63 protein-coding genes, 1 tRNA gene and 1 rRNA gene (1 of these 65 running past the window's edge) are annotated in these 57671 nt (G+C 29.0%); 55 read left to right on the plus strand and 10 right to left on the minus strand.

What is annotated here, in order from left to right; all coding sequences use genetic code 11:
* Positions 1–89: 89 nt before the first annotated feature.
* From rrf to FMAG_RS00025, 5 genes are all read left to right on the plus strand, one after another.
* Positions 90–206 (plus strand): 5S ribosomal RNA (gene rrf, locus FMAG_RS00005).
* 13 nt (positions 207–219) lie between these two features.
* Positions 220–295 (plus strand) — tRNA-Asn (locus FMAG_RS00010).
* Between the two features lie 127 nt (positions 296–422).
* Positions 423–773: a 50S ribosomal protein L19 gene (rplS, locus tag FMAG_RS00015; protein WP_005882833.1), complete on the plus strand. Its 351-nt coding sequence runs from the start codon at positions 423–425 to the stop codon at positions 771–773.
* A 108-nt stretch (positions 774–881) separates the two neighbouring features.
* Positions 882–2225: a Sapep family Mn(2+)-dependent dipeptidase gene (locus FMAG_RS00020; RefSeq protein WP_005882836.1), complete on the plus strand. Its 1344-nt coding sequence runs from the start codon at positions 882–884 to the stop codon at positions 2223–2225.
* A 20-nt stretch (positions 2226–2245) separates the two neighbouring features.
* Positions 2246–3796 (plus strand): YfcC family protein, encoded by a 1551-nt coding sequence (locus FMAG_RS00025; protein WP_005882838.1) that lies wholly within the window; start codon positions 2246–2248, stop codon positions 3794–3796.
* 55 nt (positions 3797–3851) lie between these two features.
* On the opposite strand, the gene FMAG_RS00030 is transcribed toward FMAG_RS00025, so the two are convergent.
* Positions 3852–4031 (minus strand): hypothetical protein, encoded by a 180-nt coding sequence (locus tag FMAG_RS00030; RefSeq protein ID WP_005882840.1) that lies wholly within the window; start codon positions 4029–4031, stop codon positions 3852–3854.
* A gap of 211 nt (positions 4032–4242) precedes the next feature.
* Between FMAG_RS00030 and lepB the strand changes: the two genes are divergently transcribed.
* The 32 genes from lepB (at position 4243) to FMAG_RS00190 (ending at position 33312) form a co-directional block, all read left to right on the plus strand.
* Positions 4243–5181 carry a signal peptidase I gene (gene lepB / locus FMAG_RS00035; RefSeq protein WP_005882842.1) on the plus strand — a complete coding sequence of 313 codons (939 nt, stop codon included), beginning with the start codon at positions 4243–4245 and terminating at the stop codon, positions 5179–5181.
* A 12-nt stretch (positions 5182–5193) separates the two neighbouring features.
* Positions 5194–5610 (plus strand): ribosomal protein S18-alanine N-acetyltransferase, encoded by a 417-nt coding sequence (rimI, locus tag FMAG_RS00040; protein WP_005882843.1) that lies wholly within the window; start codon positions 5194–5196, stop codon positions 5608–5610.
* Positions 5611–5678: 68 nt separating this feature from the next.
* Positions 5679–7112, plus strand: coding sequence for an adenylosuccinate lyase (purB, locus tag FMAG_RS00045; RefSeq protein ID WP_005882845.1), 1434 nt, complete (start codon positions 5679–5681; stop codon positions 7110–7112).
* Positions 7112–7627: a Gx transporter family protein gene (locus FMAG_RS00050; protein ID WP_005882847.1), complete on the plus strand. Its 516-nt coding sequence runs from the start codon at positions 7112–7114 to the stop codon at positions 7625–7627. The genes purB and FMAG_RS00050 overlap by 1 nt, the downstream gene beginning before the upstream one ends.
* Positions 7624–8979 (plus strand): phosphoglucosamine mutase, encoded by a 1356-nt coding sequence (gene glmM / locus FMAG_RS00055; protein WP_005882849.1) that lies wholly within the window; start codon positions 7624–7626, stop codon positions 8977–8979. Before FMAG_RS00050 ends, glmM begins: the two co-directional genes overlap by 4 nt.
* A 14-nt stretch (positions 8980–8993) precedes the next feature.
* Complete coding sequence (locus tag FMAG_RS00060) at positions 8994–9701, plus strand: class I SAM-dependent DNA methyltransferase (protein ID WP_005882851.1); 708 nt, start codon at positions 8994–8996, stop codon at positions 9699–9701.
* Positions 9702–9807: 106 nt separating this feature from the next.
* Entirely contained in the window at positions 9808–10026 is a 219-nt protein-coding gene (locus FMAG_RS00065; protein WP_005882853.1) for an AtpZ/AtpI family protein, read from the plus strand.
* Between the two features lie 9 nt (positions 10027–10035).
* Positions 10036–10413: an ATP synthase subunit I gene (locus FMAG_RS00070; RefSeq protein ID WP_005882855.1), complete on the plus strand. Its 378-nt coding sequence runs from the start codon at positions 10036–10038 to the stop codon at positions 10411–10413.
* A gap of 27 nt (positions 10414–10440) precedes the next feature.
* On the plus strand, positions 10441–11310 hold the full coding sequence (gene atpB, locus FMAG_RS00075) for a F0F1 ATP synthase subunit A (protein WP_005882857.1): 870 nt from the start codon (positions 10441–10443) through the stop codon (positions 11308–11310).
* Between the two features lie 28 nt (positions 11311–11338).
* Positions 11339–11611 (plus strand): ATP synthase F0 subunit C, encoded by a 273-nt coding sequence (gene atpE / locus FMAG_RS00080; RefSeq protein ID WP_005882859.1) that lies wholly within the window; start codon positions 11339–11341, stop codon positions 11609–11611.
* A gap of 56 nt (positions 11612–11667) precedes the next feature.
* On the plus strand, positions 11668–12174 hold the full coding sequence (atpF, locus tag FMAG_RS00085; RefSeq protein ID WP_005882861.1) for a F0F1 ATP synthase subunit B: 507 nt from the start codon (positions 11668–11670) through the stop codon (positions 12172–12174).
* Complete coding sequence (atpH, locus tag FMAG_RS00090) at positions 12171–12695, plus strand: ATP synthase F1 subunit delta (RefSeq protein WP_005882863.1); 525 nt, start codon at positions 12171–12173, stop codon at positions 12693–12695. The genes atpF and atpH overlap by 4 nt, the downstream gene beginning before the upstream one ends.
* Positions 12696–12722: 27 nt before the next feature.
* The gene (gene atpA, locus FMAG_RS00095; RefSeq protein ID WP_005882865.1) at positions 12723–14225 is read left to right on the plus strand and encodes a F0F1 ATP synthase subunit alpha; all 1503 of its coding nucleotides are present in this window, start codon (positions 12723–12725) and stop codon (positions 14223–14225) included.
* 14 nt (positions 14226–14239) lie between these two features.
* The gene (gene atpG, locus FMAG_RS00100; protein WP_005882867.1) at positions 14240–15091 is read left to right on the plus strand and encodes an ATP synthase F1 subunit gamma; all 852 of its coding nucleotides are present in this window, start codon (positions 14240–14242) and stop codon (positions 15089–15091) included.
* 18 nt (positions 15092–15109) lie between these two features.
* Positions 15110–16510 (plus strand): F0F1 ATP synthase subunit beta, encoded by a 1401-nt coding sequence (atpD, locus tag FMAG_RS00105; RefSeq protein ID WP_005882868.1) that lies wholly within the window; start codon positions 15110–15112, stop codon positions 16508–16510.
* 2 nt (positions 16511–16512) lie between these two features.
* Positions 16513–16917 carry an ATP synthase F1 subunit epsilon gene (atpC, locus tag FMAG_RS00110; protein WP_005882870.1) on the plus strand — a complete coding sequence of 135 codons (405 nt, stop codon included), beginning with the start codon at positions 16513–16515 and terminating at the stop codon, positions 16915–16917.
* 98 nt (positions 16918–17015) lie between these two features.
* Positions 17016–18380, plus strand: coding sequence for an MATE family efflux transporter (locus FMAG_RS00115; protein WP_005882872.1), 1365 nt, complete (start codon positions 17016–17018; stop codon positions 18378–18380).
* Positions 18377–18853 (plus strand): GNAT family N-acetyltransferase, encoded by a 477-nt coding sequence (locus FMAG_RS00120; RefSeq protein WP_005882874.1) that lies wholly within the window; start codon positions 18377–18379, stop codon positions 18851–18853. The genes FMAG_RS00115 and FMAG_RS00120 overlap by 4 nt, the downstream gene beginning before the upstream one ends.
* Before the next feature lie 125 nt (positions 18854–18978).
* Positions 18979–22395, plus strand: a complete 3417-nt coding sequence (locus FMAG_RS00125) for a DNA polymerase III subunit alpha (protein WP_005882876.1) — start codon at positions 18979–18981, stop codon at positions 22393–22395.
* 71 nt (positions 22396–22466) lie between these two features.
* Positions 22467–22892, plus strand: a complete 426-nt coding sequence (locus tag FMAG_RS00130; protein ID WP_005882878.1) for an acetyl-CoA carboxylase biotin carboxyl carrier protein — start codon at positions 22467–22469, stop codon at positions 22890–22892.
* Between the two features lie 32 nt (positions 22893–22924).
* Complete coding sequence (gene accC / locus FMAG_RS00135; protein WP_005882880.1) at positions 22925–24271, plus strand: acetyl-CoA carboxylase biotin carboxylase subunit; 1347 nt, start codon at positions 22925–22927, stop codon at positions 24269–24271.
* A gap of 73 nt (positions 24272–24344) precedes the next feature.
* The gene (locus FMAG_RS00140; protein WP_005882882.1) at positions 24345–24722 is read left to right on the plus strand and encodes an Asp23/Gls24 family envelope stress response protein; all 378 of its coding nucleotides are present in this window, start codon (positions 24345–24347) and stop codon (positions 24720–24722) included.
* Positions 24723–24775: 53 nt separating this feature from the next.
* Positions 24776–25300, plus strand: coding sequence for an alkaline shock response membrane anchor protein AmaP (amaP, locus tag FMAG_RS00145; RefSeq protein ID WP_005882884.1), 525 nt, complete (start codon positions 24776–24778; stop codon positions 25298–25300).
* 11 nt (positions 25301–25311) lie between these two features.
* Entirely contained in the window at positions 25312–25533 is a 222-nt protein-coding gene (locus FMAG_RS00150; protein WP_005882886.1) for a DUF2273 domain-containing protein, read from the plus strand.
* A gap of 12 nt (positions 25534–25545) precedes the next feature.
* A complete protein-coding gene (gene nusB / locus FMAG_RS00155) occupies positions 25546–25944 on the plus strand; it encodes a transcription antitermination factor NusB (protein ID WP_005882888.1) in 399 nt (132 codons plus the stop codon).
* A 186-nt stretch (positions 25945–26130) separates the two neighbouring features.
* On the plus strand, positions 26131–27162 hold the full coding sequence (locus FMAG_RS00160; protein ID WP_005882890.1) for a threonine aldolase family protein: 1032 nt from the start codon (positions 26131–26133) through the stop codon (positions 27160–27162).
* A gap of 81 nt (positions 27163–27243) precedes the next feature.
* Complete coding sequence (locus FMAG_RS00165) at positions 27244–27438, plus strand: heavy-metal-associated domain-containing protein (RefSeq protein WP_005882892.1); 195 nt, start codon at positions 27244–27246, stop codon at positions 27436–27438.
* The gene (locus tag FMAG_RS00170; protein ID WP_005882893.1) at positions 27438–29909 is read left to right on the plus strand and encodes a heavy metal translocating P-type ATPase; all 2472 of its coding nucleotides are present in this window, start codon (positions 27438–27440) and stop codon (positions 29907–29909) included. Before FMAG_RS00165 ends, FMAG_RS00170 begins: the two co-directional genes overlap by 1 nt.
* A gap of 102 nt (positions 29910–30011) precedes the next feature.
* Positions 30012–30587 carry a metal-sensitive transcriptional regulator gene (locus FMAG_RS00175; protein ID WP_005882895.1) on the plus strand — a complete coding sequence of 192 codons (576 nt, stop codon included), beginning with the start codon at positions 30012–30014 and terminating at the stop codon, positions 30585–30587.
* A gap of 12 nt (positions 30588–30599) precedes the next feature.
* Positions 30600–31259 carry a response regulator transcription factor gene (locus FMAG_RS00180; RefSeq protein ID WP_005882897.1) on the plus strand — a complete coding sequence of 220 codons (660 nt, stop codon included), beginning with the start codon at positions 30600–30602 and terminating at the stop codon, positions 31257–31259.
* 3 nt (positions 31260–31262) lie between these two features.
* Positions 31263–32669, plus strand: a complete 1407-nt coding sequence (locus tag FMAG_RS00185; protein ID WP_005882898.1) for a sensor histidine kinase — start codon at positions 31263–31265, stop codon at positions 32667–32669.
* Positions 32656–33312, plus strand: a complete 657-nt coding sequence (locus FMAG_RS00190) for an N-glycosylase/DNA lyase (RefSeq protein WP_005882900.1) — start codon at positions 32656–32658, stop codon at positions 33310–33312. The genes FMAG_RS00185 and FMAG_RS00190 overlap by 14 nt, the downstream gene beginning before the upstream one ends.
* Positions 33313–33504: 192 nt before the next feature.
* Here FMAG_RS00190 and FMAG_RS00195 read toward each other — a convergent pair whose 3' ends face one another.
* The 9 genes from FMAG_RS00195 to pstC form a co-directional block, all read right to left on the minus strand.
* Positions 33505–34233 (minus strand): gamma-glutamyl-gamma-aminobutyrate hydrolase family protein, encoded by a 729-nt coding sequence (locus tag FMAG_RS00195; RefSeq protein WP_005882903.1) that lies wholly within the window; start codon positions 34231–34233, stop codon positions 33505–33507.
* A gap of 75 nt (positions 34234–34308) precedes the next feature.
* Positions 34309–34503: a hypothetical protein gene (locus tag FMAG_RS00200; RefSeq protein ID WP_005882905.1), complete on the minus strand. Its 195-nt coding sequence runs from the start codon at positions 34501–34503 to the stop codon at positions 34309–34311.
* Positions 34504–34585: 82 nt separating this feature from the next.
* Positions 34586–35344 (minus strand): basic amino acid ABC transporter substrate-binding protein, encoded by a 759-nt coding sequence (locus FMAG_RS00205; protein WP_005882907.1) that lies wholly within the window; start codon positions 35342–35344, stop codon positions 34586–34588.
* Positions 35345–35380: 36 nt separating this feature from the next.
* Positions 35381–36136, minus strand: a complete 756-nt coding sequence (locus FMAG_RS00210) for a basic amino acid ABC transporter substrate-binding protein (protein ID WP_005882909.1) — start codon at positions 36134–36136, stop codon at positions 35381–35383.
* Between the two features lie 30 nt (positions 36137–36166).
* Complete coding sequence (locus FMAG_RS00215; RefSeq protein WP_005882911.1) at positions 36167–37339, minus strand: M20 family metallopeptidase; 1173 nt, start codon at positions 37337–37339, stop codon at positions 36167–36169.
* Between the two features lie 259 nt (positions 37340–37598).
* Entirely contained in the window at positions 37599–38285 is a 687-nt protein-coding gene (locus tag FMAG_RS00220) for a phosphate signaling complex PhoU family protein (protein WP_005882913.1), read from the minus strand.
* A gap of 9 nt (positions 38286–38294) precedes the next feature.
* Positions 38295–39059 carry a phosphate ABC transporter ATP-binding protein PstB gene (gene pstB / locus FMAG_RS00225; protein ID WP_005882916.1) on the minus strand — a complete coding sequence of 255 codons (765 nt, stop codon included), beginning with the start codon at positions 39057–39059 and terminating at the stop codon, positions 38295–38297.
* A 30-nt stretch (positions 39060–39089) separates the two neighbouring features.
* Positions 39090–39938 (minus strand): phosphate ABC transporter permease PstA, encoded by an 849-nt coding sequence (gene pstA, locus FMAG_RS00230; protein ID WP_040493426.1) that lies wholly within the window; start codon positions 39936–39938, stop codon positions 39090–39092.
* Between the two features lie 17 nt (positions 39939–39955).
* On the minus strand, positions 39956–40828 hold the full coding sequence (gene pstC, locus FMAG_RS00235; protein WP_040493427.1) for a phosphate ABC transporter permease subunit PstC: 873 nt from the start codon (positions 40826–40828) through the stop codon (positions 39956–39958).
* 211 nt (positions 40829–41039) lie between these two features.
* Between pstC and FMAG_RS00240 the strand changes: the two genes are divergently transcribed.
* From FMAG_RS00240 to FMAG_RS00325, 18 genes are all read left to right on the plus strand, one after another.
* Positions 41040–41885: a phosphate ABC transporter substrate-binding protein gene (locus FMAG_RS00240; protein WP_005882918.1), complete on the plus strand. Its 846-nt coding sequence runs from the start codon at positions 41040–41042 to the stop codon at positions 41883–41885.
* Between the two features lie 131 nt (positions 41886–42016).
* The gene (locus FMAG_RS00245; RefSeq protein WP_005882920.1) at positions 42017–42700 is read left to right on the plus strand and encodes a response regulator transcription factor; all 684 of its coding nucleotides are present in this window, start codon (positions 42017–42019) and stop codon (positions 42698–42700) included.
* An 11-nt stretch (positions 42701–42711) separates the two neighbouring features.
* Positions 42712–44376 (plus strand): sensor histidine kinase, encoded by a 1665-nt coding sequence (locus FMAG_RS00250; RefSeq protein WP_005882922.1) that lies wholly within the window; start codon positions 42712–42714, stop codon positions 44374–44376.
* A 72-nt stretch (positions 44377–44448) separates the two neighbouring features.
* Positions 44449–45156: a hypothetical protein gene (locus FMAG_RS00255; protein WP_005882925.1), complete on the plus strand. Its 708-nt coding sequence runs from the start codon at positions 44449–44451 to the stop codon at positions 45154–45156.
* Positions 45157–45275: 119 nt separating this feature from the next.
* On the plus strand, positions 45276–45710 hold the full coding sequence (rplM, locus tag FMAG_RS00260; RefSeq protein WP_005882927.1) for a 50S ribosomal protein L13: 435 nt from the start codon (positions 45276–45278) through the stop codon (positions 45708–45710).
* A 16-nt stretch (positions 45711–45726) separates the two neighbouring features.
* Positions 45727–46125 carry a 30S ribosomal protein S9 gene (gene rpsI, locus FMAG_RS00265; RefSeq protein WP_005882929.1) on the plus strand — a complete coding sequence of 133 codons (399 nt, stop codon included), beginning with the start codon at positions 45727–45729 and terminating at the stop codon, positions 46123–46125.
* A 651-nt stretch (positions 46126–46776) separates the two neighbouring features.
* Complete coding sequence (locus FMAG_RS00270; RefSeq protein ID WP_005882930.1) at positions 46777–48822, plus strand: PTS sugar transporter subunit IIA; 2046 nt, start codon at positions 46777–46779, stop codon at positions 48820–48822.
* Between the two features lie 17 nt (positions 48823–48839).
* Positions 48840–49490 carry an L-fuculose-phosphate aldolase gene (locus FMAG_RS00275; protein WP_005882931.1) on the plus strand — a complete coding sequence of 217 codons (651 nt, stop codon included), beginning with the start codon at positions 48840–48842 and terminating at the stop codon, positions 49488–49490.
* 18 nt (positions 49491–49508) lie between these two features.
* Positions 49509–49946 (plus strand): PTS sugar transporter subunit IIA, encoded by a 438-nt coding sequence (locus tag FMAG_RS00280; protein ID WP_005882932.1) that lies wholly within the window; start codon positions 49509–49511, stop codon positions 49944–49946.
* A gap of 14 nt (positions 49947–49960) precedes the next feature.
* Positions 49961–50353, plus strand: coding sequence for a PTS sugar transporter subunit IIB (locus FMAG_RS00285; protein WP_005882933.1), 393 nt, complete (start codon positions 49961–49963; stop codon positions 50351–50353).
* A 14-nt stretch (positions 50354–50367) separates the two neighbouring features.
* Positions 50368–51630 carry a PTS galactitol transporter subunit IIC gene (locus tag FMAG_RS00290; protein WP_005882934.1) on the plus strand — a complete coding sequence of 421 codons (1263 nt, stop codon included), beginning with the start codon at positions 50368–50370 and terminating at the stop codon, positions 51628–51630.
* A gap of 52 nt (positions 51631–51682) precedes the next feature.
* A complete protein-coding gene (gene fucO, locus FMAG_RS00295; protein WP_005882935.1) occupies positions 51683–52831 on the plus strand; it encodes a lactaldehyde reductase in 1149 nt (382 codons plus the stop codon).
* Positions 52832–53261: 430 nt separating this feature from the next.
* Positions 53262–54149, plus strand: a complete 888-nt coding sequence (locus tag FMAG_RS00300) for a YhfZ family protein (protein WP_005882936.1) — start codon at positions 53262–53264, stop codon at positions 54147–54149.
* A 13-nt stretch (positions 54150–54162) separates the two neighbouring features.
* The gene (locus tag FMAG_RS00305; protein ID WP_005882937.1) at positions 54163–54525 is read left to right on the plus strand and encodes a PRD domain-containing protein; all 363 of its coding nucleotides are present in this window, start codon (positions 54163–54165) and stop codon (positions 54523–54525) included.
* Positions 54526–54538: 13 nt separating this feature from the next.
* On the plus strand, positions 54539–54898 hold the full coding sequence (locus FMAG_RS00310) for a DUF2620 domain-containing protein (protein ID WP_005882938.1): 360 nt from the start codon (positions 54539–54541) through the stop codon (positions 54896–54898).
* Positions 54899–54911: 13 nt separating this feature from the next.
* Positions 54912–56198 (plus strand): YhfT family protein, encoded by a 1287-nt coding sequence (locus FMAG_RS00315; protein ID WP_005882939.1) that lies wholly within the window; start codon positions 54912–54914, stop codon positions 56196–56198.
* A 59-nt stretch (positions 56199–56257) separates the two neighbouring features.
* Entirely contained in the window at positions 56258–57277 is a 1020-nt protein-coding gene (locus tag FMAG_RS00320) for an amidase family protein (RefSeq protein ID WP_005882940.1), read from the plus strand.
* 2 nt (positions 57278–57279) lie between these two features.
* Positions 57280–57671 carry the beginning of a phosphotriesterase family protein gene (locus FMAG_RS00325; protein WP_005882941.1) on the plus strand. Its footprint extends 481 nt past the window's final position, so 392 of the gene's 873 nt are visible here — the first part of the coding sequence; it begins with the start codon at positions 57280–57282; its stop codon lies beyond the right edge, outside the window.

Below are 57671 nucleotides of genomic sequence, written 5' to 3' on the forward strand. Positions count from 1 at the left end.
CCTTTAGCTGACCAATACTAATAAGTCGAAGTTTTAACCTTGAATTTACTATATAGTTTTGAATGTTCCATTAAAAGAAGTTAATAATGCTTGGTGAGAAGAGCTACGGGGGTACACCCAGAAACATTCCGAACCTGGAAGTTAAGCCCGTAAACGCTGAAAGTACTTGGAGGGAAGCCTCCTGGGAGGATAGGAACTTGCCAAGCTCTCAATAAGAGTGCTTCCTTAGCTCAGTCGGTAGAGCATGCGGCTGTTAACCGCAGTGTCAATGGTTCGAGTCCATTAGGAAGCGCCATTTTTTTATTTTTTGTAAATTATTTTACCTTGACATTTTATAGGAATTATGATAAAATACTAAAGTTAATTCGATATTCCGCTTTAATAGCAAATAAATTAAATGAATATCTTTAGGAGGAGAATAAATGAAAGAAAAATTAATTCAATTAGTAGAGCAAAGCTACTTAAGAAACGACATTCCTGAATTCAAAGCTGGAGATACTATTGCAGTATACTACAAAGTTGTAGAAGGAAACAAAGAAAGAGTTCAATTATTCGAAGGAGTAGTTATTAGAGTAAATGGTGGAGGAATTGCAAAAACTTTCACAATAAGAAAAGTAACTGCTGGTGTAGGAGTAGAAAGAATAATCCCTGTAAACTCTCCAATGATTGATAAAATCGAAGTATTAAAAGTTGGAAGAGTAAGAAGATCTAAACTTTACTACTTAAGAGGACTTTCTGGTAAAAAAGCAAGAATCAAAGAAATCAGAAAATAATTTTTTAGGAGATGGAAATTTCCATCTCCTTTTTCTTTTTCTAGCTAAAATAATTAAAATATTATATAATTAATATATAATAATTATAAAAAGTAAAAGGAGAGTAAGATGAATAATAATAATTACTATGAAAAACTAGAAAATAATTTTTCAGAATTTTTAAATAATTTAGATAGAGTAGTTTCTATTCCAAGTTATTATCAAGAAGATTCTACTAAATATCCATTTGGAGAAAATATTCAAAAAGTGTTGGAAGAGATGATAGATATTTGTAAAGAATTAGGCTTTAGAACTTATATTGACTCAGAAGGATATTATGGATATGCTGAAATAGGTAGTGGAGAAAAATTAGTAGGAGTATTAGGACATCTTGATGTAGTCCCACCAGGAGATTTAAGTAAATGGGAAAATGAACCTTTTAAACCTGTAATAAAAGATGGAAAATATTATGGAAGAGGAGCACAAGATGATAAAGGACCTACTCTAGCTGCTATATATGCACTAAAAACACTTTTAGATTATGGATTTAAATTAAAATACAGAGTAAGATTTATATTTGGAACAGATGAGGAAAATTTATGGAGAGATATGCCAAAGTATGTTGAAAAAGAGGAAATACCTACAGTAGGCTTTACTCCAGATTCAAAATTTCCATTAATTTATTCAGAAAAAGGATTGTTACAATGTAAACTTATAGCTAAAAATGAGAGTGGTTTAGTATTTAAAGGGGGAGATGCATTTAACTCTGTTCCATCAAATATTATAGTTCCAAAGAATGAGGAATTAATGAAAGTATTACTAGAATTAAATTATGAATTTAAAGATAAAGATGAAGTTATAGAGATAGTAGGAAAAAGTGTCCATGCACAAGTGGCAGAGACTGGAATAAATGCTATTAATAGATATATGCATGCTCTTACAAAACTAGGAAAAGAAACTAAATCAGGAAAATTTATAACTGAAAATTTGATAGGGTATGATTTTGCTGAGCCAATTTTTGAATTAGTAAAAGATGAACATTCAGGGGAATTAAAATTTAATGTAGGTAAGATAGAATTTACTGAAGAAAATGAAATATTAATGATCGATATGAGAATACCTGTAACTTATGATAAAGAAAAAATAGTAGAAACTTTATCAAGAAAAGCTAAAGAGTATGGATTTGAATATATACAGCATGATTATTTAAAATCTATATATGTGCCATTAGATTCTGAATTAATCACAACTTTAATGAGTGCTTATCAAGAAATTACAGGAGATATGGAGTCTCAACCAGTAGCGAGTGGAGGAGCAACATATGCTAGAGCTATGAATAATTGCGTAGCTTTTGGGTGTGTTTTACCAGGAAGTCCTAAGACTGAGCATCAACCAAATGAGTATATTATATTGGATGATATAAAGAAAGCTATGAAAATTTATATGAAAGCTTTTGAAAAGTTTAATAAATAATTTTAGAATGGAGAATATAAATGAATAAAAAGAAAATGCTAAGTGCATATACTATAGTTTTTATATTTTTATTAATAACTGCTGTATTAACCTGGATAGTTCCTCAATCAGTAGTTGTAACAAATGAGAGTGGAATTCAAGAAGTAATTTATAATGCAATATTTGATAGCAATGGAGAAATTATAAGAGGAGTAGGAGCACAACCAGCTGGGCTTTGGGATATTATTATGGCACCAATAACTGGTTTCCAAAATGCTGGACCAGTAAGTATAGCAATACTTATGGCAGGAGCATTTTTAGGATTAATTAATTCTGTAGGAGCTTTAGATGCTGGAATAGGAGGATTACTAAAAAGATATACAGGGACATCTCTTATAGCAATTTTAATGTTTGTATTTGCTATATTTGGAAGTGTTTTTGGTTTTTGGGAGGAGATTCCTGCATTTTCAATAGTTATAGTTCCATTATTTGTATTAGCTGGTTATGATGTAATGACAGGACTTGCAGTTTTATTTATAGGAGCTACAGCTGGGAATATGGCTAGTGTTGTAAATCCATTTTCAGTAGGAGCAGCAATTGGAGCAATAGGAAATCCAGAGCTTTCTCTAGGTAGTGGGATGATTTTAAGAATGGTAATATTTTTAGCTTTATATCTAGTGGGAGTAGTATATGTTATAAAGTATGCTAATACTGTAAAAAAAGATAAAGAAAAATCAATAGTGGCAGGTATTGAAGTAAATACAAGAGTAAATGAAGAGGGACATGAATTACCTGAACTTACTAAAAAAAGATTTTGGTCGATTATGGTATTAGTTGGAATAATTATATTACTAATATTAGGTTATATGCCTTGGTATGTAATAGAATTAGATGGTGGAAGAACATTTCAAGATGTTATAAATGCTCCTATTAATTTCATAGCTTCAATACCTATATTAGGAAGTTTAAGTGGCTTTAAACATTTCACTCCTTTTGGTGATTGGTATTTTGGAGAATTTGCCTTTGTTTTCTTATTAGGGTCAATATTAATTGGATTAATAAATAGAATGCCAGAGGAGCAGTTTGTAAAAGAATTTGCAAATGGTGCTAAGGATTTATTAGGAGTAATACTAGTACTTTCTGTTGCTAATGGTATATCTGTACTTATGGGAAGTAAAAGTGAAGGAATGTCTGTAACATTTGTTTATTGGATTCAAACAGCTCTTCAAGGAATACCATCTTGGGCTTTTTCAATAGCAACAGTGGTTGCTTATGTAGGAATAGGATTTTTCTTACAATCTACAAGTGGAGTAGCAGGAATAACAATGCCAATATTAGGTGCTGTAACAATGGCACTTTTTCAAGGTTCAGATATTGGAGCTGCTGGTGGGCAAGTAATGTTGATATCAGCATTTACTGTGGGGATTAATTTTATGTGTGGAATTTATCCTGGAGCAAGTACAATGGGGACACTAGAATTATTCCATGTACCATATGATAGATATCTAAAATTTGTATTGAAAATATTATTACCAATGTTAGCGATAGGGTGTTTAATAATTTCAGCTTCACAGTTCTTAGGATTAATTTAAAAATATAGAGAAGGAACAATACCTTTTAGTATTAATTCCTTCTCTTTTTAATTATTTAAATTAAAAAATTTTTTATTCTTTCTAAAAAAGTCTCTTGCTGAGGCAGAAGTTTTTTTAACTCTTCCTTTAAATATCTTTTTCTTTTTCCATTAGGACAACTACTACATAATTTTGCTTTACAAATATTACAGCTGATAAGAATTTTATCTAACTCACTTTGATATTTTTGAATCATAAAAGTAAAACCTCCCTAATAATAATTTTTAGATATCTTCTTACTATAAATATTAGTGTTTTGATAAACTAATGTCAATAAAATAAAAATTAAAACATTTTGTAGTAAAAATGAGTCTAAAAAATATCTTTTCAAAGGGAGGTGAAAATTTAATGTAAATTTTAAAAAAATATGATAAAATATATATTAATCAAGGTTTATGGAGTGAAATATGGAAAAAAGTAAATTAATATTGAATGGAATTTTTTATATTATTATAACAATAATATTTATAATTTTATTTGTTAAAGAGAAACAAATAGGAGCTTTTATAAAAACTAATAGAGATAAATTTTCAGACAATCTAGTTTTAAAGTTGGGTTGGGAAGGAAAAAGCTCAGGAATATTTTTAAAAAAAGCAATTGCTTTTATAGAAAGTATTGGAACAGCACTTATTTTAGTTTTAATTATTCAAAAAATTTATTTAGGAAATTTTTTAGTGCCAACAGGTTCAATGGAACCTACTATAATGCCTAAGGATAGACTTTTTGGAAATATGGTAGTCTATAAATTTAGAAAGCCAGAGAGAAATGAAATAATAGTGTTTAAAGAGCCAATTCAAAATAAAGTTTTATATACTAAAAGAGTAATGGGATTACCAGGAGAAAAGGTATTTTTAAAGGATAATCATCTCTATGTTAATGATGAGAAAATAAATATAAGAGAGTACTCTAGTTTAGGACAATTAGGAGAGGCTAATTACTGGATAATACCTAAAAAAGGAGATACAATAGAAGTTATACCTGGAGCTAATTATGGAGAGTATACATGGAGCAAGGGTGGAAAACCAGTAGATGTTGCTGAAGTTCAAAAACAATTAGTAGATAACCCAGGAGCAGTAGCACAAATACTTCCAGATTTAGAATTTAGAGTTAATGGAGAAAAAACAGGAATGGTACTTGATATTATTCATGATTCAAAAGCTGTAGAAAAGATACTTTCTGGAGAAAAAGTTACTGTAACAGCTGATGAAGATTATTATTTAGCTTTAGGAGATAATACTAATGGGAGCTATGATTCAAGAATGTGGGGATTTGTAAAAGAGAGTAGAATAAAAGGAAAAGCTTTTGTAAGATTTTGGCCTTTGAATAGAATATCACTTTTAAAATAGTATGGAGTGAAGATGGGAATAGTTTATGATATTGATGTAAAAATATTAGAAGAATTAGAAAAAAAATGTTTTCCTAATAGTTCCTATACTCTAAATCAATTGGAGGAGATAATATCAGATAAAGAGAAATATCAAATATTAGCAGTAAATGATAAAAATATAATAAAGGGATATATAATCCTTTTTGATAATAGTGAATCTCTAGAAATTATGAAGATAGGAACTTTAGTTGAATATAGAAGACAGGGAATAGGAAAAATTTTAATAGATGAGATTTCAAAAATGAAAAAGGATATTTTCTTAGAAGTTAGAGAGAGCAATAGTGCCAGAGAATTTTATAAAAGTTGTGGATTTGAAGAGGTAGGAAAAAGAAAAAATTATTATCCTGACACCAGAGAAGCAGCTATTATAATGGTAAAAAATTTTTAAAAATTATACATAATTAAATCACAAAAAATCTATAAAATAACTAATACGTATAAAAAGGATGGTAAAAAATGGAAACAAATATTTATTCAAACCCTCTAGCAGAAAGATATAGTTCAAAGGAGATGTTAGAAAACTTTTCTCCAGACAAAAAGTTTTCTACTTGGAGAAAACTTTGGGTGGCTTTAGCTGAAGCAGAAAAGGAACTTGGATTGAATATTACTGATGAGCAAATTGAAGAGATGAAAGCTAATATCTATAATATTGATTATGAATTAGCAGCTAAAAAAGAAGCAGAGTTTAGACATGATGTAATGGCACATGTACATACATTTGGGACACAAGCTCCAAAGGCTATGCCTATAATCCACTTAGGAGCAACAAGTGCCTACGTTGGAGATAATACTGATTTAATTCAAATAAAAGATGGATTAGATATTATAAAAACTAAATTAGTAAATGTAATTTCTGAAATGTCAAAATTTGCTATGGCAAATAAAGATTTACCTACTTTAGGATTTACTCATTTCCAAGCAGCACAACTTACTACTGTTGGAAAAAGAGCAACTTTATGGTTACAAAGTTTATTATTAGATTTAGAAGAGTTAGAGTTTAGAGAAAATACTTTAAGATTTAGAGGAGTAAAGGGAACTACTGGAACGCAAGCAAGTTTCCAAGAGTTATTTAATGGAGATTTTGAAAAAGTAAAAGAGTTGGATAGAAGAATAACTGAGAAAATGGGATTTGGTAAGAGATTTTTAGTAACAGGTCAAACTTATGATAGAAAAGTTGACTCTGAAGTAATGAATCTACTTGCAAATATTGCTCAATCAGCTCATAAATTTACAAATGATTTAAGACTTTTACAACATTTAAAAGAGATAGAAGAACCATTTGAAAAAAGTCAAATTGGATCATCAGCGATGGCTTATAAAAGAAATCCAATGAGAAGTGAGAGAATATCATCATTAGCTAAATTTGTAATAGCATTACAACAAAGTACAGCTATGACAGCATCAACTCAATGGTTTGAAAGAACATTAGATGATTCTGCTAATAAAAGATTATCATTACCACAAGCTTTCTTAGCAGTAGATGCTATATTAATCATTTGGAAGAATGTTTTAGATGGATTAGTTGTTTATCCAAAAATGATAGAAAAAAGAATTATGGCTGAGCTACCATTTATGTCAACTGAATATATTATAATGGAATGTGTAAAAAATGGTGGAGATAGACAAGAATTACATGAGAGAATAAGAGTTCATTCAATGGAAGCTGGAAAAAATGTAAAAGTTAAAGGAAAAGATAATGATTTAATTGATAGAATAATCAATGATAAATACTTTAACTTAGACAAAGATAGATTATTAGAGATATTAGACCCTAAAAACTTTATTGGATTTGCTCCAGAGCAAACAGAGGAATTTGTAAATATAGAGGTTAAGCCAATATTAGAAAAATATAGTAATAGATTAGGAATGAAAGCAACTTTAAAGGTTTAATGGAAAATAGAAAAAGAGAGATATATTTAACTGCATTTGTTTTAGTAGCATTATATCTTTCCCTTGCAGAAAACTTTATTCCAAAACCATTTCCTTGGATGAAAATAGGGCTATCAAATATAGCTGTTTTGGTAGCCCTTGAAAAATTTGATTCTAAGTTTGCTGTTGAGTTAGTATTACTTAGAATCTTTATTCAAGGATTAATGTTAGGTACATTATTTACACCTGGGTTTATAATAAGTTTTGTTGCAGGGACTTTGACAACTATATTTATGATAGGGTTATATAAATTTAGAAAATATCTTTCATTGATAGCAATCAGTTCGTTATCAGCTTTTCTACACAATCTATTTCAACTCATAGTAGTATATTTCCTTATGTTTAGAAATGTTTCTTTATATTCAAAGTCTATTATGGGGTTTGTGTGGATTTTTTTAATTATAGGAGTAGGAGCTGGGGTTATTACTGGCTTTATAGGAGAAAAGTTAAATTTAAGAAGGAGCAGAATAGAATGAGAAAATACTTTGGAACAGATGGAATAAGAGGAGAAGCAAATAGAGAGCTAACTGTAGATATAGCTTTAAGATTAGGATATGCTCTTGGATATTATTTAAAAAGGGAAAATCCAGATAAAAAGAAAATAAAAGTAATTATGGGGTGTGATACAAGAATATCTGGATATATGTTGAGGTCAGCAATGCTTGCAGGGCTTACTTCAATGGGAGTACCTGTGGATTTTGTAGGAGTAATATCAACTCCAGCGGTAGCTTATTTAACAAAAGCGAAGAAAGCAGATGCAGGTATAATGATATCAGCTTCTCACAATCCTGCTAAAGATAATGGATTAAAAGTATTTGCTGGAAACGGATATAAGTTACCTGATGAAGTAGAATTAGAGATAGAAAGACTTATGGATGATCCAACTATTTTAGCTAATCCAATTGCTGGAGATAAAGTTGGAAAATTCAAATATGCAGAAGATGAATATTATTCATACAGAGACCATTTATTAGCTTCTGTAAATGGAGACTTTTCAGGAATGAAAATAGTTGTAGATACAGCTAATGGTTCAGCTTATAGAATAGCTAAAGATGTATTTTTAGCTCTAGGAGCAGAGGTAGTACTTATAAATGATGCTCCAAATGGAACTAATATAAATGTAAGATGTGGTTCTACTCATCCAGAAATTCTTACAAAAGTAGTAGTAGGATATGAGGCAGATTTAGGTCTTGCTTATGATGGAGATGCAGATAGATTAATAGCTGTAGATAGACACGGAAATATAATTGATGGAGATAAAATAATAGCTACTCTTGCTATGGGAATGAAAAGAAAAGGGGAATTAAAAGAAAATAAAGTTGTTACAACTGTAATGAGTAATATGGGATTTGAAAATTATTTAAAAGAAAATGGAATAGAGCTACTTAGAGCCAATGTAGGAGATAGGTATGTACTTGAAAAAATGATAGAGCATAATGTAGCTATTGGTGGAGAGCAATCTGGACATATTATATTATTACAATATGCAACAACAGGTGATGGAGTTTTAACTTCTTTAAAATTAGTTGAAGCTTTAAGAGATGAAAAGAAATATTTAGATGAGATGATAGGAGATATAAAAGATTGGCCACAAAAATTAGTAAATGTAGTTGTAGATAATAACAAGAAAAATATTTGGAATAAAAATAAAAATATAACAGACTTTATAGCTCAAAAAGAGAAAGAGATGGAAGGACTTGGAAGAGTTTTAGTTAGAACATCTGGAACGGAGCCATTAGTAAGAGTGATGGTAGAAGGTAAAGAGATGAATATGGTGGAAAAAGTTGTAAATGAGATAGCTGAAGTTGTAAAGAAAGAGCTAGCTTAATTAAGGAGAGATAGATGTATAAAGTTTTCTCAAAATTATATGACAAATTTATGGAGTTTTCTGACTATGGAGCTTGGGAAAAGCAGGTAGAAGAGTTAATAAAAGAGGGACAACCTAATGGAAAAACTCTTTTAGACATAGGATGTGGAACAGGAGAATTACTTCTAAGAATGACAAAGAACTATCAATGTGATGGTATGGATTTGTCAGAAGAGATGTTAAAAATAGCTCAAAGAAAATTAAAACATAGAGAAGTCAGACTTTTCTTAGGAGATATGGTTGAATTTGATACTGGATATAAATATGATATTATGGTTTCATTATTTGATACTGTAAATCATATGGTATCAGTAGAAGAGTTAGAAAGTCACTTAGAGAGTGTGCTTAACTCTTTAAATAATGGAGGAGTTTATATTTTTGATATAGTGGATAGAGAGTTTATGGATACAATGTTTCCTGGGGGACTTTTTGTAGATAATAGAAAAGATATAACTTGTATTTGGGAACATGAGATAGAAGAAGGAATAGATTATATAGATGCTACATATTTCTTAAAAAATTCTCGTGGAAGTTGGGATAAATTAACAGAATCATATTCTAAAAAAATCTTTACTCATAATGAGATAGAAGAAAGTGTAAAAAAAGTTGGATTAACTTTAGTTAAAAGAGTAATAAATGATAAAATAGCAGGAAAAAGATTTGTGTATTTATTGAAAAAATAAGTGATATTTATAACATTATAAAAAAGAATTTTAATAAAAAATCATAATAAGTTTGACTATTTTTGTTTTATATTATAAAATTATATAGTGGAGCAAGTGAGAGTATATGAAATTTGTTAAATGGATCACGAAAGATATTATACATGCGTTATCTTTATTAAGTTATTTAGGTTTTTTAATAGTAGGAAATATACTCTTATATATTGGAATCTATAAATTAATAGAAAAGTATTTTTTTAAGAGTACAATATTATTTATAGTTTTAGTCATAATAGGAGTTATAAGTGGATTTTATAATGCCTATGTAGCAATAATGAGAAAATAAGGAGATTAAGTGGATAAAATAAAAAGTTTATTTAAAAGAACTGGAATAACAGCTTTGATAATATTGATTTATGGAATAATTATTGGAAGCAAAGAGGTATATTTTGGAATGTTTTCTGGAGCTTTGGTATCCATCTTAGGACTTTATTTGTTATGCTTAGATGTAAAAAAGATAATAGCAACACAACAAGGTTCATATAAAAGAGGTATCTTAGGATATCTTCAAAGATATGCTCTATATGGTGTTTATTTAGGAGTGATGGCAAAATTTTTTGGGCTGTCAATGATAATATGTTCGGGACTAGGGCTTCTAAATGTAAAAGCAAATATTTTACTTATGGCTCTTTCTGATAAAGTTATTAAAATAAGGGATAAAAACCTAAAATAATATTAAGAAAGGAGGGTTTGATAATCAATGAACAAACTAAAAACAATTATTCCAATAGCTATAATAGCAGCAATTGGAGGGATTATTAGGAAACTGAGTTTTATAGAGTTTCAGGTACCCCCTTTGGTAGAAGGACCAAGAGTAGTCTTCTTTATTCCATTACCAGAGTTCCTTCATAAGATACCTTTTGCAATGGAAACAGCAAATGGTGGATATGGGTTACCAGTTACAATTACAGTAGTTACTACTTGGTTTTTAATATTATTTATGTTTATACTTTTTAGAGTTGGGACTAGTAAGTTAGAAGTAATTCCAGGTAAATTGCAACTTATTTTAGAAAGTATATATGCTTTTTTAGATGGAGTAGTAGGACAGATGATGGGTTCATGGAAGAAAAAATATCTATCATACATTGGACCATTATTTCTATTTATATTTACAGCAAATACAATAAGTTTCTTTCCAATTCCATGGTTTTCTATAGTTGATGGACATATAACTTTTGCTCCAGCATTTAGATCACCAACATCTGACTTGAATACAACAGTTGGATTAGCACTTTTAACAACATTTATGTTCTTAAAAGCAAGTATAAAAACAAATGGAGTTTTAGGATATTTTAAAGGTTTCTTAGCACCAATTCCAGTAATGTTACCATTAAATATTGTTGGAGAGTTTGCAAAACCAGTAAATATATCAGTCAGACTTTTCGGAAATGCATTTGCAGGAGGAGTAATTATGGGACTTCTATATATGGGAGCTCCAGCAGCAATACCTGCAGGATTACACTTATACTTTGACCTATTCTCAGGATTAGTACAAAGTTTCGTATTTATAATGTTAAGTATGGTATATATTCAAGGTTCTCTTGGAGACAGTGAGTATGTAGAAGAATAAAGTTTTAAAAATATCAGGAGGTAAAAAAATGGATCAAATGTTATTAGCAAAAACAATAGTATTAGCAGCATCAGCAGTAGGTGTAGGATGTGCAATGATAGCTGGATTAGGACCAGGAATTGGAGAGGGATATGCAGCTGGTAAAGCGGTAGAATCAGTAGCAAGACAACCAGAAGCAAAAGGAGATATCATCTCTACAATGATTTTAGGACAAGCAGTATCTGAGTCAACAGGTATTTACTCACTAGTTGTATCATTAATATTAATGTATGCAAATCCTTTCATTGGATTATTAGGATAATCCTATAATCAGTCACAAAAAATAACTGATTATCATCTGGAAAGGAGGTAGAAAATTTGGCGACAACTATAATGCCAGTAGTATCAGTAGATATTAATATGTTCTGGCAGATAATAAACTTTTTTATACTTGTATTTGTGTTTAACAAGTATTTCAAAAAACCTTTAGGTAAAATGTTAGACAGTAGAAAAGAAAAGATAACTAGCGATTTAAGAGAAGCTGATGAAAATAAAAAAGCAGCTATAAAACTTCAAAAAGAATCTGAAGAAATTTTAAGAAAAGCTAAAATTGAAGCTAATGAAATTCTTAAAACTGCTGAGAAAAAAGCAGATGAGAGAAGAGAAAGTATCTTAAATGAGGCTAAAACTCAAAGAGAAAAAATTATAAAAACTGCAGAAATGGAAGCTCTTAAAATGAAAACAGATGCTAAGGAGATATTACAAGAGGAAGTTAAAGTTCTTGCAGTTAAATTAGCTGAAAAACTTATTGAAGAGAGAATAAATCCAAAAATCGAGTCTACCTTAATAGATGAGTTTATAGAAGGGGTAGGGGAAGAAAAATGATAGCTAACCAAGTAGGAAGAAGATATGCAGAGGCTATCTATGAAATCGCAGTTTCTAGTGATAAAGTAAAAGAGATATATGAAGCTTTAAATCAAATGATGGAGCTTTATAAAAATGATAATGAATTTAAAACTTTTATCACTCATCCATTAATTGAATTAGATGAGAAGAAAAGAGTTTTAAAAGAGATGTTTAAAAATTCTGATGAGACAATAGAAAATATAATTTTCTATATCTTAGATAAAAAAAGAATGGAAAACATAAGAAATATAACAGCTGAGTATCTAAAAATTTATTATGAAAAAAATCAGATAGTAGATGTAGAGGCTACTTTTGCTGTTGAGCCTAGTGAAGCTCAAAAAACTAAGTTAATAGCAAACTTAGAAAAGAAAACTGGTAAAAAAGTTAAACTGGCTATAAAAGTTGATAAGAGCATCTTAGGAGGAGGTATTATCAGGATAGGTGATACTGTAATAGATGGTTCTATACGTAAAGAGCTAGAAAATATAAAGAAAAGATAATGATTTGTAACAGGAGGTGTAAATCAGTTGAACATTAGACCAGAAGAGATTAGCAGCATAATTAAAAATGAGATTGAGAACTATAAAAAAAGTCTTGATATAAAAACTTCAGGTTCAGTATTAGAAGTAGGAGACGGTATTGCAAGAATCTATGGACTTAGTAGTGCAATGTCTGGAGAGCTTCTAGAATTTCCACATGGAGTAATGGGAATGGCACTAAACCTAGAAGAAGATAACGTTGGAGCCGTTATTCTAGGAGACTTCTCCCTAATTAAAGAAGGAGATGAAGTTAAAGCTACTGGAAGAGTTGTTTCAGTTCCAGCAGGGGAAGCTATGTTAGGAAGAGTAGTTAATGCCCTTGGAGAACCAATTGATGGAAAAGGTGAGATTAAACCTGAAAAATACATGGAGATAGAGAGAAAAGCGTCAGGAATCATCTCTAGAAAACCTGTATCAGAACCACTACAAACAGGTATTAAATCTATAGATGGAATGGTACCTATTGGAAGAGGACAAAGGGAATTAATCATCGGAGATAGACAAACAGGAAAGACTGCTATAGCTATTGATGCTATTATCAACCAAAAAGGAACAGGGGTAAAGTGTATCTATGTTGCTATTGGACAAAAAAGATCAACTGTAGCACAAATATATAAAAAGCTTGAGGATGCAGGAGCTATGGAGTACACTACTATCGTTGCTGCAACAGCATCAGAAGCTGCACCATTACAATATATGGCACCATACTCAGGAGTAGCTATGGGAGAGTACTTCATGGATAAAGGTGAGCATGTATTAATAATATATGATGATCTTTCTAAACATGCAGTAGCTTATAGAGAGATGTCATTATTACTTAAAAGACCACCTGGAAGAGAAGCTTATCCAGGAGACGTATTCTACTTACACTCAAGATTACTTGAAAGAGCAGCTAAATTATCTGATAAATTAGGTGGAGGTTCAATAACAGCTCTACCAATAATTGAAACACAAGCTGGAGACGTATCTGCATACATCCCAACAAACGTAATTTCAATTACAGATGGACAAATATTCCTAGATTCTCAATTATTTAACTCTGGATTCAGACCGGCTATCAATGCAGGTATTTCAGTTTCAAGGGTTGGAGGATCAGCTCAAATAAAAGCTATGAAACAAGTTGCTGCTAAAGTAAAACTTGAATTAGCACAATACAATGAATTATTAACATTTGCTCAATTTGGTTCTGACCTAGATAAAGCTACAAAAGCTCAACTAGAAAGAGGACACAGAATCATGGAAGTATTAAAGCAATCTCAATACAAACCATATGCTGTTGAAGAGCAAGTAGTATCATTCTTTGCATTAATTAATGGATACTTAGATTCTATTGAATTAGATAAAGTAAGAAGATTTGAAGCAGAATTAATAACTGAATTAAAAAATACAACTAATATTCTTGATGAAATTAGAGAGAAAAAAGCTCTTGATAAAGATATTGAAGCTAAATTAGGAGATGCTATTAACGCATTTAAAAAGAATTTTAACTAGGAAGAGGTGGGAGAATGGCTGGAGCTAAAGAGATAAAAAATAGAATAAAAAGTGTTCAGTCTACTCACCAAATTACTAAAGCCATGGAAATTGTTTCTACTACTAAGTTTAAAAGATTTTCAGCTCTAGTTGTAAAGTCTAGACCATTTGCTGAGAGTATTCAAACTATACTTTCAAATATAGCGGCTGGAATAAAAAGTGAAAGACATCCTCTTTTTGATGGAAGAGATGAAGTTAAAAAAATTGGTGTCATAGTTATGACTTCTGATACAGGACTTTGTGGAAGTTTTAACCATGCAACATTAAAAGAGTTAGAAAAAATTAGAAAAGCTAATAGTGGAAAAGAGGTTTCAGTAATTGCTATCGGAAAGAAAGCAAGAGATTACTGCACTAAGAGAAATTATGATTTAAAAGCAAGTTATGTACAACTTGTACCTGAAACTATGGGTAAAAAAGCTCAAGAAATCAGTGAGAATATTGTAGATTACTATTATGAAAATATTTTTGATGAGGTATATGTAATTTATAATAAATTCATATCAGCTCTTAGAAGTGATTTAACAGTTAAAAAACTTATTCCAATAGAAAGAGTAGAGGCTAAAGAAAATACTTCGTATATTTTTGAACCAGATGCAGAAACAATTTTATCTGCTCTTCTTCCAAAATATTTAAATGTTGAGATTTATCAAGCTCTATTAAATAATGCTGCAAGTGAGCATTCAGCTAGAAAGAATTCTATGAAGAATGCAACTGAAAATGCAGAAGAGATGATGACAATGCTTAACTTGAAGTACAATAGAGAAAGACAAGCTGCAATCACTCAAGAAATCACAGAGATTGTTGGTGGAGCAGCAGCTTTAAATTAATGATTAGGAGGCAATAGGGTGGAAAACAAAGGAACTATAACTCAGATTATTAGTGCCGTTGTAGACGTTGCTTTTAAAGATAAATTGCCTAATATATACAATGCCTTAAAAGTTAAGGTTGATGATAAAGAGCTTGTACTAGAAGTACAACAACACTTAGGTAATAATGTAATAAGAGCGGTAGCAATGGATTCTACTGACGGACTACAAAGAGGTATGGAAGTAATAGACACTGGAGCACCTATAAAGGTACCAGTAGGAAAAGCAGTATTAGGAAGAATATTAAATGTTTTAGGACAACCAGTTGACGACAACGGACCAGTTGAAACAGATGAATATTTACCTATACATAGAGATGCTCCAAGCTTTGAGGAGCAAGAAACAGAAACTGAAATTTTCGAAACAGGAATCAAAGTAATTGACCTTTTAGCACCATATATTAAAGGAGGAAAAATTGGTCTATTCGGAGGAGCTGGAGTAGGAAAAACAGTTCTAATTATGGAGCTTATCAATAACATTGCTAAGGGACATGGAGGACTTTCAGTATTTGCTGGAGTAGGAGAAAGAACAAGAGAAGGAAGAGACCTTTATGATGAAATGACTGAATCAGGAGTTTTATCTAAAACATCTCTAGTTTATGGACAAATGAATGAGCCACCTGGAGCAAGACTAAGAGTTGCTTTAACAGGATTAACTGTAGCAGAGAACTTCAGAGATAAAGAAGGACAAGACGTTCTACTATTCATAGATAACATATTCAGATTTACACAAGCTGGATCTGAAGTATCAGCTCTATTAGGAAGAATGCCTTCTGCAGTTGGATACCAACCAAACCTTGCAACAGAGATGGGAGCTCTTCAAGAAAGAATCACATCTACTAAATCTGGATCAATTACATCAGTTCAAGCTGTATATGTACCAGCAGACGACTTAACTGACCCAGCACCAGCAACAACATTCTCACACTTAGATGCTACAACAGTTTTATCAAGACAAATAGCATCATTAGGAATCTATCCAGCAGTTGACCCATTAGATTCTACATCTAAAGCTCTATCTGCTGATATAGTTGGAACAGAGCACTACAATGTTGCTAGAGAAGTACAAGAAGTATTACAAAGATATAAAGAACTTCAAGATATCATTGCTATCTTAGGTATGGACGAGTTATCTGATGAAGATAAACTTACTGTATCAAGAGCAAGAAAAATTCAAAGATTCTTCTCTCAACCATTCTCAGTTGCTGAGCAATTTACAGGAATGGAAGGAAAATATGTTCCAGTAAAAGAGACAATCAGAGGATTTAAAGAGATATTAGAAGGTAAACATGACGATATCCCTGAACAAGCTTTCCTATATGTAGGAACAATAGAGGAGGCAGTAGCAAAGGCGAGAGACCTTATGAAAGGGGATGAATAGTTATGGCTACATTTAAAATAAAAGTTGTAACTTATGAGGAGAAAGTTCTTGAGCAAGAAGCTGAGTTTGTTCTTGTAAGAACAACAGAGGGAGATATGGGAATACTCCCAAATCACTCTCCATTTATAGCTGGATTAAGTACAGGAGAAATGAAGATAAGACTTAATGGAAAAGAAGAGAAATACTTTGTTTCAGAAGGATTATTAGAAATTTCTAATAACGTAGTAACTATTATAGCTACTGAAGCTATTCCAGCTGATCAGCTTGATGTAGAGAGAGCTAAAAAAGAGGTAGAAGAGTTAAAAGCTAAACTTGCTAAAATGCAAGAAGATAAAGATATTCTTTTAACTCAAAAAAATCTACACAAGGCTTTAATGAAAGTACAAGTTGCAGAAAAATTATTATAAAAATAATTAAGCAGTCTAAATGGCTGCTTTTTTATTTATTTTATATAAAAAAAGGAGTATAATAAAATTAAGAGATTGTATAAATAGGTGAGATAAATATGGAGAATAAAAATGATTTTTCACAAGGAAATATTTATAAACATATAATGGGACTTGCTATTCCAATGACAATAGCTCAAATGGTACAAGTACTTTATAATATAGTTGATAGAATATATATTGGTCATCTTCAAGGTAGTTCTTCATTAGCACTTACAGGATTAGGATTAACCTTTCCTATTGTAACTATTGTAGCAGCATTTACAAATTTGTTTGGAATGGGAGGAGCACCGCTTTGTTCAATTGCAAGAGGAAAAAATGATATGGAGAGAGCAGAAGTTATAATGGGAAATACTTTTATCTTATTGATAATAAGTAGTTTTATTTTAATGCTTTCATCGTATATATTCATGAAACCTCTTCTTTATATATTTGGTGCTAGTGATATAACTTATCCTTATGCTGCAGAATATTTAAAAATATATTTATTAGGGACACCATTTATAATGTTAGGAACAGGAATGAATGGTTTTATTAATTCTCAAGGTTTTGGAAAAATTGGGATGATGACAATACTTTTAGGTGCAATTATAAATATCATATTAGATCCTATATTTATATTTTATTTTAATTTGGGGATATCAGGAGCTGCAATAGCTACGATAATTTCACAGCTATTATCAGTAATTTGGGTAATGAAATTTTTATTAGGAGATAAGACAATATTAAAGTTAAATAAAAAAAGTATGAAATTAGAGAGCGAATTGAGTAAAAATATAATGGGCTTAGGATTAGCTGGATTTGTAATGTCTGCTACAAATGGAGCTGTTCAAATTGCTTGTAATGCTACACTAAAAGGTCAGGGTGGCGATGTATATATTGGAATAATGACTGTATTAAGCTCAATAAGAGATGTAATAATGTTACCAATTCATGGAGTAACAACTGGAGCACAGCCAGTTTTAGGGTATAATTATGGGGCTAAAAAATATGATAGAATAAAAAAAGGAATATTTTTTATTACTGTTGTAACAGTTATATATATGTTAATAGCTTGGATAGTTGTATTTATATTTCCAGAAAATTTTATAAAGGTATTTAGTTCAGATAATGAGCTATTAGTAAAGGGTATACCTGCTATGAATATTTATTACTTTGGATTTTTTATGATGGCTTTTCAAGTAGCAGGGCAATCAATATTTGTAGCATTAGGACAATCTAAACAGGCTGTATTTTTTTCACTCTTTAGAAAAATAATAGTAGTAGTACCATTAACTTTATTTTTACCATATGTAGCAAATTTAGGAGTTAAGGGAGTATTTTTAGCTGAACCAATTTCTAATTTTGTAGGAGGAACAGCTTGTTATATAGCTATGTTGATGACTATAAGAAAAATATTAAAAGATGAGAGGGAAAAGATATGAATATAATGATAAGAGAGGGAAAGGTAGAAGATTTAAAAGAGATGAACTCATTATTTGAAGATTTAGATAAACATCATAGGGTAAACTTACCAAATATTTTTAAAAAAGGGAATATAGAGGGAAGAACTTTAGAACATATAGAAAATATGTGTAAAGATAAAAATAGTAAGATATTTGTAGCAGAGAGTGAAGGTAAATTATTAGGATTAGCTGAAGTGATAAAAAAGAAAAATGTTCCTTACCCTTTGAAAATAGATAGGGAATGGATAGTTTTAGATACTATAATAGTCAAAGAAGAATATAGAGGAATGGGAATAGGAAATATGTTATTTGATACTATCTTAGACTGGACTAAAGAAAAAGGAATTAATAGAATAGAAGTAAATGTATATGAATTTAATAAAAGTGCAATATCATTTTATAAAGGATTAGGATTTGAAAATTTTAGTAGAATTATGTATTTAGAGATATAAAAAATTAAAGGAAAATATATTTAGATTGCTTTCTAAATATATTTTCTTTTTTTATTAGATGAAAATAAGAAGTATTGAAAAATGAGGTTTTATGGTATAATTAAAAGAAAAAAGGAGGAAAAAATATGATAAAGAATTTTGTACATCTACATTTACATACTGAATATAGCCTCCTTGATGGAGTAGGAAAGATAGATGATTATTTAGGTAGAGCCAAAGAGTTAGGAATGCAAGCTATAGCAATTACTGACCATGGAAATCTTTTTGGAGCCTTAGAATTTTATAAAAAGGCAAGAAAAAAAGGGATAAAGCCAATAATAGGAATGGAAGCCTATGTTTGTGAAAGGGGAATGGAAGATAAAGAAGGAAGAAACTTTCATCTAATCCTTTTGGCAAGAGATAATGAAGGGTATAGAAATCTTTTAAAGATAAGTTCAGAGAGTTTTATAAGAGGATTTTATTATAAACCAAGAGTAGATAAAAATTTTTTAAAAGAACATAGTGAAGGGTTAATAGCTCTTTCAGCTTGTATGCAGGGAGAGATATCTAGAAGAATTTTAGATATGGAAAGTGAAGATAAAATATCTAGTGCAATAGATGAGTATGTAGATATTTTTGGAAAAGAGAATTTCTTCATAGAAGTACAAGCAAATGGAATAAAAGAGCAATTTGAATTAAATGAAAAACTTTATGAAATAGCTAAGCAAAATAATTTAAAATTGGTAGCTACTAATGATACTCATTATGTAAATGAGGGAGAGCACACACTTCAAGATATTTTAATTTGTGTGCAAACAGGAGCTAAACTTTCTGATGAAAAGAGAATGAGAATAGAAACTGAAGAGCTATTTTTAAAAAGTAGAGAGCAAGTATTAGGACAGCTTGGAGAGAAATATCTAGAGGCAGTAGATAATACTATTATTATAGCAGAGAGATGTAATGTAGATATAGAGTTTGGACATTTCAAATTTCCAGATTATAAGATACCTACTTGTGTAAAAACTATTGAAGCTTTTTTAAGAAAGTTAGTGTATTTAGGATTATCTAAAAGGTATCCTCATGGTCTTACTAAAAGTATAGTAGAAAGAGTGGAGTATGAGCTTGGAATAATAGAGAAGATGGGATATGCTGGATACTTTGTAGTAGTATGGGATTTTATAGATTTTGCCAGAAGAAAAAATATTCCAATAGGACCAGGAAGAGGTTCTGCTGCTGGAAGTTTGATAGCTTATGCATTGGGAATAACTCAACTAGACCCATTAAAATATAATCTAATTTTTGAAAGATTTTTAAATCCAGAGAGAATATCTATGCCAGATATAGATATAGATATTTGTCAAGAAAGACGTCAAGAGGTAATAGATTATGTTATAGAAAAATATGGAGCTGATAAGGTAGCTCAGATCATTACCTTTGGAACCATGAAAGCTAGAGCAGCTATTCGTGATGTAGGAAGAGTACTAAATACTCCACTTAGTAAAATAGATGCAGTGGCGAAATTAGTTCCTTTTAATGCTACTATAAAGCAGACTTTAGAGGGAGTAGAGGAGTTTAGAAAACAGTATTTAGAAGATAGAGAGATACAAAAAGTTATAGATATTTCAGCTAAGATAGAGAATAAAGTAAGGCATGCCTCTGTACATGCAGCAGGGATAGTAATTACTAAGGATCCACTTACTGATACAGTGCCACTTTATTGTGACACGAAAAATAAGGTAGTTTCTACTCAATATCAAATGAAAGAGTTAGAAGATTTAGGACTTTTAAAGATGGACTTTTTAGGGCTTAGAAATCTTACTAACTTACAAAGAACTATTGATTATATAAAAGAGGACTTAGGAGAAGAGATTAGGCTAGAGGATATTCCACTAAATTCTAAAAAAGTATATGAATTGCTTTCTAGAGGGGATACATCTGGAGTATTCCAGATGGAGTCAGTGGGTATTAGAAAAATATTAGTAAAATTAAAACCTGATAAATTTGAAGATATCATTGCACTTTTAGCTCTATATAGACCTGGACCTCTTGGCTCTGGAATGGTAGATGATTTCATCAATGGTAAGAATGGGATAACTGAGATAAAATATCCACATCCATCATTAGAGCAAACATTGAAGGAAACTTATGGAGTAATTCTATATCAAGAGCAAGTAATGAAGATAGCTAATATAATGGCTGGATACTCTTTAGGAGAAGCAGATTTATTAAGAAGAGCTATGGGAAAAAAGAATGTTCAAATAATGGAGGAGAATAGAGAAAAATTTATTACTCGTTCAATAGAAAATGGTTATAGTGAAGAGAAAGCACTAGAGATGTTTGAACTTATAGATAAATTTGCTGGATATGGATTTAATAAATCTCACTCAGCAGCTTATGCCCTTATAGCTTATTGGACAGCTTATTTTAAAGCTCACTATATGAAACATTATTATGCAGCACTTATGACATCAGAGATGGCACATATTGAAGATATAGCTTATTATGTAGATGATGCTAAAGTACATAATTTGAAATTACACCTTCCAGATGTCAATAGAGCTACTTCTAAATTTATTGTAGATAAAGATGGAATTGTATTTTCATTAGCAGCTATAAAAAATGTAGGAGAGGGAGTGTCTGAAAAGATACTTGAAGAGTATAATGAAAATGGAGAGTATAAAAATTTAGAAGATTTCGTAGTGAGAACTAAAAAGTATGGACTTAATAAAAAAGCATTAGAGTCTTTGATTTTAGCTGGAGCTTTAGATGGACTTCCTGGAAATAGAAGACAAAAATTTGAATCAGTAGATAAGATAATTGATTATGCTAATAGAAAATTAAAAGAAGATGATATACAGCAGATGAATCTTTTTGGTGAAGCTAAATCCTCTTTAGGAGTATTTACATTGCCTCAAGTAACAGAATACTCTTTAGATGAATTGTTATCTAAGGAGAAAGAGTATTTAGGATTTTATTTTAGTGCACATCCATTAGATAGTTATAGAAGACTTATAAAAGTATTTAGATTATCTCCTATCAACGAAATAAAGGAAGAAAAGACTACGCAAATTTTAAAAACTTGTGGAATACTAAGAGATGTAAAAAAAATAGTAACTAAAAACTCTGGACAGATAATGGGAGTTTTTGAATTAGAAGATTATTATGATAAGATTTCTTGTGTTCTTTTTCCAAAAGATTATGAGAGATATACTCATATACTTTTAGAAGGAAAACCTGTATATATTGAAGGAAGCATACAGATAGACTATTTTAAAGGAACTGAGAATAAGAAACTTATAGTTAGAAAATTAAAGTTTTTAGATGATATAGTTAGAGAGAAAAATTTAAAATTGTATATTTTAATGGTAGAAGAGGATAGAGAAAAATTTAGTAGACTCAAGGAGATTTTAAATAAATCGGTAGGAGAAACACCTGTTTTCTTTGCTATTAAAGATAAAAATCATAAAGAGATAAAGAAAAGTAAATATAATATAACTCCAGATAAGATTTTTCTTGATGAAATAGTAGAATTGATGGGAGAAGAGAGGGTAACTATAAAATAACGGTAGTAATTTTTATTGAAATATAGGCAAGTTAGTGGTAAAATATATTGATATTATATAAGGAGGATTTTATGAAAGGTGATGTAAATACTATTGAAGAGTTAATGAAAATACTTCAAGAGAAAAAATTGACTGAGATATCATATGAAACATCTGAAATAAAAATAAATATAAAAGGTTCTCTTATACCAGAGAGTAAACCAGTAGCTTCTAAAAAAGTTGAAGCAAAAAAAGAGGAAACTAAGAAAAAAGTAGTAAATTGTAGAGATATAGTATCTGAACATATAGGAAGATATAACTATCTAAAAAAAGATGGGACACCTATAATTGAAGTAGGGCAAGAGATAAAAGAGGGACAGGAATTAGGAAATGTAGTTGCTGTTGGAGTAGCTTTACCAGTAATAGCTAAATTTTCAGGGAAAATAGAAGAAATATATATTGAAAACGGTAAGCCAGTAGATTATGGAAGACCATTAATAAAAGTTAAGATTTCATAATCAAAATTCTTGGATTATCAGGAGGAAAAATAATGTTTAAAAAAATACTTATTGCCAATAGAGGAGAAATTGCTGTAAGAGTAATAAGAGCAGCTAAAGAATTAGGAATAAAAACTGTTGCTGTATATTCAGAAGCTGATAAGGAAAGTTTACATGTAAGACTTGCAGATGAGGCTGTATGTATAGGAGGAGTATCTAGTACAGAGTCTTACTTAAAAGTTCCTAATATAATAGCAGCAGCTGAGATAACAGGAGCAGATGCTATACACCCAGGATATGGATTTTTATCAGAAAATGCTAAATTTGCTTCAATATGTGAAGAGCACAATATAACATTTATAGGACCAAGACCAGAGTGTATCACAAAGATGGGAGATAAGGCAACAGCTAGAGCAACAGCCATAGCTAATAATGTACCACTTACTAATGGAACAGGAATAGTAAGAAGTATATCAGAAGCTAAAAAAGAGGTAAATGAGAGAATAACATATCCAGTAATGATTAAAGCCACAGCTGGTGGTGGAGGAAAGGGTATGAGAATTGCTAGAAATGATGAAGAGTTAGAAATGAACATAGTAGCAGCTCAAACAGAGGCTGGAGCAGCTTTTGGAAACCCTGATGTATATATAGAAAAATTTGTAGAGAATCCTAGACATATAGAGATACAAATTTTAGGAGATAAATATGGAAATGTTATATATTTAGGAGAAAGAGATTGTTCTATTCAAAGAAGACATCAAAAACTTATTGAGGAAGCTCCATCATTTTCATTACCATATGAAGTAAGAAAAGCTATGGGAGAGGCAGCTGTTACATTAGCTAAAGCTATAAACTATGATTCGGCTGGAACATTAGAATTTTTAGTAGATAAGGATAATAAATTCTATTTTATGGAAATGAATACAAGAGTTCAAGTTGAGCATACTGTAACTGAAATGGTAACAGGATTAGATATTATAAAACTTCAAATTCAAATAGCTTCAGGAGCTAAATTAAATATTTCACAAGATGATATTCAGCTATTTGGACATGCAATAGAGTGTAGAATAAATGCTGAAGATCCAGAAAATAATTTCTTACCATCACCAGGAGTACTTACAAAATATATAGTTCCTGGAGGAAATGGAGTAAGAGTTGATTCTCATTCATACCAAGGATATGAGATAAGCCCATATTATGATTCGATGATAGGAAAACTTATAACTTTTGGAATAAATAGAGAGGAAGCTATTGCTAAGATGAAGAGAGCTCTTAATGAGTATATAATTGAGGGAATAGATACTACTATACCATTCCATTTAGAAGTATTAAATAATGAACTTTATTTAGCTGGAAAAACTTCAACAAACTTTATAGAAGAAAATTTTTCAAAAAAATAATTTTATAAGTAGTAGTTTTTTTTGAAAAAATTAGGTATAATATATAGTAGAAGATTACACGGAGGTGTTACAGATGAGCGAATTAGGAAATATTAGAATATCTGATGATGTGGTGAAAACAATAGCAGCTAAGGCAGCTTCTGATGTAGAAGGAGTATATAAATTAGCTGGAGGAGTAGCTGACGAAGTTAGTAAAATCTTAGGAAAGAAAAGACCTACAAATGGTGTAAAAGTAGAGGTAGGAGAAAAAGAGTGCAGCATCGAAATATTTATCGTTGTTGAGTATGGATATCTTATCTCAGAAGTTGCTCATGATGTACAAAAAGCAGTTTTACAAGCTGTATCAGAACTTAGTGGGCTAAAAGTAGTGGAAGTAAATGTTTATGTTCAAGATGTAAAAATTAGAACTGAAGAAGTTTCTGAAGAGGAAGAAGAAGATTTAGAAGCGTAACTCCATAGAGGTGTTTAAAAAGCACCTCTAATCTTTTATTATAGGTGGTATTTATGATTAAAAAAATTATATTCTTTTTTGCATGGTTAGGAATATTTTTGCTTTCAATAACAGGAATAGTATATGTGGCGGTACCAAAATATTTAGTACAATTTAACACTTATATTGGAACTTTAAGTTATGATATAGTTGTTCTTGCAATATCAATTATTTATTTCATAATATCAATATTAAAATTTTTATCTCTATTTGAAAGAACAAAAGATTATGAGATAAAAACAGAAGATGGAGTTGTATATATATCTTCAGCTTCTGTAACAAGTTTTATAAGAGAACTTTTATCTAAAGATAAAGAGATTTCTAATATAAGGGTAGAAACTTCTAAAAAAGGAAGAAAATTCAATATAAGAGTAAGATTAGATATGCTTTCAAATGGAAATATATCTGGTAAGTCATCTTCAATACAAAATGAAATAAAAAGTAAATTAGCTGATAAGATGGGACTAGAAGTAGGAGCTATAGAAGTAAAAATATCTAAATTAGCTGTTAAAGATACTGATAGTCAAGCAGAAGAATAGAGGTGGGATACATGTTGGATGAAATTATAATAAACCTTATTCAAAATAGAAAGAGATACCTCTATGCCTTTGTAGGATTTATAGTGTCACTTTTATTAGTAACAGTTGGAATATTTGAAACTATATTTATATTATTAGTTACATTTGTAGGATATTGCTTGGGAAGTCCTGTTTTTGTTAAAAAGGCAAAAAAAATTAAAAATATATTATCTGAAAAATTAAATGAAGAATAGGAAAGGAAAATAATGAGTAGAAGAGTAGCAAGAGAAGAACTATTTAAATTAGTTTTTGAAAGTGAATTAAAAGAGGAGAGTACAAAAGAGGTACTAGATAACTATTTAAAAAGAGATGAAGTTTTAACTAATGAAAATGAGCTAGCATTTATAAAAAAATATATGAATGGAATAGCTGAAAATAATGATAGAATATTAGAAACTATCAATAATAATATCACTGGTTGGAGCTTTGAAAGAATAGGAAACGTGGAAAAAGCTTTATTAAGATGCTCTGTATATGAACTTTTATGTGAAACTACTCCACATGAGATAGTTGTAAATGAAGTTGTAGAGCTTGCAAAACTTTATGGTGATGAAAAAACTTCTGAATTTGTAAATGGAGTATTAGCTAAGATAATAAATAAATAATTAGAAAAAATTTTTATAAAATATTAAATAAATATTTAAAAACTCAAGAATGATAAAGATTAAAGTATTCTTGAGTTTTTTATTTTTGGTGATAATTATTTATTAGGAGAAAAAAAGATTATAACTAGAGTTAGTTATTTGAAAGTGATATAATATAAAAAACTATGTTAAATTGGAGGTAAAGAGATGGTAAGTTTTAAAAATGATTATAGTGAGGGAGTATTACCAGTTATAATGGAGGCTCTTTTAAAAACTAACTTAGAACAAACAGTGGGATATGGAGAGGATGAATACACAGCTAAGGGTATAGAAGCTATAAAAAAAGCTATAAATTTTGAAGATTGCTATGTACGTCTTTTAGTAGGAGGAACACAGACAAATCTTCTTACAATTTCTCATATTTTACGTCCATATGAAGCAGTAATAGCAGCAGATACAGGGCATATCAGTGTACATGAAGCTGGTGCAATAGAAGCTACTGGGCATAAAGTAATAGAGTTAGCAACTAATGGTGATGGGAAAATAAGTTTAGATATGATAAAAAAGGTTTATGATGTTCATAAAAATGATTTTCATATGGTAAAGCCTAAAATGGTATATATATCTAACCCAACAGAATTAGGAACTCTTTATACAAAAGAGGAGTTAATAAATATTTCTAACTATTGTAAAGAGGTAGGTATGTATCTATATATTGATGGAGCAAGAATGGCATCAGCACTAGCTTCTGAAAAAAATGATATAGAGCTTACTGACTATCCTAAATATTGTGATGTTTTCTATATAGGAGGAACTAAGTGTGGACTTTTATTTGGAGAGGCATTAGTAATTACAAATAAAGAGCTAGCTGAAGGATTTTTCTGTAGTACAAAACAAAAGGGAGCTACTTTAGCAAAAGGAAGATTATTAGGAATACAATTTACAGAGTTATTTCAAGGTGATAGATACTATCAAGTAGGAAAACACTCAAATGAGATGGCAGCTATGTTAAAAAAAGGAGTATTAGAGGCTGGATATAAATTGAAGGCAGATTCATATACTAACCAACAATTCTTTATACTTCCTAATAAGGTGATAGATGAGATTGGAAAAAAATATAGATATGAGTTTTGGGAAAAAATAGATGAAGAAACTTCAGCAATTAGATTAGTAACTTCTTGGGCTACAAAAGAGGAAGATGTAAAAGATTTTATAGAAGACTTAAAAAATATAAAATAAAATATTGACAAAAAAAGTAAAAAATAGTATTATAGGTATAGGGGGGTACCCCTATATTTAATTTAAGCGGAGGTTAGAAGCATGAAAAAAGTAATAAAAATAGATGGGATGGGTTGTCAACACTGTGTAAAAAGTGTAACTAATGCTTTAGAGAATGTATCTGGAGTGAAGATATTAGAGGTAAAAATTGGAGAAGCTACTGTGGAAATAGCTGAAGATTTTGATATGAGTATAATAGTTGATGCTCTAGATGATGTAGGATATGAGGTAGTCTAATGACTAGAAAAAATTATCAACTTGGTGGAGTAACATGCCAAGTATGTGTAAATAAGATAGAGAAGAAACTCTCTAAATTAGAAGGTGTAAATGAAGCTGTTGTAAATTTCTCAAATGAGAAACTTATTGTAGAATATGATGAAAAGATATTAGAAAACGAAAAGATAAAAGAAGTTGTAAAGAAACTTGGATATGAGATAGAAGAGATAAATGATTATAAAGAAGTAGAACTAGATATCTCTGGAATTACTTGTCAAGTATGTGTAAATAAGATAGAGAAAAAAGTAGGAAAGCTAGAAGGAGTAAGTGAAATTGTTGTTAATCTAGCTAATAGCAGAGGAAAAGTAATCTATGATTCTGAAAAAATAAAGCTTTCTGAAATATTAGAAGTTATAAAAAAACTTGGATATGATGGTAAGAAACATGAAGAGTTAGAAGAAGATAGCAGAGCTTTAGAAAATGAAAAGATTCTTAAAAGAGAGTTTTTAGAATTTAAGTTGGCAATATTTTTCTCAGCAATTGTTTTTTATATATCTATGGGAACAATGGTAGGGCTTCCTGTACCTAATATAATCTCACCTGATAATAATCCTTTGAATTTTGCTTTGATTCAATTAGTATTAGCAATACCTGTAATTTACATAGGTAAAAGATTTTATAGAGTGGGAATAAAACAACTTATTATGAGAAGTCCTAGTATGGATTCATTGATAGCTACTGGTACAGGATCAGCTATATTATATAGTCTGTATGCTACATATAAAATCTATCAAGGAGATATTCACTATGCCCATGCACTTTACTATGAGTCTGGAGTAGTAATATTAGCTCTCATCTTATTAGGAAAATATTTAGAAAATGTAAGTAAGGGAAAAACTTCTGAAGCTATTAAAAAGCTTATGAATTTAAAAAGTAAAAAAGCTACTCTTGTAAGAGATGGAAAATTTGTACAGGTAGATATAGAGGAAGTAGAATTAAATGAGATAGTTCTAGTAAAGCCTGGAGAGAGTATCCCTGTAGATGGAGTGGTTGTAGATGGACAAAGCAGTGTAGATGAGTCTATGCTTACAGGAGAGAGTATTCCTGTAGAAAAAAATATCGGAGATAAAGTTTTTGGAGCAAGTATCAATAAAAATGGAACTTTACAAATAAAGGTTGAGGCTATAGGAAAAGATACAGTTATATCTAAGATAATTAAACTTGTAGAGAATGCTCAAGGAAGTAAAGCTCCAATCGCTAAGATAGCTGATAAGGTTTCAGGCTATTTTGTTCCAGTGGTTATGTTTATAGCAACACTAGCTGGTATAACTTGGTATTATTTAGGAAGTAAAGGAATAGTTGAAATACATGAAGCACCATCTATCTTTGCTCTTACAATATTTGTAGCAGTTATGGTTATAGCTTGTCCATGCTCTTTAGGGCTTGCTACACCTACAGCTATAATGGTAGGAACTGGAAGAGGAGCAGAATTAGGAGTACTTATTAAATCTGGAGAAGCTCTTGAAAAAGCTCATAAAGTTGATACAATAGTTTTTGATAAAACTGGAACACTTACTGTTGGAAAGCCAAAGGTTACAGATATAATAGTTTTTAATGAAATGAGTGAAGATGAGATTTTAAAAATATCTGGAGCACTGGAGGAGTATTCAGAACATCCATTAGGAGAAGCTATTGTAGAAGCTGGGAAAGAAAGAAAATTAGTATTTCCAAAAGTTAAAGATTTTAAATCTATAACAGGAAAGGGAGTATCTGGTGTTATAGATGAAAGAAAAATATATATAGGGAATATTAAACTTATGAAAGAGTTTGGTGTAGGATTAGGAGAGGAAAAAATCTTAGATGAATTGGCAACACAAGGAAAAACACCAATGTATTTAGCTATAGGTAATAAACTTGCTGGAGTAATAGCAGTAGCTGATATTTTAAAAGATGAGGCTATTGAAACAATAAAAGAGTTACAAAAAAGAGGTTACTATATTGGAATGATAACTGGAGATAATAAACTTACAGCTCAAGCTATTGGAAAACAAGTGGGAATAGATATAATCTTTGCTGAAGTAACTCCAGAAGAGAAGTATCTAAAGGTAAAAGAACTACAAGAGCAAGGAAAAAATGTAGCTATGGTAGGGGATGGAATAAATGATTCTCCAGCTCTAGTACAAGCTAATATAGGTATAGCTATAGGTGGAGGAACAGATATAGCTATGGAAAGTGCTGATATAGTTCTTATGAAGAGAAATTTAAAAGATGTATTAGTAGCTATGGATTTAAGTCATGCAGTAATAAAAAATATAAAAGAAAATCTATTCTGGGCTTTTATTTATAATACAATAGGAATACCAGTGGCAGCTGGTATATTATATCCTCTTACTGGGCATCTATTAAATCCTATGATAGCTGGAGCAGCTATGGCAATGAGTTCAGTTTCTGTTGTAACTAATGCACTTAGATTGAAGAAATTTAAAAAATAATTTTAAAAAATTAAAGGTATTGAGCAAATTTTTTATTTTAAATTTGCAACAATACCTTTTTTTAATGTATAATATATGTAGTATGTTGTATAAGGTGATAAAATGGAAAATAAAAATATAGAGGTACAAGGACACTGTCTATCCAATGAAAGTAGTTTTAGAAAAAATCTTATTTCAAGAATAAATAGAATTGCTGGGCAATTAAGAGGAATAGAAAAAATGATATTAAATCATGTAAAGTGTGACGAAATATTAAATCAAGTTGCTTCAGTAAAATCTGCTCTTAATGGAATAGCTAAAGTTGTATTAGAAGCGCATTTAAGAAGTTGTGTAGTAGAAGAGATAAAATCTGGCTTTGAAAAACAAGCAACTTCAGAATTAATAGAAACTTTGAGTAAATTGATGGATAAAAATGGAAATAAAACTCAAGAGAGTAATGATAATATAATAAGAAAAGTAGAAAAACAAATAGCAACAATAAAAGAATGTATAGAAAAAGATGAGTGTTGTAGTAGTATCTTAAAAGAGATAGCACTTATAAAAAATGAACTAGATAGTATGTCTAAGGTAATATTAGAAGGACATATAAGAAATTGTTTAGTAAGAGATATAAAATTAGGTTTAGAGGAAAAAGTAGTAGATGATTTTTTATATACTATTAATAAGATGATAAAATAATAGGAGGTAAATATGAAAAAAATTCTTGTAATAGATGATGAATGGAAAATCAGAAAATTAATAAAGGATTACTTAGTGAGAGAGGGATATATTGTAGATGAAGCTGGAGATGGAGAAGAGGGGATAGAAAAATTTTTTTCAAATATCTATGATATAGTAATTTTGGATATAATGATGCCAAAAATAGATGGATGGAGTGTTTGTAGAAAAATAAGAGAGGAATCACAAGTACCAATTATTATGCTTACAGCTAGAGCAGATGAGAGTGATCAACTTTTTGGATTTGACTTAGAAACAGATGAATATATGGTAAAACCTTTTAATCCAAAACTTCTAGTAGCTAAGGTAAAAGCTTTACTTAGAAGGGATGGAAAGATAATAGATAAGGCACCAATGGTATTTGGAGATTTAGCAATAGATGGAATAAAAAGAGAGGTAAGATTAAAAGATGTAGTTTTAGATCTAACTCCTAAAGAGTATGATTTATTATATTTCTTTGTAGAAAATAAAGGGATCGCCCTGTCAAGGGAGAAAATATTAAACTCAGTATGGGGGTGGGATTATTTTGGAGACTCTAGAACTGTTGATACTCATATTAAGAGATTGAGAAAAAAAATAGGAGATAAGTATGTTCAAACTGTAAGAGGTTTTGGTTATAAGTTTGAGGAGTAATATATGAAAATAAGATGGAAGATGTTTCTCCTTATGTGGAGTATGGTAATGATGATAATAGGAGGATTTGCTATAACTAATACTGTTTATTTGGAAAAATTTTATTTAACAAATAAAAAAGACAAATTAATCCAAATGGGGAGAGTTATAACAGATCCTAACTATATAGTAGATTTTAGAAATCTTGAAGTACAAAATAATGCTGAGATTATTATAAAAAAGTGTGATCAAGTAGATAAATATTATCAAAGAAAGCAACTTACTGAACATGAAGTAGATGAGATAAAAGAGAGTTTAAAAGATGAAGAACCTATATTTAAGACAATTTCTTTTGAAGATTACAGAGGAAAAGCTTTAATATTATTCATGCCTTATAAACCAGATAGATATATTGAGATAATTACCCCTCTAAGTCTTATCCAAGAGGGATTAGAACTTTCAATGAACTATCATTTACAAATAATAATTTTATCATTTATAGTTGGATCATCAATGGCTTTTATTTTTTCAAAAGCTATGGTTACACCAATATTAGAGATAAAAGAAATTACACAAAAAATAGCTAAACTTGACTTTAGTAGGAAATTTGAGTCAGATAGAACAGATGAGATAGGAGAGTTAGGAGAAGCTATCAATAAGATGGGAGAAACTCTAGAAAAAAATATCGATGAGATAAATAAAGTTAATAGGAAATTAATAGCTGATATAGAAAAAGAGAAAAAATTAGATAAACTTAGAAAAGAATTTGTAGCTTGTGTAAGTCATGAATTAAAAACTCCTATAGCTATAATTCAAGGATATGCTCAAGGATTAGTGGAGAATGTTGCTAATGAAGAGGATAGAAATTTTTATTGTGATGTAATTATAGAAGAAAGTTATAAGATGGATAGTTTAGTAAAAGAGTTACTATTAATTTCTCAGATTGAAGCTGGATATTTTAAAATGAAGATGGAAAAAACAGATATCTACCATTTAATTAAAGATTTGATGGATAAATACTCTACAAAAATAAATAAAATAGAGTATGAAGGAAAAGAGAATATAGTTGTTTTATGTGATGAAAAATATATAGATAGGGTTTTAGATAACCTTATTTCAAATGCAATAAAATATAAAACAGGAGATTCTCCAATAAAAATAAAGTTAGAAGAGAATAAAAATAGATGTATAGTAACTGTAAGTAATGAAAGTAAAAATCTTCAGAAGAAAGATTTAGATACTATTTGGAATCCATTTGTAAGACTGGATAGTGCAATAGGAAAAGAGGGACATGGACTTGGACTTGCTATAGTAGCAGGAGTATTAGAAAATCATAAAAGTAAATATGGAGTATATCTTTCTGAAGGGAATATAGTAAATTTTTGGTTTGAGTTAAAAAAATATAATGGAGAAAAAAATGAAGAAGAATGATTATTTTTATGAGATAGAGAAGGTTTATTTTGAAAAAAAATATGATATAGAAAAAAGGTTAAAAGAATTTAAAGAAGTATGGGAAAAAGGAAGTAATAAAGATATTCATGTGGAGTTATCTTTTTGTATACTTACACCACAATCTAAAGCTGTCAATGCTTGGAAAGCTATTACAACATTAAGAGATAATGGTTTACTTTTTAATGGTACAGCAGAGGAAATGGTGGAATATCTTAATATTGTAAGATTTAAAAATAATAAGGCAAAATATCTAGTAGAACTTAGAGAGAAAATGAAAAATGAAAAGGGAGAATTTATAACTAAAGATTTCTTTTCAAGTTTTAAGGATTTAAGAGAAGCTAGAGAGTGGATAGTAAAAAATATAAAGGGAATGGCATTTAAAGAAGCTAGTCACTTTTTGAGAAATGTAGGATTTGGAAAAGAGATATCTATTTTAGATAGACATATTTTAAGAAATTTAGTGAGATTAGAGGTAATAGATGAGATACCTAAAACTATTACTCCAAAGCTTTATTTAGAGATAGAAAAAAAGATGAAAGAGTATTGTGATTTTGTCAATATATCTATGGATAGTTTAGATTTACTTTTGTGGTATTTGGAAGCTGGAGAAATTTTTAAATAATAATGTTTAAGAAAGTGGATTCACTACACAAGAATGACGAAGATTGAAGAGAATAAATAGAGCAAGTCAGCAAAAGCGAACACTAAAAAACACAACTGTTTGAGTGAAACGAGTTTTGTGTTTTTAGTGAGCTAAGCCATACTTGCTCTTTATTCTTTGAACGAAAGTCATTCTTGAATTATTTATAATTTCTTAAATTGCAGTAGCTTTTTCTATAAATTTTTTAAATATTTTTAACATCTCTGTATTTCCACGAGCTGTCATCATTTCAGGATGCCACTGTATACCATAGAAAAATTTATGCTCTTTCATCTGAAAGGCTTCAATAATTCCATCTGAAGAGATAGCAATAGGGGTAAGATTTTTTCCTAAATTATTGACAGCTTGATGATGGAAGGAGTTAGTAGAAATCTCATCTCCATAAAGCTCAGCTAGAATATTATCTTTATCTACTATTTTTACTTTATGTACAGGCATATCTGGATAAAAATCTTGTCTATGTTTTAAAACTTCTCTATTAGAATATTTTAAATCTTGAAAAAGAGTTCCTCCCATAAAAACATTTAGAAGTTGATGACCACGACAAATTCCAAGAATAGGTTTACCTGTTTTAATAAATTCTTCTAAAATAAGAAACTCTCCTCTATCTCTTTCAAGAGAGACAACTCCTATTCCATTTTTAAAGTCTTCTCCATAAAGAGTAGGGTTTATGTCAGCACCACCAGAAAAAATGATACCATCTAATATTTTTATCTGCTCTTTTATAACCTCTAAATTATCTAAAGTAGGAAGGATAATAGGTATTCCTCCAGCTTCAATAACAGATTTAGAATAATCAATACTTACACAATTTCTAAAATAGTTTTGAAGATTTGGGTCATTTTCCCAAGCAGAAGTTATTCCTATAATTGGTTTTCTCATAAAATCATCTCCTATAATTTTACTTTATTAATATAATATGAAATTTTTAAAATATAGTCAATAAAAAATGGAGGGTTACTCCTCCATTTTTTCAATTTCAATATCTGGAAAGTTATTTTTTAAATCCTCTTGAGTTTTAATTTTTTTTAGTACTTCACAAGCAGAACAAAGACCACTACAAGTAGAAAAACCTTCTATAAACTCTATTGTATCTCCATCTTTTAATTGGTTTCCATTACCTTTAATTTTATATTTTCCATTTAATATCATCTAAATACCTCGTATAATATAATTTTTTATATTATACCAATTTTATAAAGTAATGGAAATGAAAATTTTAGAAACAATCAAATTATAGATTATTAGCTTTTTTATAAGCAGCATAGTTATCTAGTTTATCAGGGAAATATTTTTTTAGTATTTCAAGATATTTTCCTTCAGCATCAAGTTCAAGAAGAGCTTTATTAAATTTTTCAGCCATTTCAGTATTTCCTTTTCTAAAAGCTACTGAAGCACCTGGTTTTGTATCAAAGATAATATCTATTTTTTTAATACCATCTAGATTTTTTAAATACTCTTCAGCAGAGATATCAGCAATGATAACAGCATCAACTTTTCCATTCTTCAAATCCATTAGAGCTCCAGTCCAAGAATCATAAAGTTTAGGAATGCCACCAACATTAATAGTGAATTCCTCTTGAACAGTTCCAATTTGTACTCCTACTTGTTTCCCTTTCAACTCTTCTTTTTTAGTAAGTGGACTATTTTCAGCAACAAGAACATAGTGTCCACCCTCTATAAAAAGATAAGGCATAGAGAAAGTAACAGCTTTTTGTCTTTCAGGAGTTTGTCCCATACCAGCAATAACAGCATCGATTTTTTTCATTTGAAGAGCAGGAAGTAATCCATCAAAAGACATATTATGCCAAACAATTTCATAACCTAGTTTTTTACCTATTGCTTCCATTAAATCTATATCAAATCCAACAATTTCCCCATTTTCTAAGTATTCATAAGGTTTAAATTCAGCATTAGTTCCAACATATAATTTTTTAGCTGAAAAAGATAGTGTAGATAGTATTAATAGTAAGAATAAAATTAGTTTTTTCATAGTATAAAATCCCCCTTGATGTTCAATAGCTTAAAACTATTTATTATTTTTATATTCGTAATATTTATTAATTTTATCAGGGAAATATTTTTGTAAAATCTCAAAATATTTTCCATCAGCATCAATTTTTAAAATAGCTTGATTAATTTGTTCTGCTAATTCTGTTTCACCTTTTCTTAGGGCAATAGATGCACCTGGGAAGTTTTCCTCTACTACATCAATTTTTTTAATTCCTTTCATAGTTTTTAAATACTCTTCTCCACTTACATCAGCAATGATTACAGCATCAATTTTATTTTGTTGTAAATCCATTAGAGCCCCAGTCCAAGAGTTATAAAGTTGAGGTAATCCACCTAAATCTTTAGCAAACTCTTCTTGCATAGTTCCAATTTGTACTCCAATTTTTTTACCATTTAATTCCTCTTTTTTTACATAGCTACTCTCTTCATTAACTATTACATAGTGCTCATCTGATGAGAAAAGTAGATAAGGCATAGAGAAAGTAACAGCTTTTTGTCTTTCAGGAGTTTGAGACATACCAGCAATAACAGCATCGATTTTTTTCATTTGAAGAGCAGGAAGTAATCCATCAAAAGACATATTACTCCAAACTATTTCATATCCTAACTCTTCTCCAATGGCATCCATAAGTTCAATATCAAATCCTACCATTTTTCCATTTTCTAGGTATTCATAAGGAGCAAATTCAGCGTTAGTTCCAACATATAATTTTTTAGCTGCAAATGATAGTGAAGATAAAATTAACATTAAAAATAAAATAACTTTTTTCATAAAAAATCCCTCCATATTTTATATAAATTTTTATTTAGAACTATTTTTAAACTCTTCTTTTATCTCTTTTAAAAGTTGAGGATTAGTAAATATATCCATAGCTGTAAGAGCCATTGCTATTGCAGCTTCTTTCATTCCCTTATAAGCTTCTGGTTGTACAGTAGCACAAGCAAATTCTACACTGTGTCCAGTTAAATGATTTGTAGTAAGTGGGAAAGATGGATGTATAGTTGGACAACAATGACTTACATCTCCCATATCAGTAGAACCAAATCCCTCTTTATCAACAATTTTTGTAACTCCTTGAAGTATTAGATTTTTTTCATAAGTTTCAGATAATTTCTTATTTGTAACAAGGTTAGCAAAACTTGTTTCATAGTTTTCCATTTCCAAAGTAGTTCCAGTAGCAAGAGCAGCTCCTCTAGCACAGTTTTTTACTCTTTCTACTAATTCTTTAAGGTAAGAAAGTGTTTGAGCTCTTACATAGAAGTTAGCAACTGCTAAATCTGGAATAATATTAGCTGCCTTTCCACCATTACTTATAATTCCATGAATTCTAGCTGTTTCTAAAGTTTGTTGTCTTAAAGCATTGATAGAGTTAAATAACATAAGAACTCCATCAAGAGCATTTATTCCCTCATGTGGAGAACCAGCAGCATGAGCTGTTTTTCCTTTAAATGTGAATTGTATAGCTTCCATAGCTTGAGACTTTCCACTTCTAGTATGAGCTTCTCCAGTAGGATGTACAGCCATAGCTATATCTATATCATTAAATATTCCAGCTTTAGCCATATCTACTTTAGCTCCACAAGTTTCCTCAGCAGGAGTTCCAATTACCAATACTTCCCCCACAACATCTCCCATAATCTCTTTTAAAAGTATACCAGCTGCTACACTTGTAACACCAAATATATTATGTCCACAACCATGTCCAATACCAGGTAAAGCATCATATTCAGCAAGGATAGCTATCTTAGCTCCACCATTTCCAGATTTATATTTACCGATAAAAGCAGTAGATATTCCTGCATAGTTATCACTAGTTTCAAAGTTATGTTTTTTTAACAGATTAGTTAAAGCTTCACAAGCTTTAAATTCTTGATGACCTAGTTCAGGGTTATTGTAAATATACTCATTTACTTCTTTAAACTCCTCTAAGTATTTGTCAAAGATTATTGAAAGTTTTTCTTTTAATTGATTCATTTTTCCCTCCAGATGTAATAAAAATAAAAAAAGTCAATACACCATAGATGTATTGACTCAAATTTTTCTATATTAAAAATTGCTAATAGAAAATTCTATAAGCTTAGAGCAATATATTACTAGGTATAACAAAAGATAAGGTATTCAATTTTATATTAAATTTCCTTAACTTTAATGTCCTTAGTAACATTTTACTCCTCCTTTAATAGTTCTATTTGAAATATATATACCATATTCAAGAAAAAAAGTCAAACTATTTTTAAATTTTTCTCTCTTCAAGTAATTCAATCTTTCTCATATTTTCACCTTTTAAAATATATATTAAATCAAATACTAGGTGAAGAATATGATCAGCAAATCTTTCAAGTTTTTTACAAAGTAGAATTAAATCAGTTCCACTTTGAATATTTTCAGGTTTTTTCTTCATAAGCTCAATAATAGTTTCAGTATCTTCTTTAGTTAAAGTATCTATCTCTTCGTCCATAGTTAAAAGAGAGAAAAGAATTTTTTCATCACTTTTTATAAAAGCATTGATATATCCTTCATAGATATTTTTTGTTTTAATAGCTATTGGGTAGATAATGTTTTTTAACTCTTTTTTCATTTCAGGAGAATCCTTTTCAATAGCTTTTATAATTTTTAAATTAGCTTTTAAAATATCTCCCATTCTTTCTATAAGTCTAGCACTATTAATCAACATAATAAGTAATCTTAGGTTTCCAGCTGCTGGTTGGAATCTTGCCATTGTAAAGATAGAATCCTCTTTTATTTTTACTTCAAAATTATTGATTGTATCTTCAACTATTAAACATTCTCCATAAAGAGTTTTATCAAATGATGATTTTTCTAGCATCTCAATATTGATATCTAAAACTCTATTTAGATTTTTTAATAGTTCTAAGTAATGTTCTCTCAATCCTTTAATACTTTCATCTAAGTTTCTCATAATATCCTCCTATCCAAATTTTCCTGTTATATAGTCTTCTGTTTTTTTCTTGTGTGGTGTTGTAAATATCAGTTCTGTTTTATCAAACTCTTCTAATACTCCTTGATAGAAAAAGCCAGTATATTCAGATATTCTAGAAGCTTGTTGCATATTATGAGTAACAATTATGATACTGTATTCTTTTTCAAGTTGTCTAATAAGTTCCTCAATTTTTGATGTAGAGATAGGGTCTAGAGCTGATGTAGGCTCGTCCATTAGTAATATTTCAGGTCTTATAGAGATAGCTCTAGCTATACATAATCTTTGTTGTTGTCCTCCAGAAAGTCCTAATGAAGATTTGTGAAGTTTATCTTTAACTTCGTCCCAAAGAGCAACTGATTTTAAAGAAGTTTCTACAATTTCATCTAGTTTATCTTTATCTTTTTCTCCATGTAACTTAGGAGCGTAAACAAGATTTTCATAGATGCTCTTAGGGAATGGATTTGGTTTTTGGAAAACCATTCCTATTTTTTTTCTAAGTTCAACAATATCATATTCTTTATCAAAGATATTTTTTCCATCAAAAATAATATTTCCTTCATACTTAACATTAGGAATTAAGTCATTCATTCTATTTATTGACCTTAAAAATGTAGATTTTCCACAACCAGAAGGTCCAATTAGGGCAGTAACTTTATTTTTTTTGATTTCCATATTGATGTCTTTTAATGCTTTAAAGTCACCATAATAAAAGTTAAAATCTTTTACTAAAATTCTTGTATCATTAGAATTCATATTTCCTCCTAAAAATCTATATCTATATCATTATTTATTTTTTGAATTAAATCTTTGTCTAATAAAAGCACCAAATAAGTTGAAGCTAAGTGTTATAACTACAAGTATAAATAGTGTTCCATTGATAAAAGATGGTGGCATATTAGGAACTTGTGTAGATATAACATATAGATGGTATGGTAATGCCATTACTTGATCCCAATATGAAATTGGCAAGAATGGTAGATAGAAAGCAACTGCTGTAAACATTATTGGAGCTGTTTCTCCAGCTGCTCTAGATATACTTAAGATAACTCCAGTTAAAATTCCTGGCATAGCTGCTGGTAAAATTACCTTAGTTATTGTTTCCCATTTTGTAGCTCCAAGAGCAAGAGAAGCTTCTCTTAAATGATTAGGTATTGCAAGTAGAGATTCTCTAGTAGCTGTAATAATAACTGGTAAACACATTATTCCCAAAGTTAATGAACCAGAAAGTATAGAAACATCAAACCCTAAGAAGATAACAAATAGTGCCATACCAAATAATCCATAAATTATACTTGGAATACCAGCAAGGTTTATGATTGTTAAATTAATGATTCTAGTTAGAAAATTATCTTTAGCATATTCTACTAAATAAACACCAGTGAAAATACCAAATGGAACAGCTACAATGATTGTTCCAAGTGTTAACCAAAGAGTTCCAACTATTGCTGGAAATATTCCTCCAGCTCTCATTCCATCAGTAGGCATCTCACTTAGAAATTCCCAAGATATTGCAGGAATACCAGTATATATTATATAACCAATTATTAAAAATACAGGAATTACAGCAACTAAAGTCATTATTTTTATCAATATTTCTAAAAAATTAGCTTTTGATTTTTTTATAATTAACATTGTTTTTCCTCCTAAAATTATAACTCTCTTGCTTTTCTTATAAATTTATCAGCTATACAGTTAGTTATAAAACTTATTATAAAAAGTACAATTCCTATTGCAAATAGTGCATAGTAGTGAGTACTTCCTTGAACTACTTCTCCCATCTCAGCTGCTATCGTAGCTGTAAGAGTTCTTACAGCAGAAAGTGGAGTAGTAGCTAAGATTGGAGAGTTACCAGTTATCATAAGAACAGTAAGTGTTTCTCCAATTATTCTTCCAAATCCTAACATAATACCAGCAAATATTCCTGGAAAAGCTGCAGGAAGAAGAACATTAAAAATAGTTTCTACTTGGTTAGCTCCAAGAGCAAGAGAAGCTTCTTTATAAGATTTATCAAGAGCTTCTAATGAGTCATCGGCTATACTTACTATTGTAGGGAGAGCCATAAAAGCAAGCATTATTCCACCAGTTAAAGCTGTTAATCCACTTGAAAGATTAAATAAATTTTTTATAGGACCAGATAATACATATAATCCAATAACTCCTAAAACAACTGATGGTATAGCTGACATTGTTTCAATAATAATTTTTAAAAATGTCCTTACTTTAGGAGTAGCATATTCTGCTATATAGATAGCTGTTAAAATTCCAACTGGCACAGCAATAACTAAAGCTACTATTGTTACCCAAAATGAACCAACTAAAAGAGGTAAAAGTCCATATAATTCTGAAAGAGAAATCCACTTTTTCCCAAAAAAGAAATCAGTAACAGAGTATGAACTAAAAAACTTTAATCCATTCACAACTATAAATAAAAAGATTAGAAAGATTATAACTATATTTGAAATCCCTATTCCAAATAGAATATGTTTCATTCCGTTATCTTTAATTTTTCTAAGATATTGCATAAAAACCTCCAAAAATATTTCAAACTACATTAATTTAATAACAAAATAATAATAAAGTATCAATGTAAAAAGAGTATTAATTCAATGTTAAAATTGTGTAAAAAAATTTTTACATAAAATTTACATTGGATTAATACTAACTTAACATAAAAATATTATATTTGATTTGTAAATAAGAAAAAGTAATAAAAATTAATTTGGAGGGAATAAAATGAATATTTTCAAAAAAGGTTTATTAGGAATGTTAGTTGTGGCAGGATTATTAGTAAGTGCTAATACAGCAGAAGCTAGATCAAAAGTTATTCAAGCTAAAGGGTCAGATACTATATTAAATGTATCGCAATCAATAGCAGAAAATTATATGAAGGAAAATAGAAAAGCAAGAATAGCAGTAACTGGTGGAGGTTCAGGAGTAGGAATTTCAGCTCTTATTAATGGAACAACAGATATAGCTATGGCTTCAAGAAGTATTAAATCAAAAGAGATAGAACAAGCTAAAGCAAAAGGATTAGAAGTAAAAGAAGTAGTATTAGGTTTTGATGGAATAACAATAATAGCAAACCATGCAAATACTGTAAAAGATATTGATGATATAACTCTAGGAAAAGTGTTTAGAGGAGAGATAACTAACTGGAAAGAGTTAGGAGGAGACGATGCTCCAATCGTTGTACTATCAAGAGATTCATCTTCAGGAACTCATGAATTCTTTAAAGAACATATAATAAGAGAAAATAATACTAAAAAAGATTTAGAATATGGACCAAAAACTTTATATATGCCTTCCAATGAAGCTATAAAGCAAGAAGTTAAATCAAATAAATATGCAATTGGATATATTGGAATGGGATATATGGATAACTCAGTAGAAGCTATAAAAGTAGATGGAATAGAGGCAAGTGTAGAGAACGTAGCAAGTAAAAAATATCCAATAGCTAGAGAGGTATATTGGTATGTAGATAATAATGCTTCAGAAGATGTAAGCAATCTTGTAGATTATGCACTTTCTTCAAAAGGACAAGAATTAGTTAAAGAAGAAGGGTTTGTTCCTGTAAAATAAAATAATAAAGTAAAATAATATCTATGTTAGAGAGAGCTTAAGAAATAGTTAAAAGTTGCAAATTTCCTTTTACTTTTTGAGCTCTCTCTTTTATAATTTAAATATAAATTATAAAAACCAATGGAGGCAAAATGAGAATATTAGTAGTTGAAGATGATAAAGAGATACAGGAGCTAATAACATATTTTCTTTCTAAAGAAGGATACGAAGTAGACCAAGCAGATGATGGATTAGAGGGACTTAGACTTTTGAAAGAAAAACAACATAATTTAGTAGTATTAGATTTAATGTTGCCTAATTTAGATGGGAAAAATTTTACGAAAATAGTAAAAGGTATATCTTCAGAATATGGAGATCCAGCTATTATTATGTTAACTGCTAAAACAGAGATAGAAGATGTATTAGAGGGATTAGAAATAGGTGCTGATGATTATATGAAAAAACCTTTTGATCCAAGAGAATTAGTTTTAAGAGTTAAAAGATTTTTTAAAGAGGAAAAAAGAGAAGAAGAAGTAAAAAGAAAGTATGAATTTCTAGATTTAGTGATAGAAGATGATAAACATAGAGTTCTTTATAAAGGAGAAGAGATAGATTTTTCCAAAAAAGAGTATGATTTATTACTTTTATTGGTTTTAAATAAAAATTTAGTTATAACAAGAGAAAAAATATTAGATAAAATTTGGAAAAGTAATTACTATACTGGAGATAGAACAGTGGATGTATATATATCAAAATTGAGGGATAAGCTTCCTGAAATAAGCGAACATATAAAAACAATAAAAGGAGTGGGATACAAATTAGAAGAAAAGAGATAGCAATATTAATTATGATATTAATATTGGAAGGAATATTTATAGGAATAAACTCAAAAATACTTTCAAATCTATATCAAGAAAGAGCAAAACAGATTTTAAAAGAGGATACAATATTAGTAAAATTAGTAGCTGAAGGGAATCCACGTACAAAGTATCAAGAACTATTTTCAAATAATGCTTTAAGATTTACTTTAGTTGATTTAACAGGGAAAGTAGTATTTGATTCTAAAAAAACTGAAGAAGAAGAAAAGAGGATGGATAATCACCTTCAAAGAGAAGAGATTCAAGAAGCAATAGAAAAAAAAGAGAGTTTTACAATTAGGTATAGCGAAACTTTTGACACTGTGATGGCTTATTATGCAGTTTCTATAAAAAATAGTGTGGGGGAAGAATATATATTAAGAACTGCTAGTGAATACAGCAAAGAACTTTTACAGATAAGAGAATTTCTTTTAGTTCAGATAGTTTTCTTTTTAATATTAAATTATGTTATACATTTTTTCTATAAAAACTATATAAAAAGAGATTTTTATACTAAGATTAAAAGAATGAGAAAATTTCTTGAAAGTGGAGAAATGGAGAAAATAAATTACTCTAAAGATGAATATTGGCTTTTTGAATTTTGGGATATTTTAAAAGAGTGGCAAGGAAAAAATTTAAAAAATATTTCAAAGCTAGAGAAAGAGAGAAGAATACTTTCTGAAGTTTTACATTCAGTAGATCTGTTTATTGGATTGCTAGATAGTGAAGGGAAGTTTATTGTAAAAAATACATCTTTAAAATATGTGGTAGATCCATATGAAGAAAAATATTTAGAAGCAATAAAATATCTTGAATTGATAACTCCAATAAAAAATGGATTAGTAAATAAAAAAGAATACAGAGAGGATATTTATATACAAAGTCTTAAAAAATATTTTTTATTTACAATGAAGTATTTGGAATTTAGTAATAGATTTATAATTACAATTAAAGATATCACAAGTACAAGAGAAGCAGTAGAGGTTCAAAAAACATTTATAAATAATGTAAGTCATGAATTAAAAACACCACTTACTAATATCAAAGGATACTTAATAGCTCTAGAAGATGCACCAGAAGTAATGAGAAAAAAATTTTTAAATACCATTAAAACAAATGTTGAGAGATTAGAAAATATAGTTTTAGATTTTTTAAATATCTCTAAAATAGAAAATTCCAATTTAGTCAATATATCTCAAGTTGCAGTTGAAAAAATAAAAAAAGAACTTTTAGAGATTCTCTCAGGAAAAATTAATGAAAAAGGAGCTAAGGTAGATTTTTTATTTAATTTAACAGATGGAAGAGATTACTTAAAGGTAGACTCTGAAAAGATATTTATGATATTAAAAAATCTTATTGAAAATGGAATAATATATAATAAAAATTCAGAACCTGAAGTAATAGTTAAAGTAGATGAAAAAGGAGATAGGTATAATATAAGTGTAGAGGATAATGGAATAGGAATACCTATCTACGAGCAAGATAAGATATTTGAAAGATTCTATAGAATAGATAAGGCTAGAACAAGCAATTTAGGAGGAACAGGATTAGGACTTTCCATAGTAAAGACTCTCATTGAAAAATGTGGTGGAGGGCTTGTAATTGACTCTATTGAAGGAAAAGGCACAATATTTTCTTTCTACATTTTAAAATAAAGTATGGACTAGACTTATAAAAATATGGTATTATTTAAAAGTCTATAAATACAAATGAAAAGGGGTAAAAAAATGGCAAAAGTAAAACATGTAATAACAGCTTATAAAGCACAAATGAATCCACAGGTAAATGGAGTTATAGATATATTTGGAGAATTTGATAATCTTATTCAACCTATGTTCCCATTCCCAATGGCAAATCTTTCAGTAGTAGTAACTGTAACAGATTTACAAAGACCTACTATGTTTGAAGTAAGACTTAATGCTCCAGATGATACATTAATAACTAAGGGAGAGTTTGGAATTTTACCAGACCCATTTGGAGTAGGAAAGAAAATTTTAGATTTAGAGAAATTCTTAGTTGGAGAAAGAGGAAAGTATACAATAGATATATTTGAAAAGGTAGCTCAAGATAAAGTGAAATTCCTGTCAACAGAGGATTTATTCATAGCTGACTATCCACCACAAAGAAGATTATCCGATGAAGATAAAGCTAAGATATTAGCAACTGAAGGTGTAATAAAAACTGTAAGAACAGAGTTTAAAGCAGGAGAAGAAGTTATAAAACTTCAAGTAAATCTAGATAAAAATGCACCTATTGATGAAGGACATATAGCTATTCCAGAAAATGATAGATTGACAGTAGGAGATAGAGTTTTTGATTTAACTGGAATTAGAAGACAGATAGAATGGTTATTTGGAAATCCATTACCAAAAGCACCAGAAAAAAAAGAGGAAGAAACTGATAAAACTGTTGAAAAAACTGAGGAAAAACAATAAAAAATCCTTGACATAATTGAGGAAAACTAATATAATAGTAAGGTATATTAAACCTTTCCCACAAAGGACCGTTGCGTTATATTAGAGAAATATAACATAATTCAGGAGGAAATTTTAAAGTGAAAAAGTATACTTTTATGCAAAGAAAAGAAGATGTTGTTAGAGAATGGCATCACTATGACGCTGAAGGGCAAATATTAGGAAGATTAGCAGTTGAGGTTGCTAAAAAATTAATGGGTAAAGAGAAATTAACTTTTACTCCACACGTTGACGGAGGAGACTTCGTAGTAGTTACTAACGTTGAGAAATTAGTTGTAACTGGAAAAAAATTAACTGACAAAAAATACTACAATCACTCAGGATTCCCAGGAGGAATAAGAGAGAGAAAATTAGGAGAAATCCTAGAGAAAAAGCCAGAAGAACTATTAATGCTAGCTGTTAAGAGAATGCTTCCAAAAAATAAATTAGGAAGACAACAATTAACTAGATTAAGAGTATTTGCTGGAGCAGAGCACGCTCATACTGCACAAAAACCAGTAAAGGTAGAATTTTAATAGGGGGTAAATGACAGTGGCTGAAATGATTCAATATAGAGGAACTGGTAGAAGAAAAACTTCTGTAGCAAGAGTAAGATTAATTCCTGGAGGAAAAGGAATTGAAATAAACGGAAAAACTATGGCTGACTACTTTGGAGGAAGAGAAATCCTTTCTAAAATAGTTGAGCAACCTTTAGCTTTAACTGAAACTTTAGATAAATTTGAAGTTAAAGTTAACGTAATCGGAGGAGGAAACTCTGGACAAGCTGGAGCTATCAGACATGGAGTAGCAAGAGCTTTAATATTAGCTGATGAGACTTTAAAAGGAGCTTTAAGAGAAGCTGGATTCTTAACTAGAGACTCAAGAATGGTTGAAAGAAAGAAATACGGAAAGAAAAAATCAAGAAGATCTCCTCAATTCTCAAAAAGATAATTTGCATGGAATTATATACCTCACAAACTCAATGTTTGTGGGGTTTTTTCTTTATCTGAGATTTTAAAAAATTAAGAAAAATGATAGCCGTAGGTAACAAGTAGCCAACAAGTAGGTAACAAAATTATTCTTCTCTAACTAGCTAAAAATAGTACTTGGGAGAGAATTTTTAAACGATCTAAAAAAATGAAGGTATATAATAGATATCGTATATCTATTGAAAATAAGAAAATATAATATATAAAATTTTATAATAAAGAGAAATTATAAAAGATCTAGAGAAATTAAATCCCCTAGAGTATGAAAATAAAGCTCTTACTTAGATAACAGAAAAAAGGAACATCTATTGCAAAAGTTTTATTTAATATATTAACTAAATCATAGAATTTTTTTGAAATAATTTTAATAAAAATAGCCTTATTATTTACTACATCTAAAATCTTAGATAACTAAGATGAAGGATGTAGTTTTTTATAAATAAAATGTTACTTAAAATTTTATTTTTTTAAACTGATATCATTTTAATTGTATTATAAATGAAGAAAAAGATGATTTTTGCACGAATTAGTGAAGAAAAAAGTCCTTTTAAAAAGAAAAAAAATATATTAATATAAAATCATAAAACTTATATTAATTTAGAGAGGAGAAAAAATGTATTATGATAATTTAACAATAAAGCTATTAAAATCTATAGGTAAAAATATAGAAGAAGTTTCTAATGAGTTAAAAATTTCTGAAAGAACAATAAGATACAGAATAAAAGATTTAAATACAAATTTTTCTCTTCAAGATAACTCATTGTATATAGAGAAGAAAATAATAAAATTTAAAGGAGATATTTCATCTTTACAAAAAATTTTAGAAAAAGAAGAATACATATTTAATTCTGAAGAACGGATAGAATTAATATTATTGTTACTTCTCTTTAACTCTGAAGGTTATAAAGCGGATAAAATTTTGGATATTTTAGCTATTAGTAGAAGTACATTAAAAAGTGATTTAAAAGTAATTCGAAGTATTTTTAATTCTAAAAAAATAGAGTTAACTTCAAAAGCTAATAAAGGATTAATAGTAAGTGGAGAAGAATTAGAAATTCGTAAATTGTTATTGGATAAATTAAGAAGCTATTATGTTATTAAAAGGGAAAAATTAGAGATAGTAAGTAATTTTAATGCAATAAAAAAGGAAATAATAGAAAGTTTTATTTCAAAAGAATTAATAGAAAGAGTATCAATTTTTTTTGAAAAAATAAAAATAGAATTAAAGAAAAAAATTTCAGATGAAGCATTTCAGATAATTTATATATATATATTAATTACATTAAGAAGAATAGAAGTAGGTTTAAAATTAAGTAAATCTCAAAATTCTCAATTTATAAAATCAACAGAAGATTATAGGATTATTAAAAAAAATATAATTATTTTGGAGAATGAGAATTTAAAAATAATAGAAGAAGAAATATTAAAAATAACTGAGTTTATTTTAGGAGCACATACTTATAATTTTAATTATTCTTTTTATGAAAATTGGATTTTAATAGAAAAATTTATAGATAACTTAATTTATAGAATGAGTAAAAAAATAGAAAAAAATTTAATAGAAGATAAAATTTTAAGAGAAGGCTTGATAAATCACATTGTTCCTACTATATATAGATTAAAAAATAATTTAGAATTACAAGAATCAATCTCAAGTGAGATAAAAGAGGAATATCCACAATATTATTATTATATAAAAGAGTTTGTGAAAGAACTTGAGAATTATATAGGAAAAGATTTTTCCGAAAATGAATTAGCTTTTTTAGTAGTTCATTTTATATTAGCTATAAAAAGGTTAGATGAAAAGATTCAGAATCATAAAAGAGCAGTAATAGTTTGTGGCTTAGGATACGGAACTTCAAATTTATTAAAGCAAGAGATAGAAGAGTTGTTTGATATAGAAATAAAAGATGTAATTCCATTGAATAATTTAAAAGATATAGAGTTATTAGATATAGATTATATTATATCAACAATTGAAATAAAAGAAGAAAAAATCAAAATACCAATAATTAAAGTAAATACTTTTTTAAAGAAAGAAGATATTGTCAATTTATTAAATCATGGAATAAAAAATAAAAAAACTAATATAGAAGTAGATGAAATAATAAAAATAATAGAAGAATGTACTGATATAAAAGATAAAAAATTACTAAAAGAAAAATTAGTAAATTATACTTCGAAAAAAGAAAAGATAGAGAATCAAGTAGTATCTAAAAAATTATTAGAATTATTACCTTTAAAAAATATAAAACTAAATTTAGAACTTAAATCTTGGAAAGAAGTAATAGAAAAATCAGGAGAACTATTGTTAAAAAATCAATATATAAATAAGAAATATATTGAAGAAATGAAAAATAAAATAATTGAATTAGGAACTTATATGGTAATAGATAATAAAGTTTTATTACCACATGGTGAAATGAAAACAAATGTATTAAAAACAGGAATATCATATATACAATTAAAGAATGAAGTAGAATTTCCAGGAGGACTTCCTATAAAGCACATTTTTGCTTTATGTACTTTAAATTCAGAAGAACATATAAAAGGATTATTAGAATTAAAAGAATTATTAGAGGAAAAAGACTTACGAATAAAATTAGAAAAATGTTTTAATGAGATGGAAGTAATAAGTTTATTAAAAAGTTTAACATAAATTAAGGAGGGTTTAAAATGATATTACAAACTGAAAGAGAAAAGGTAGTGAAATACTTAAATTTACTTATTCAAAAAGGATTAACTAAAGGAACAGGAGGAAATATATCTATCTATAATAGAGAAAAAAATTTAGTAGCAATATCACCAAGTAGTATACCATATGATATCTTAACACCATATGATATTATGGTAGTTGATTTAGAAGGGAAAGTAGTTGATGGGAATCCAGACTATAAACCATCATCAGAAACAGAAATGCATTTAAGTGCTTATAGATCAAGAGAAGATTTTAGTGCATTTATTCATACCCATGCAATGTATTGTACAACAATTGCTTGTTTGAGAGAATCTTTAAAAGCAGTTGATTATATGTTAGCAATAACTGGAACAAATGAGGTAAAATGTGCTGAATATGCAACTTTTGGGACTCCAGAATTAGCCAAAAATGCAACAGAAGCTATTAGAGGAGCAAAAGCTTGTTTATTAGCTAATCATGGAGTAAATGTAGGAGCAGAAGATATAGAAAATGCTTTTGCTATAACAGAATATGCTGAATTTTGTGCAGAATTATATGTAAAAGCAAAAGCAATAGGAGAACCAGTAATTTTATCAAAAGAAGAAATTGATAAACATATAGAAAAATTTGGTTCATATTGTAAACTATAAAATTGAGAGTGAAGGATTATGTTTGAGGAAAAATATATATTTAGAATAGACGAGAGAATAACAAGGGATGAGATACTAGAAAAAGTGGGAAAAGTTTTTTATGAAGATAATATAGTAAAAGAAGAGTTTATTTCTGCAATAAAAAAAAGAGAAGAAGAGTTTCCTACAGGGTTAATATTAGAAGGTGGTACTAGAACAGCTATATCTCATTCAGATGATGAGTATGTATTAAAAGATAAAATAGCAATAGTAATCAGTAAAGAACCAATTATTTTTAAAAGTATTGAAGACTTAAATAAAGAAATAGGATGTAATGTTTTCTTTGTTATGGCGTTAACAAAAGAAAATAAAAATGATATTTTAGTTGTTTTAATGAATTTATTTGAAGAACACGAAGAGATTTTAGAAAAATTTAAAAAAATGAGTAATCAAGAAATATTAGAGTTTTTATTATAAGTTTGGAGGGAAAAATGGGGTTATTTAGCAAATTATTTAAAGGAAATAATGAAGAGAATAAAGAAATAAAAAATGAAGAAGTAGTTAAGGAAGAAATCATAAATACAGCTAAAGGAAGTAAATATAAGGCAATAATTGCTTGTGGAAGTGGAGTTGCAACTTCTACTATGGCAAGAAAAAAAATAGAAAAAGGTTTTGAAGAAAGAGGATTAAAAATAGAAATTATTCAATGTAAAATAGGAGAATTAGAGAATTTATCAAAAGCACAAAAACCAGATTTCGTAATACATACAGTTGTATTACCTCAAGGTTTGAGTTTTGATTGTCCTGTTTTTTCAGGAGTTCCATTTTTAACAGGAGTGGGTTTAACAAAAGCATTAGATGAAATAATAAATAGTTTGAAATAGGAGAGGGATTGAGTATGGGAATTATAAAAGCTTTATTGGATATGGGAGCAGTAGTTGTATTGCCCATTATAATATTTTTAGTAGGATTATTTTTTAGATTGAGAGTAAAGGATGCTTTTAAATCAGGACTAACAATAGGGATTGGATTTGTTGGAGTAAATTTAGTTATTGGAATGTTAGTAGGAAATTTAGGAACAGCAACTCAAAAAATGTCAGAAAGATTTAATCTTAATTTAACAACTATGGATGTTGGATGGCCAGTGGAATCTGCTATTTCTTTTGCAACTCCATTAGTAATATGGGTTTTTATTTTAGCTATTGTTATAAATATTATAATGTTAACAATGAACTGGACAAATGTAATGAACGTGGATTTATGGAACTTTTGGCATTTCATATTTACAGGAGCATTAGTTTATTATACTACAAATTCGATGGTTTTAGCTTTAATTGCAACTGCTATTTCAATTGTGATTATAATAAAATTAGCTGACTGGGCAGCTCCAATAATTAGTAAATACTTTGGAATGGAAGGAGTTACATTTGCTCATATGGAAACTGTTAACTGGTTACCAATAGGATATGGAATAAATAAGTTAATTGATATGATTCCAGGAATTAATAAGATTGATATTAGAATGAATTCAAATGAAAATAAAAATACTAATTCTTTAATGTCTGTATTTGGTGATCCTGCAATAATGGGATTGATTTTAGGAGCTATAATAGGAGCATTAGCAGGATATGGATGGAAAGAAATTTTAATGTTAGCAATGAATTTAGCTGCTGTAATGTTTTTAATGCCAAGAATGGTTAAAATTTTAATGGAAGGGTTAGTTCCAATTTCTGATGGAGCTCAAGAATTTATGAATGCTAAATTTCCTGGAAGAAAAGTTTATATAGGACTTGATGGAGCTATAGCAATAGGAGATCCAGGAATAATGTCAGTTGGGGTAATAATGGTTCCAATATCATTACTACTAGCTGTTATTTTACCAGGAAATACAATGCTTCCATTTGCTGACTTAGGAATAGTTCCAATTTTATTAACTTGGGCTATTATACCAGCTAAAGGAAATTTATTTAGAGCATTAGTATCATCAATAATTGTAATGAGTTTAATTTTATTAATTGGATCAGCAATGGCACCATTATTAACAACAATTGCAAAAGAAGTTGGATTTGCTATTCCAGAAGGAGTTGGAAGTGTTTCTTCACTTGATGGTGGTTCTCATGTGTTGTCATATATTTTATGGAAGGTATTTTCATTATTTTAATATCATAAAAAATATATAAAGTTAGAAGAAAATATTTGGAGGAAAAATTAAAATGGCAAGATACATATTAAATGAAACTAGTTATTTTGGTGTAGGAAGTAGAGAGAATCTAGCTACTGAGGTAAAAGCTAGAGGTTACAAAAAAGCTTTATTAGTGAGTGATAAAATACTAGAAAGCTGTGGAGTATTGGATAAAGTAAAAAAAGTTTTAGAAGATGCAAATATACCTTATGATGTATTTGTAGAAATTAAACAAAACCCAACTGTAAAAAACTGTAAAGATGGTTTAACAGCATTTAATGCAGCAGGAGCAGACTTCATAGTAGCAGTAGGTGGAGGATCAGTAATAGATACAGCTAAAGCTATAGCTATAACTAAAAACAATCCAGAATTTGAAGATATAAAATCATTAGAAGGAGTAGCACTAACACATACTAAATGTGTACCTATAATTGCTTTGCCAACAACATGTGGAACAGCAGCAGAGGTAACAATAAACTATGTAATAACATTAGAAGATGAAAATAGAAAAATAGTTTGTGTAGACCCTAAAGATATTCCATTAGTAGCAATAGTTGACGCAGAGTTAATGTTAACAATGCCAAATAAAACAATAGCAGCAACAGGAATGGATGCTTTAACACATGCAATAGAAGGATATATAACTAAGGGAGCTCATGTAATATCTGATATGTTTGAGATAAAAGCTATAGAACTAATAGCAAAACATCTAAGAGGAGCAGTAGCAGATAAAAACTTAGAAGATATGGATGGAATGAGTATAGCTCAATATGTAGCTGGAATGGGATTCTCAAATGTAGGATTAGGAATAGTACACTCAATGGCACACCCATTAGGAGCAGTATATGATATACCACATGGAATAGCAAATGCACTATTATTACCAACAGTAATGGAATTTAATATGTCAGCATGTATAGAAAAATATGGAGACATAGCAAGAGCTATGGGAGTAGATACTACAGGAATGAGCAAAGAAGTAGCAGCACAAGCAGCAGTAGATGCAGTAAGAAAATTAGCAATTGATGTAGGAATACCACAAACATTAAGAGAGATAGGAATACCAAAAGAAGGATTACCAAAACTATCAAAAGATGCTTTAGCAGATGTATGTACAGGTGGAAATCCAAAAGATGTAACTTTAGAAGATATTGAAAAACTATATAATAAAGTATATTAAAAATCATACTAAATACTAAGAGTTTTACATGGAATTATATACCTCACAAACTCAATGTTTGTGGGGTTTTTTCTTTATCTGAGATTTTAAAAAATTGAGAAAAATGATATCCGTAGGTAACACACAGGTAACATACAGGTAACAAAGTAATTTTTCTCTAGCAAGCTAAAAATAATATTTAGTAGAGAATTTTAAGGAATCTTAAAATTTTGATAAACTTAGAAATAAATATGTCTTAAAATTCTTTAAAAATATGATTTAATTTCTGAAAAAAATATTCTTATTCTAATATATTATTCAGTATATATTATACAAATATAACGTTCTAAAACAGATAAAAATAAAAAAAACTTGACAAAAATATAAAAAAATTGTATTCTATTGTTGTGAAAAGATTATTTTCAAATTTTTGAAAATAATGGAGGTGTTTATGGAAAGTAATAAATATAAGAAAATAGAAGTAGGAACAATTGAATTAGCTAAAGATATTCTTTCAAGAGAAATTGGAGAAAATATAGATACAATTATTAATTATTCAGAAAAATTTAATTTGTCATTAGGAACAATTCAAAAATCATTAACATTATTGAGTGAAAAAAATATAGTAAAATTAGTAAAAATGGGGAAATATGGAACTAGAATAGAGAAAATTGACTATAAAAAATTATTAAATATTTTAGGATATGAACATTTACTATGTGTGATGCCTATAACTTATTCATCAAGATATAAAAAAATAATGGATAGTATAAATGATAGTTTTAAAATTCCAATTTCATTATATTTTTCACATATGCGTGGTGGATATGTAAGACTTAAATTGATTGAACAAGGTGTTTTTCAATTTGGAGTTGTATCAAAATTGGCAGCACAAGAAGCTATTACATCAGGATTAAATTTAGAGATTATTGAAGAATTTGGTCCAAGAACATATGTTACTAAACATGTTATTTTAAAAAGAAAAGATGGATTAGTAAGAAGAGTGGGGGTAGATTTAGAATCAAACGATCATACATTTTTAACTAATCTTAATTTTCAAAAAAATGAAAATATAGATTTCCAAGAAATAAAGTATTCAGAAGTAATAGAGAAATTAATAGATAAAACTATAGATGCAGCAATTTGGAATTACGATGATGTTTTAGATAAATTAATATTATTGGAAAAAAATAACATTGTTATTGAAGATTTAAAAGATGAAAGTGGAATTAGTTTATTGGCAACAGAATCAGTTATAGTAATTCCTAAAAATAATAAAATCATGAAAACACTTTTTAATAAGTTTTTTGATAAAGAAAATTTTAAATTAATGGATTAGGTGAGGAGGAGTAATGGATTTACAAACAAGACTTGAAATTTTATGTTCAACAGGAACAATTAGTAATGAAACAAGGGAAGTGATGTTAAATGTAATAAAAATGTTTCAAGAAAAACATCAAATTACATTAACAGAAGAAAATGGAGCTATGATGACAACTCATTTATCAATGGCTATAACAAGAGTAAAAAATAATGAGCCAGTAAAAGTGATTAATGAAGAGGTTTATCAAGAAATATTAGAAAGTGAATTCTTAGAAAAAGCCCAAGAAATATATAAAGATTTGGAAAGTGTTTTAGATGTAAAATTACCAGAAGATGAAAAAAAATATATGTTAGTAAATATATGTACAATATTAGATATTATAAATAATTAGGAGGAGAATTTTTATGAAAAAAATAGTTATTGGAGGACAAATCGATAAAGAAAAATTAGCAGAAGTAGTAAGAAAAATCGCAGGAGAAAAAGCAAGTGTAACAATAAAAAGCGATATAGAAGCAGCTATGGATGTTAAAACAGGAATGGCAGATATTTATTTAGGAGCTTGTAACACTGGTGGTGGAGGAGCTTTAGCAATGGCTATAGCATTATTAGGAGCAAATAATTGTGCTACAGTATCAATGCCAGGAAACATAAAATCTGATGTAGAAATAGTAGCAGAGGTTAATGCAGGTAAAAAAGCATTTGGATTTACAGCACAACACATAGAACAAGTAGTTCCAGTAATTTTAAAGGAAATTTTAAAATAAGGAGTGTGTTAGTATGAATTATATAGTTGCAATTTTGCTGGGAGCACTAGCTTCATTTTTAGCAAATAGAGGTGTTGCAGTATTTAATGATGGATTAAGACCAATTGTTCCAGAGTTTTTAGAAGGAAGAATGGATAGAAAATCTTTGGCAGCAACAAGTTTTGCACTAAGCTTTGGACTTGTTGTGGGATTTGGAATTCCATTTTCGTTGACAACACCAATAATATTAGTGCATAGTATTTTATTAGCAACAGATATAATAGGAACATCATTTAGTGCAGATAAAAAGGGAGCAATCTTATCAACAGTTGTTGGTGGAATATATGGATTATTAATAACATTAGGTTTAAAAATAATTGTGGAATTATTTGCAAAATTACCTGTAAATTTTTTACCAGCATTAGGAAAAGTAGGGGCACCAATAATTGTTGCATTTGCAGCTTTTCCTGCTTTAGTAGTAGCTTATCAATATGGATTTAAAAAAGGAGCAACAACATTTATCGTAACTATTTTGATTAGACAGTTATTTCAAGTGTATGGAAAAATTTCTTTTGGTGGAAGTACAATAGCTTTAAATCCAGATGGAATGGCTTTATTAGTAGGAATGATTATAATGGTAACTTTTGCAATGAGAGAAAAATCAACAACTACTGGTGTTGGTTCAAATGAGATGCTATTAAATATATTTGCTGCTAGAGTAGAAAGAATTAAGAAAAATATGATTCCATTAGGATTAATGAGAGGAGTTATATCAGCAGCAATAAGCTTAAATTTAATTGCAGGAGATCCTATTTCTTTAAACTTATTAGCAGAAGGAAAGATATCAGAAGCAGGGTTAGCAGCTTTAGCTAGAGCGATTGGATTTGTTCCTCTAGTAGCAACAACAGCTATAGCAACAGGAGTATATGCCCCAGCAGGAATGACATTTGTATTTGTAATTGGGATATTTTTAAGAAATCCTATTATAGCTTTTGTAGGTGGAGTATTAGCAATTATTGTTGAAATTTGTGCTTTAGGTGCAATAGCTAAATTTTTAGATAAATTCCCAGGAGTTAAAGCATGTGGAGACCAAATTAGAACTGCAATGTCAAAAGTTCTTGAAATTTCTTTAATAGTTGGAGGAATGATAGCAGCAGATGCAATGGCTCCAGGATTAGGATATTTATTTGTTGCAGGAGTATATGTGTTAAATAAAACAGCAAAAAAACCTTTAGTAGATATGGCAGTAGGACCAGTTTCGGCAATTGCATTAGGAATAATATTAAATATTTTTTCACTTATAGGATTATATGCAGGATAAAATTAAAGATTTAAGAGGAGCAGGTGCTCCTCTTAAATTATAAAATATGAGGTTGAGCTATGGAAAAAATTTTAGCAGGAATTGATAGAACAAAAAATTTTATTGGAAAGACAGTTAAGGAACAAAACCCAAATATTCTTTTAGATTTTTTTAAAAATAAGGGAAAAACAATAGGGGTAAAAGATACTAAAGAAATTGATAATAATTTAATAAAAAAACTTCTAAGAAATGGATATATTTGGAATACAATAGATTTTTCATCTGATAGAGGAAGAGCCATTGATATAAGATTATTAAATCCAATAACTTCAAAAGTCATGACAGGGTCATCAAGTGGAACAGCAATAAATGTTCTTTATGGATTAAATACAGTGGGGATAGGAACTGATGGTGGTGGTTCTGTTTTAGGACCAGCAATTTCTTTAAACCTATATTCTGCACTTTTATCTGGAATGGGATTAAAAGGTAAAAATAAAAAAAAATCAACAGATGAAATAGCTTTTATTGCTGGAATTGGATTTATAACTCAAAATTTTATGGAACTAGAGAAAGTTTTAAAAATTTTTTATGAAGAAAGTGAAAAAAAATTAAAAAAATTAGTTTTAAGCGATACTCTTGAGAAAGAGATAGGGGATAAACTAAAAAATAATTATGAGATTACAATTTGGAAAGATAAATCACTTTTCTCTAGAGAAGAATTGATGACAGAATTGAATAATATTTTTCAGAAGGGAGATGTATTTATATACATTGAGAAAAATATAGAAGTAGAAGGTATAGGAGACAGTGTTTTAGGAAGTTTAGGAGATAGTGGTAAAGTTTTTCAAGAAAATTCTAATAAAAAATTTTTAAAAGTTTTTAATATGCTTGATTGTACTGCAATTACAATTCCTTTAAAAAATATTGGAAGTTCCATAGTAATAGCAACACCAAAAGGAAAGAATGGTTTGAAATATGTTTTAGAAATAGGAAAAATATTAGACTATGAATATCGTCCAAAATTATTTCAAGAATATTTTTTAAATTATCCTTTAAAGAGAATAGATAATAGAACATTTGAAATTTTAGAGGAGATGTAGAGATGAAAGATATAACATATATACATGAACATATGACAATAGATTTATCTGGAGTAAAAAATAATATTGACTGTAAATTAAATGATTTTGAAAAAACAAAAAAAGAATTATTAAGATTAAAAGAATTAGGAGTAACAAGAATAGTTGATGTTACAAATATGGGAATGGGAAGGAATGTTGAATTTATAACAAGATTAGAAAAGGAAACAGGAATAGAAATTTTAATGTCAACAGGTTATTATAAAGAACCATTTTTTCCAAAGGAAGTTGAAAAGTTAAGTATAGAAAAATTAGAAGAAAAATTAATAAACGATATAAAAATAGGAATAGATGGAACAAATAAAAAAGCAACTTTTATTGGTGAAATAGGAACAGGCTTTGAAAAAATGACTTC

Origin of the sequence: Fusobacterium mortiferum ATCC 9817 (assembly GCF_000158195.2) — a bacterium.
GTDB lineage: Bacteria > Fusobacteriota > Fusobacteriia > Fusobacteriales > Fusobacteriaceae > Fusobacterium_A > Fusobacterium_A mortiferum.

Excerpts from the sequence above, each read along its gene's own strand:
- rplS (WP_005882833.1), top strand. The coding sequence starts at position 423 with ATGAAAGAAAAATTAATTCAATTAGTAGAGCAAAGCTACTTAAGAAAC.
- FMAG_RS00020 (WP_005882836.1), top strand. The coding sequence starts at position 882 with ATGAATAATAATAATTACTATGAAAAACTAGAAAATAATTTTTCAGAA.
- FMAG_RS00025 (WP_005882838.1), top strand. The coding sequence starts at position 2,246 with ATGAATAAAAAGAAAATGCTAAGTGCATATACTATAGTTTTTATATTT.
- FMAG_RS00030 (WP_005882840.1), bottom strand. The coding sequence starts at position 4,031 with ATGATTCAAAAATATCAAAGTGAGTTAGATAAAATTCTTATCAGCTGT.
- lepB (WP_005882842.1), top strand. The coding sequence starts at position 4,243 with ATGGAAAAAAGTAAATTAATATTGAATGGAATTTTTTATATTATTATA.
- rimI (WP_005882843.1), top strand. The coding sequence starts at position 5,194 with ATGGGAATAGTTTATGATATTGATGTAAAAATATTAGAAGAATTAGAA.
- purB (WP_005882845.1), top strand. The coding sequence starts at position 5,679 with ATGGAAACAAATATTTATTCAAACCCTCTAGCAGAAAGATATAGTTCA.
- FMAG_RS00050 (WP_005882847.1), top strand. The coding sequence starts at position 7,112 with ATGGAAAATAGAAAAAGAGAGATATATTTAACTGCATTTGTTTTAGTA.
- glmM (WP_005882849.1), top strand. The coding sequence starts at position 7,624 with ATGAGAAAATACTTTGGAACAGATGGAATAAGAGGAGAAGCAAATAGA.
- FMAG_RS00060 (WP_005882851.1), top strand. The coding sequence starts at position 8,994 with ATGTATAAAGTTTTCTCAAAATTATATGACAAATTTATGGAGTTTTCT.
- FMAG_RS00065 (WP_005882853.1), top strand. The coding sequence starts at position 9,808 with ATGAAATTTGTTAAATGGATCACGAAAGATATTATACATGCGTTATCT.
- atpB (WP_005882857.1), top strand. The coding sequence starts at position 10,441 with ATGAACAAACTAAAAACAATTATTCCAATAGCTATAATAGCAGCAATT.
- atpE (WP_005882859.1), top strand. The coding sequence starts at position 11,339 with ATGGATCAAATGTTATTAGCAAAAACAATAGTATTAGCAGCATCAGCA.
- atpH (WP_005882863.1), top strand. The coding sequence starts at position 12,171 with ATGATAGCTAACCAAGTAGGAAGAAGATATGCAGAGGCTATCTATGAA.
- atpG (WP_005882867.1), top strand. The coding sequence starts at position 14,240 with ATGGCTGGAGCTAAAGAGATAAAAAATAGAATAAAAAGTGTTCAGTCT.
- atpC (WP_005882870.1), top strand. The coding sequence starts at position 16,513 with ATGGCTACATTTAAAATAAAAGTTGTAACTTATGAGGAGAAAGTTCTT.
- FMAG_RS00115 (WP_005882872.1), top strand. The coding sequence starts at position 17,016 with ATGGAGAATAAAAATGATTTTTCACAAGGAAATATTTATAAACATATA.
- FMAG_RS00120 (WP_005882874.1), top strand. The coding sequence starts at position 18,377 with ATGAATATAATGATAAGAGAGGGAAAGGTAGAAGATTTAAAAGAGATG.
- FMAG_RS00125 (WP_005882876.1), top strand. The coding sequence starts at position 18,979 with ATGATAAAGAATTTTGTACATCTACATTTACATACTGAATATAGCCTC.
- FMAG_RS00130 (WP_005882878.1), top strand. The coding sequence starts at position 22,467 with ATGAAAGGTGATGTAAATACTATTGAAGAGTTAATGAAAATACTTCAA.
- accC (WP_005882880.1), top strand. The coding sequence starts at position 22,925 with ATGTTTAAAAAAATACTTATTGCCAATAGAGGAGAAATTGCTGTAAGA.
- FMAG_RS00140 (WP_005882882.1), top strand. The coding sequence starts at position 24,345 with ATGAGCGAATTAGGAAATATTAGAATATCTGATGATGTGGTGAAAACA.
- amaP (WP_005882884.1), top strand. The coding sequence starts at position 24,776 with ATGATTAAAAAAATTATATTCTTTTTTGCATGGTTAGGAATATTTTTG.
- FMAG_RS00150 (WP_005882886.1), top strand. The coding sequence starts at position 25,312 with ATGTTGGATGAAATTATAATAAACCTTATTCAAAATAGAAAGAGATAC.
- nusB (WP_005882888.1), top strand. The coding sequence starts at position 25,546 with ATGAGTAGAAGAGTAGCAAGAGAAGAACTATTTAAATTAGTTTTTGAA.
- FMAG_RS00160 (WP_005882890.1), top strand. The coding sequence starts at position 26,131 with ATGGTAAGTTTTAAAAATGATTATAGTGAGGGAGTATTACCAGTTATA.
- FMAG_RS00165 (WP_005882892.1), top strand. The coding sequence starts at position 27,244 with ATGAAAAAAGTAATAAAAATAGATGGGATGGGTTGTCAACACTGTGTA.
- FMAG_RS00170 (WP_005882893.1), top strand. The coding sequence starts at position 27,438 with ATGACTAGAAAAAATTATCAACTTGGTGGAGTAACATGCCAAGTATGT.
- FMAG_RS00175 (WP_005882895.1), top strand. The coding sequence starts at position 30,012 with ATGGAAAATAAAAATATAGAGGTACAAGGACACTGTCTATCCAATGAA.
- FMAG_RS00180 (WP_005882897.1), top strand. The coding sequence starts at position 30,600 with ATGAAAAAAATTCTTGTAATAGATGATGAATGGAAAATCAGAAAATTA.
- FMAG_RS00185 (WP_005882898.1), top strand. The coding sequence starts at position 31,263 with ATGAAAATAAGATGGAAGATGTTTCTCCTTATGTGGAGTATGGTAATG.
- FMAG_RS00190 (WP_005882900.1), top strand. The coding sequence starts at position 32,656 with ATGAAGAAGAATGATTATTTTTATGAGATAGAGAAGGTTTATTTTGAA.
- FMAG_RS00195 (WP_005882903.1), bottom strand. The coding sequence starts at position 34,233 with ATGAGAAAACCAATTATAGGAATAACTTCTGCTTGGGAAAATGACCCA.
- FMAG_RS00200 (WP_005882905.1), bottom strand. The coding sequence starts at position 34,503 with ATGATATTAAATGGAAAATATAAAATTAAAGGTAATGGAAACCAATTA.
- FMAG_RS00205 (WP_005882907.1), bottom strand. The coding sequence starts at position 35,344 with ATGAAAAAACTAATTTTATTCTTACTATTAATACTATCTACACTATCT.
- FMAG_RS00210 (WP_005882909.1), bottom strand. The coding sequence starts at position 36,136 with ATGAAAAAAGTTATTTTATTTTTAATGTTAATTTTATCTTCACTATCA.
- FMAG_RS00215 (WP_005882911.1), bottom strand. The coding sequence starts at position 37,339 with ATGAATCAATTAAAAGAAAAACTTTCAATAATCTTTGACAAATACTTA.
- FMAG_RS00220 (WP_005882913.1), bottom strand. The coding sequence starts at position 38,285 with ATGAGAAACTTAGATGAAAGTATTAAAGGATTGAGAGAACATTACTTA.
- pstB (WP_005882916.1), bottom strand. The coding sequence starts at position 39,059 with ATGAATTCTAATGATACAAGAATTTTAGTAAAAGATTTTAACTTTTAT.
- pstA (WP_040493426.1), bottom strand. The coding sequence starts at position 39,938 with ATGTTAATTATAAAAAAATCAAAAGCTAATTTTTTAGAAATATTGATA.
- pstC (WP_040493427.1), bottom strand. The coding sequence starts at position 40,828 with ATGCAATATCTTAGAAAAATTAAAGATAACGGAATGAAACATATTCTA.
- FMAG_RS00240 (WP_005882918.1), top strand. The coding sequence starts at position 41,040 with ATGAATATTTTCAAAAAAGGTTTATTAGGAATGTTAGTTGTGGCAGGA.
- FMAG_RS00245 (WP_005882920.1), top strand. The coding sequence starts at position 42,017 with ATGAGAATATTAGTAGTTGAAGATGATAAAGAGATACAGGAGCTAATA.
- FMAG_RS00250 (WP_005882922.1), top strand. The coding sequence starts at position 42,712 with ATGATATTAATATTGGAAGGAATATTTATAGGAATAAACTCAAAAATA.
- FMAG_RS00255 (WP_005882925.1), top strand. The coding sequence starts at position 44,449 with ATGGCAAAAGTAAAACATGTAATAACAGCTTATAAAGCACAAATGAAT.
- FMAG_RS00270 (WP_005882930.1), top strand. The coding sequence starts at position 46,777 with ATGTATTATGATAATTTAACAATAAAGCTATTAAAATCTATAGGTAAA.
- FMAG_RS00275 (WP_005882931.1), top strand. The coding sequence starts at position 48,840 with ATGATATTACAAACTGAAAGAGAAAAGGTAGTGAAATACTTAAATTTA.
- FMAG_RS00280 (WP_005882932.1), top strand. The coding sequence starts at position 49,509 with ATGTTTGAGGAAAAATATATATTTAGAATAGACGAGAGAATAACAAGG.
- FMAG_RS00285 (WP_005882933.1), top strand. The coding sequence starts at position 49,961 with ATGGGGTTATTTAGCAAATTATTTAAAGGAAATAATGAAGAGAATAAA.
- FMAG_RS00290 (WP_005882934.1), top strand. The coding sequence starts at position 50,368 with ATGGGAATTATAAAAGCTTTATTGGATATGGGAGCAGTAGTTGTATTG.
- fucO (WP_005882935.1), top strand. The coding sequence starts at position 51,683 with ATGGCAAGATACATATTAAATGAAACTAGTTATTTTGGTGTAGGAAGT.
- FMAG_RS00300 (WP_005882936.1), top strand. The coding sequence starts at position 53,262 with ATGGAAAGTAATAAATATAAGAAAATAGAAGTAGGAACAATTGAATTA.
- FMAG_RS00305 (WP_005882937.1), top strand. The coding sequence starts at position 54,163 with ATGGATTTACAAACAAGACTTGAAATTTTATGTTCAACAGGAACAATT.
- FMAG_RS00310 (WP_005882938.1), top strand. The coding sequence starts at position 54,539 with ATGAAAAAAATAGTTATTGGAGGACAAATCGATAAAGAAAAATTAGCA.
- FMAG_RS00315 (WP_005882939.1), top strand. The coding sequence starts at position 54,912 with ATGAATTATATAGTTGCAATTTTGCTGGGAGCACTAGCTTCATTTTTA.
- FMAG_RS00320 (WP_005882940.1), top strand. The coding sequence starts at position 56,258 with ATGGAAAAAATTTTAGCAGGAATTGATAGAACAAAAAATTTTATTGGA.